Raw genomic sequence first — 57,671 nt, forward strand, 5'->3', positions numbered from 1 at the left:
ACAGGGCCAGCAGCACCAGGCCGGCACGTTGGAGGAAGCTCAATTGATTGAAGCGCAAGGCGGCAGTTCCAAAGAGGGCAGCGCGCCATTGTCACCCGTCAGCCGAGCGCGCGGAACCGCCCCGGTTTCCGGCGCGGTGATTTCAGAGGTGCGCAGGGGTCTGCGCCGGCAAGACCGGGCGGCGGCGCAGGGCTTCCAGGCGCGCGTCCTTGCGCTGCCAGAGGCCATTGACCCAGGTCTGGCAGCGCTCGCGGTAACCGGGGTCGCGGTCGTAGTCGCCGTGCAGCAGCTCGGCCGGCACCGGGATCAGGTCCACCACCACCCGCACATGGCCCTGCTCGCCGCACAGCCAGCTCCACAGCAGGTTGCGCTCGGTGGGCTGGTAGCAGACGGTGACATCCAGCACCCCGGCGAACTGCTCGCCCATGGCGTCGAGGCTGTAGGCGAGGCCACCGGTCTTCGGTCGCAGCAGCCGCTGGTAGGGGCTGCGCTTGCTCAGGCGCTTGGCCTCGGTAAAGCGGGTGCCTTCGAGGAAATTGACCACCGTCACCGGGTCGTGGCGGTAGACCGCGCAGGCCTTGCGGGTAGTCTCGCGGTCGGCGGCGCTGGATTTGCGGGTCATGAACGGGAAGTCCATCGCCCAGCAGACCAGGCCGATGATCGGCACCCACAGCAGATCGCGTTTGAGGAAGAAGCGCAGGAACGGCGTCTTGGCGTGAAAGACATCGAACAGGATCAGGATGTCGGCCCAGGACTGGTGGTTGCTGAGCAGCAGATAGCTGCGCGCCGGGTCCAGGCTGGCGTTGAACTCGACCTCGCCGTAAGCCACCGGGCTGGCCACGTCGTGCAGCACGCGGTAGATCAACTGGTTGCTGGCCACCCAGTTGCGGGCGATCCAGACGCAGTAGCGCGAGGCCAGGCGCTGCAGGCCGTAGACCGGCAGCAGCTTGAGCAGGATGCCGGGCAGCATCGCGGTGAACCAGAAGAGCAACGCGACGAACATGGTCGCGAAGGTCAGGATTCCGACAAACCAGGGCGGCAGCAACATCGAGATCATCGGCAGACTCCACTTGCGACCGCAGTGGCGATGCCGGCTCCGGCATCGCGCTGACATCCTCTCAGTGATGATAGGCCGGCGAAAGTTCCACCACCGCGTCGATCATCGCTCCCGCATGCGCCGGGTCTACCCCGGGCACGATGCCATGCCCCAGGTTGAAGATGTGCCCGGGACCACGACCATAGCCAGCCAGTACGCGCGCCACTTCTTCGCGGATGCGGTCCGGGCTGGCGAACAGGCAGAGCGGATCGAGATTGCCCTGTAGCGCCACGCGCCCGCCCACCCGCGCGCGGGCGGCCGCGATGTCGGTGGTCCAGTCCAGGCCCAGAGCGTCACAGCCGGTATCGGCCATGGCTTCCAGTTGCTGGCCGCCGTTCTTGGTGAACAGGATCACCGGAATCGCCGGCAGCCGCGCCTTGAGCTGCGCGACGATGCGGCGCATCGGCGCCAGCGAGAACTGCCGGTAGCCTTCGACATCGAGCACACCGCCCCAGGTATCGAACACCATCAGCGCGTCGGCGCCGGCGGCGGCCTGCGCTTCCAGATACAGCGCGACGCTGTCGGCCAGCTTGTTCAGCAACTCCATCAGCAGCTCGGGCGCGTCGAAACGCATCTTCTTGATCCGCGCGAACTCCTGACCGCCCTGCCCTTCGACCATGTAGGTGGCAAGCGTCCAGGGCGAGCCGGCGAAGCCGATCAGCGGGCAGCGGTCGCCCAGCGCCGAGCGTATCGTCCGCACCGCGTCCATCACGTAGCGCAGCTCGCCTTCCGGGTCGGGCACGCCCAGTGCGCGGATGGCGGCGGCATCGCGTACCGGCCGGTCGAACATCGGCCCCTCGCCCTCGACGAAGCGCAGGCCCAGGCCCATGGCGTCGGGGATGGTGAGGATGTCGCTGAACAGGATCGCGGTATCGAGCCCGGGATAGCGGTCCAGCGGCTGCAGGGTGACCTCGCAGCACAGCTCCGGATTGCGGCAGAGCGCCATGAAGTCGCCGGCCTTGGCGCGGCTGGCGCGGTATTCGGGCAGGTAGCGGCCGGCCTGGCGCATCATCCACACCGGCGTGCGGTCCACCGGCTGGCGCTTCAGCGCACGCAGGAAGCGGTCGTTGGCGAGCGTCCTCATGCCAGGGCTCCGGCGATTTCAAGCTGGATCGCCTGCGCCATCGCGCGCGGATCGGCGGCGTCGCGGATCGGCCGACCGATCACCAGGTAATCGGCGCCGGCCTTGATCGCCGCCGCCGGGGTGGCGATGCGCTTCTGGTCGGCCTCGACGCGGTTTGCCACCGGCCGGATGCCGGGCGTCACGCAGATCAGCTCGCGCGGCGCTTCCAGGCGCAGGCGCGGGACTTCCAGCCCCGAGGACACCACACCGTCGCAGCCGGCCTGCAAGGCGCGGCGGGCGCGCGACAGCACCAGCTCGGCAACGTCACATTTAAAACCGAGATCGTCGAGATCGCCCTGGTCCAGCGAGGTCAGCGCGGTCACCGCCAGTACCTTGGTGTGGCCGGACTTGGCCTTGGCGGCCGCCTCCATGATCGACTGGTTGCCGTGCACGGTGGCGAAGTCGGCGCCGCGCTCGGAGAGATTGCGGATGGCGCGCGCCACCGTCTCCGGGATGTCGAAGAACTTCAGATCGACGAACACCTTCTTGTGCTCGGCCTTGAGCCAGTCCAGCAGCTCGAAGAAGCCGGGCGCCATGCACAGCTCCATGCCGATCTTGTAGAAGCTGACGGCGTCGCCGAGCTGGCGTACCAGGGCGCGGGCGGCCTCGGCGTCGGGGACATCGAGGGCGCAGATCAGGCGCTCGTGGGTGGGGATTGCAGTACGCATCAGTAGCCCGTGAAAAGGAGATCCAGAGCCGCGATGATCGCGGCCCGTTCGTGACGGAGGTTATCCACGACGGCGCCCAGGGCGCCGCGTGGAATCGACAGCATTTCCTGCACCGACAGCACATGCTCACCGGCCTTGATGGTGACGACCGGTTGCAGCTTGCGGATCGGCATCGGCTGGGCAGCAAGCGGCCAGAGCGGCGCCACGACCGCCGTCTCCAGTCGCGCGGCAAGATCGCTTTGCAGGATCACTAGGTAAGGAGCGCCGGCCGAGCCGCGCGCACGGCAGACATCGAACTGCGTCATGTCAGTAGTACGGCGTCAGGCCCTTGTGCCAAAGGCCATCTTTCTCGATACGGGCGTTGTAATGGGCGATGGCTTCGGCGTTCTCGGCGAGCCAGCGCTCGCCTTCGGCCTTGCGCAGGCGCTCGGTCAAGCTTTCTTCCAACACGCTCGACAGATTGAGTCCCTCGGCGCGGGCGCGCTCGATGAGTTTGGCGCTGACGCTGACGTTCAGGCGGCGCTTGCCGGCGGCGTATTCCGGGGCCTGCTTCTCAGCAATTTGCACCCCGGCAGCCGCATTGCGCTTATAGGTTCTGGGCAAGGAATGTCTCCGGGGGAATGATGCGCACGGTAATGCGCATCCATTATCCGCGCAAGGCGGCCTCAACCCGGGCCGCCGTCGGCGCCCCCTGCGCCCGCAGCTCCTGGGCGAACAGGGCGATGCGCCATTCCTCGATCAGCCAGCGCACCGGGTGCCAGGGCCCGGGCAGGCGCGCTTGCAGGGGCTGGATCTGCTTGATCGCCTCGGCATCCTTCTGCGGCTTCAGCGGCAGCCGCTCCAGCCGCAGGGCCAGGGCCTTCAGATAGGTCGCGATGCGCGGCCACTGCGCGGCCGGGATGGCGGTGACGAAACCGGGACCAAGCAGCGTCGCCAACTGTTGCGCCGCATCGGCATGGGCGTCGGGATGACTGCGGGCGACCGTAGCCAGCGCACGCCGCAGCGCTACGGCCTGGACGAGCCAAGCGGCCAGCTCATCGAGGCGCTGGTAGGCCAACTGCGAAAACTGGCCACGCCGCTCCAGGGCAGCGCGGAACTCCGCCTCCGAGCGCACCGGACCGTCGATCAGCACCTCGTCGGCGCAGCGCTCGGCCAGTTGCCGCGCCAGGCCCTCGACCGTGTGCGGGGTGCCGGTCAAGGCCAGCGCCAGCTTGCCGCGCGCCGACTTGGCGAGATCGCGCACGCGGTCGGCGAGCCTGAGCAGCAGCAGCGCGCGCAGGCCAGCGGCGTGCGCCGTTTCGGCGGCGGCCTCGGACTCGAACAGCCGCAGGGCGATGCGCTCGCCCTCGACGCTCAAGGCTGGAATCGCCCGCGCGCCACCCGGCAGACTGACCGTCGCGGGCAGATCGCCGAAATCCCAATCGCTCAGCGATTCGCGCACCCACTGCTGGGTCTCGGCTTTCTTGGCGGCGACGGCATTGAACGCCGTACGCGCCTTGCCGCTGAAGCGCGACTGCAACTCGGCCAGGCTCTCGGCCTCACCCAGCACCTCGCCGTGCGCATCCTCGACCAGCAGGCGCGGACGGAAGTGGGCGGGCAGCTTCTCCGACGCGAAATCGGCCGGCTCCAGCTGCACACCGGTCATCGCCTTGAAGCGGGCGCAGATCGCCTCCAGCAGCGGGCCTTCCGGCTGCGAGCTTTCGACGATGGCGTTGGCGTATTCGGCGGCCGGCTGGCAGAGCCGGCGCAGGTGTTGCGGCAGGGTCTTGATCAGGGCTTCGATCTTGCCCGCCAGCAGGCCCGGCACCAGCCAGTCGAAGCGTTCGGCCGGCAGTGCGAACAGCTGCGCCAGCGGCAGGTGGAAGCTCACGCCATCGGCGTCGGTGCCGGGATCGTGCTGATAACTCAGCGACAAGCGCTGCCCGGCGATGGCCAGCTGGTCGGGAAACAGCTCCTCGACATCGGCGTTGGCGCCGGGACGCAGCACGTCGGCCTCGCGCATGGTCAGCAAGGCGCCGCGCGAGGTGCCCGGCGCGACCGCGACCGCCGCTGGCGGCGGCGGGGTGGCGGCGACGGCGGAGCGCAGACCGCGCAGGGCGGCCAGGGAATCCAGCGGCGCGGCGGGCTCCGGCTTTTCGACAAGGACCGGCTTCGGCGCCAACGACGGCCTGGGTGCGGACTTCTCGGCGCCACCGTGCAGCCAGGCCTTGAGCGCCGCCACCGTGCACAGGTCTTCCGGCAGGCGCGCGTCGTAAAAGCGGTAGAGCTGCGACTCGTCGGCCAGGAGGTCCGGCCGACGCAGCCGCGCTTCCTTCTCGCGCACTTCCTCGATCAGGGCGAGGTTCTTCTTGAGGAAGTCCGGCTTGCCCAGCACCTCGCCACGCACCAGGCCCTCGCGGATGAAGATGGTGCGCGCCTCGCGCGGCTCCTCGCTGCCGTAGTGGCGCTGGCGCTTGAGCAGGGGCAGGCCGAGCAGGGACACATGCTCGTTGGCGGTCACCTCGCCGCGCTGCGCGTTCCACTCCGGGTGGTGCAGCACGCGCTTGACCAGGTGCGCGCCGATGTCGGCCAGCCACTCCGGCTCCACCGCCGCGCAACTGCGCGCGAACACCTGGCTGGTGTGGACGATGGCCGCGTGCATCAGCCAGGGCGGCGCCTTCTTGGCCAGGGCCGAGCCCGGAAAGATCTTGAAGCGGCGGCCGCGCGGCCCCTGGTACTCGGCCTTCTCCGGCGGCTTGTTGCCGATGTGGTCGATCAGCCCGGTGAGCAGCGCGCGGTGGATGGCGACGTAGCGCTTTTCCAGCTCCTCGGGCGTTTTCGCGACGGCGGCCTTGGCGGTCTTGTCGTCGCCCACCATGTCGACGATCTGCTTATAGACGGCCTCCCACTCCTCCATCCGCAGATAACTGACGTAGTGCTCCTTGCACCATTTGCGCAGCTGCCGCTGGCTGCCCCCCTTTCCGGACGACTGATCGCCGGCCGCGTCCCAGCGGTTCCAGAGGTTGAGCAGGGTGAAGAAATCCGACTTCGGATGCCGCCACTCGGCATGCTTCTGGCGCGCCTGGGTCTGCGATTCCGGCGGCATTTCGTGCGGGTCCTGCACCGACAGCGCGGCGGCCAGCACCCAGACCTCGTGTGGAGAACTGGTTTCCTTGCCAGCCAAGGCGATGCGCGCGACGCGCGGGTCCAGCGGTAGTCGCGCGAGCTGTCGGCCGAGCGGCGTCAGCTCGCGGTCTTCGGTCATCGCACCCAGCGTGTGCAGCACCCGATAGCCCTCGCTGATGTGCCGGTTCTCGGGCGGATCGACCCAGGGGAAGGCATCGACATCACCCAGGCCCAGCGAGGCCATCTGCAGGATCACGCCGGCGAGATTGCTGCGCAGGATTTCCGGATCGGTGAACAAGGGCCGCGAGAGGTAGTCCTCCTCCGCATACAGGCGGATGCAGATGCCGGCCGCGACCCGCCCGCAGCGGCCGGCGCGCTGGTTGGCGGCGGCCTGCGACACCGGCTCGATCTGCAGCTGCTGCACGCCGGTGCGCGGCGAGTAGCGGGACAGCCGCGCAGTGCCGAGGTCGACCACGTAGCGGATGCCCGGCACCGTCACCGAGGTCTCGGCGACATTGGTGGCGAGCACGATGCGCGCCGGTCCACCAGCGGAAAACACCTTGTCCTGCTGCGCCGCCGGCAGCCGCGAGTACAAGGGCAGCACCGCCGCGTGCGGAAAGCGGCCGGGCAGCATGCGGGCGAGGCCGTGGATCTCGCGCTCGCCGGGCAGGAACACCAGCACGTCACCGTCGGGCCGCCTTCCCCATAACTCATCAATCGCGGAGGCGACGTTGTCCTCGAGGTCGGCTTCGGGATCGACCTCGCGGTAATAGGTATCGACCGGATAGGTGCGACCGGAGACGGTGAGGATCGGCGCGTTGCCGAAGTGCCGCGACAGCCGCTCGGGATCGAGCGTCGCCGAGGTGATGATGATCTTCAGATCCGGCCGGCGCGGCGCGATGCGCTTGAGCCAGCCGAGCAGGAAGTCGATGTTGAGGCTGCGCTCGTGGGCCTCGTCGATGATGATGGTGTCGTAGGCGTTGAGCTCGCGGTCGTGCTGCAACTCCGCGAGCAGGATGCCGTCGGTCATCAGCTTCACCAGCGTGCGCTCGCCGACGCGGCGGTCGAAGCGGGTCTCGTAGCCGACCAGCTCGCCCAGGGTGGTCTGCAATTCCGAAGCGATCCGGTTGGCGACGCTGCGCGCGGCCAGCCGGCGCGGCTGGGTGTGGCCGATCAGGCCGCGGGTGCCGCGCCCGAGTTCCAGGCAGAGCTTGGGCAACTGCGTGGTCTTGCCGGAGCCGGTCTCGCCGCAGAGCACGATGATCTGGTGGTTGCGGATGGCCTCGGCAATCTCGTCCTTCGCCTGCACCACTGGCAGCTCCGCCGGCCAGTGGATCTGCTTCGGCAGCAGCGCCCGGCGGTTGGCGGCGCGTTGCTGCGCGGCCTCCAGATCGCGCGCGAAGCGCGCCGCATCCAGCGGCTTGCCGGAGGCCTGCGCGCGGCCGATCAGCCGCGCGAACTGCGCGACATCGCGGACCAGCAGGGACTCGGGATCGAAGCGCACGGGGCCATCTGAAGACCAAAGGGGCGCGAATTATGCCGGCAGTCAGCGGCCATAAGCTTCGGCGGCGTCACCATCAATCGCTCTTTGCTCCGGGGTCAGCGGCTGCGGGCTGCCTCTCCCCGGCTACAACCAGCTGCCCACAGGCGACCAGATCGGTCTTGAACCCGTTATTGATCTGATCCGATTCGGCCTTGCGCGCCGTCTCGTCCGGTACAGGCTGCCGCTTTTCGAGTTCGGCGATCCGCTTGCCCCGAACCAACTCGACGGTGGTCAGGCACTTGTCGTAAGCCGCCACCAGGGCATCCGTCACGCCACGCTTGCCATAGAACTCTTGTAGTCCCTGGGTCAGATTCTGAGATGCCACGCCAGTAGAGAAAACCTTGCCCACCTTCAGAACCGACTCGGCGGAGGCGTTGCCTGTTGACGCGGAACTCCGCGGGCCCGCAGTGCTGGCGCCGGTATCCGCAGCGAACGTGCCGTACACCGAATACGCGTCGTGCTTGGTCTCCGCCTGGGCACGGCGGATAGCGGTTGAGAGGACGTCTCGATTCTCGCGCAGGAAGTCGAAGAGCTCTTTGTCGGCTGCCTGAACCGATGCCTCAGCGGCTTTTACGCTCAGGTTGGCCGCTGCCAGTTGCGATTTCTTCTCACCAACCGAATTGGTCGCTGCTTTCTTCGCGACCTCAAGCTTCTTGTAGATCTCCAACTCCGAATCGTATTTGTCCCGCGCGGCGCGGTACCCGGAACTGTCGCAAGTCGGGAGTACTTCACCGGCCGCCTGCACGGAAGCAGTCGCACTTCCGTTTGTGCTGGCCTGGTCTTTTGACGCCGCCGCAATGCCGCCTTCGTCGCCTTTGTCGCATCGTGGCTCTGAGGGCGCTAGTTGGGACGATGTGAGCGCCTCAGCGGCCTCAGCGTCAGCTACTGCCTTGTAAGCTTGACCATGATCTTCTATCGCTTTGTCGCGCTTTATCTTTTCGCTCTCGGAGGCCGCAACCAGTTTCTTCAGCTCGGCCAGTTGTCTCGACTCGCCGCTAGATGATCCGTCATCTTTCGACTGCTCATTGTCCGCCTGGACTGGCGCAGGCGAGCATCGCTCCAACGCCTTGACGAACATCTCCGTCCCCGAGAAGCCAGGGTGACGAGCCCCATTAATATCGAGGCCGTCGTCGGCCTTGTTGAGAGCATCGATCACGTCGTCACAATCCAAGGCCACCATGACTGGGACATACGCAGCATCTAGTTGCTTTAACCCGACGGTGAGTGATGGCGTGTAGCTCTCCGCCGGGCTTGCCGTGACGGAGACGCCGATGATCACTCCTGACGAGTAGACCAGTGGAGCCTGGTGTAGCGCCTTGCAACCGGCCAATGAAACGAGCGAGAGCGATCCCGCGAGAGCAATCCCTTTATTCATTTATCCATCTCCCCTTGAACGACGCAAATATTCTTGAGGTCGTCGCTCCCGGACACTAACAATCGCTTCAGGCTCTCCGTCCCTACTTCGTCGTTGACGATGAAGATCGCCTGACAGCGTTCCGGGTCTCCGATACTGACTACGGATTCCTTCCCGAACCCGATCAGCACCCGCTCCGCACTCACCCCAAGACCAAGGGTGAGTCTATCGACGGCGATTGGCAAGCCCTCGGGGTTTCGAACCACACCGCAGAGCAGCGGCCCCTCCCTTTCGACGTCACCACCCCGGACGGTGACGAGCGAACAGGCTGCGAACAGCGGCACTGTGGCGACAAGCAACAGGATCGGAAAAGCGGGCTGGCCGGTGATGACCAAGCCGCGAAACCGCAGGGACGAGTTCTTCTCATCCCGCACCATTGCGGACATAGCAAACTCCCCTGGCCGGTCCCTTCCGGCCTTGCAGGGGCAGTTTAGCTACTGGGCGCAGCTGGTGGAGCCCGGGTACTTGGACTCGTCGGCCACCAGCACGGTGTCGATCCACTGCTTGACCAGGGCGTGGCCCTCCTCGTCGACGACGCTGCGCGCCAGCGGCGGCATCCGCGCCGCCGGGGTGGTGGCGGTGGGACCGATGCGGTGCTCGACGATGGAATCCGCCGAGTTGCCCGGGTGGAAGTCCACGGTGCGGCCACCCTTGCCTTCCTGACCGGTCGCGGTCGGCTGCTTGCAGATGCCGTAGGTGCCGTCCACCGGCCGCAGCGAATCGAGATAGAAACCGGTAGAGGCGGCGAAGCCCTTGACGTTGTGGCAGTGCTGGCAGTTGACCTCCAGCCAGGCGCGGGCACGGGCTTCGATGTCCTGGCCGGAGTTGGCGGCAAAGCCGGAGTCACCGGGCTTGTTGTAGGTCGGCACCCGCTCCAGCTTGGTGGCGATCTGCTTGATGTTGTCCACGCCCAGGTCGCTGGGGCAGCCGGCCATCAGGCCCTTGCTGCACCAGTAGGCGAGCTGGTTCTTGCCCGCGACCTCGTGCTGGCTCTGACCGCTGACCTTCTTCGATTCCGGCGCATAGGGCTTGTTCATGAACCGCACCTTCGGCCCGATCGGCGCCGCGCCCGGCTCGGAGTCCTCGCGCGAGTGGCAGCTCAGGCACTGGTTGGCGTGCGGGATCAGATAGCTGGCGGTGGAGCCGGTGTGCTTGACGCCGGAATCGACATCGACATGATCCCAGCTCACCGAGGCACTGCCGCCGCCCATGGCCAGCTTGGCGACCCGCTTGCCGGTGGTGGCGTCGGTGCTCCAGATATAGGGCACGCCATCCCAGCGCGCCGCGCCCTTGGAGTTGACGCGCTTGATCAGCAGGCGGGTTTCCACCGGGGTCTCGGTGCCCTTGCTGTCGTCGGCGAAGGAGAAGGTCTTGGCGATGATGGTGCCGGCCGGGAACACGATGGTGGCATTGGCGCCGTCGCCGGCGGCATCGCGGTACACCGCCTTGGTGCCCGGCGGCAGGTAGGCGACGCGGTACTTCACCGCGTAGTCGGAGAACAGCTTGCTGTTCAGCGAGTAGGGCACGCCACCGCCGTTCGGGGTGCTGGTCGGGTCCTGCGCATCGGCGAACAGGTGGTACTGGTCGAGCGTCGGGCAATTCACGCCGGCGGCCTCGAAGTTGACCTGGCCGTTTCCAACCGCAGCACCGCAGAGCTTGGCCACCAGGGCCTCGCTGGGCGCCGGGTCGTAGTCGCCGCTGCGCACGAAGGGCGGAATGGTCACCGCCGGCAGCAGCGGCAGTTCCTTGCCGTAGGTCTTCTTGCACTGGTGCGGGCTGTCGTCGAGGTCGGCGGCGAACTGCAGTACCGCCAGCGGATTCACCTTGAGCAGATTGGTGAGCAGGGAGACCGGATTCGAGAAATCGGCGGTCGCCACCGCCAGCACCGCTTCCAGGCCCTTGGTGCCGTGGAAGTTGCTGTAGCGCAGGCTGTCGCTGCTGAACTCGTTGTCGTCGTCGATGCAGGAGGCATACCAGTCCGGCGTGATGCGCGGCGCCGCCGGCTTGCTGGTGTCGAACTTGTAGGCGTTGTAGTGGCAGCTCGGGTTCGGCACCTCGTTGGTGAGGATCGGCTTGCCGTTGGCGTCCTTGGGCACCGGGTCGCCGTTGGCGGCCACCGGGTATGGGCAGTCGGCATCGTAGCTGTCGAGCAGGCCATCCCAGACGATGTGGGCACCCCGGAAGTTCGGCCCACCAGCGGCGAGGCAGGTGGTCAGGCCCTGCGGCAGCAGGCAGCCCGCCAGGGTCTTCAGGCCGACCAGGGTCGGCAGGATGCGCGCCACATCGCCACCCGCCAGATCGGTACTGCTCGGCAGGCGCAGCTTGTTGCCGTTGTTGATGAACTTGTTACGGAAGATACGCACGCCTTCGGTGTAGAAGTCGATGCGCTTCTCGTCAGGCCGGCCAGCGCCTTCCGGGAACAGCTCGTAGCTGGCGTGGATGATGCCGCCGGTGTTGTTGTTCTCGAAGGTGTTCTCGAAGATGTCGATGCGGTCGTAGGCGAGCGTGAGCATGCCGGTGCCGACCGGCACGCTGCCGACGATGCCGCCGGAGGTGAAGTTGTAGGTGTTGTTGTTGCGCGAGATGTTGCCGTACATGCGCGAACGCTCGCCGTACTGGCGCAGACCGTCGAGGTCGTAGATCAGGAAGCCGCCGGTGTTGCACTCGGCAATGTTGTTTGCGTACTCACCGCCCTGCACGTTCTCGATCTCGAAACCGAAGACGTTGAAGGCCGCGCGGCTGTTCTTGATGATGGCGTTGTTGGTCTGGCCAACGTAAATGCCGGCATCGGAAGCGCCGATCGACTCGGAGTCCTCGACCAGGATGTTCTCGGAGGCCACCGGGTAGATGCCGTAACGGCCGGACAGCTTGCTCACCGTGTAGTCGGGCGAGGTGGTGTCGCCGAGGAAGTTCTCGGGCACCGAGGGATCCTGGCTGGCGGGATCGGTACAGGCGACGTTGAGGCGTTCGGCGTAGTTCTTGTCGGTGATCGGATCAGCGCTCTGGCGACCGCCGCCCGAGGACCACATCGCACGCACCCGGCGCAGGGTGCCGTGATCGACGCCGCGCAGCTCGAAGCCATTGCCGCCAGTGTCCAGCACCGTCAGATCCTGCACGGTGAAGCCATGGACATTCACCGCCAGCACACCTTCCGGCGAGTTGCTGCCCTTGAAGGAAAGCACGGTCTTGTCCTTGCCGCAGCCCTTCACCAGCACGTCTTCGGTGTTGGTCAGCTGCAGCGAGGAGGTCAGCTCGAAATAGCCACAGCCGAACTCGATGACATCGCCCGGCGCCGCCTGGATCATGGCGCCGATCATGTCGTTGGTCGCGGTCGCGCCCGGCTTGATCAGGAAGGTGCGGCCCACCGCCGACGGCGGCGGCGTGTCGGGGTTGCCGCCGTCGCTGGGCTTGCTGCCACCGCAGGCCACCAGCAGCACGGCAAGACCCGCGATCAGCAGCTGACGCGGAGCGACTCGAATTCCTGGGTGAAGCATGGCTCTCTCCTTGGATCCCCCGCCCGCGTGTCACCTGGGCGCTCGATAAGCGGCCGGGGAATTCCCCAGCCAGGCATAAGCTTATGCAGGGCGCAGGAGGGCGCCAACGAGAAATATTGCTTAAAGGTGACAGCCTGGCCGGCCGCCGCCTTCAGCCGCCCAGCGCGCTCAGCCGTTGCTCCAGGCTCGCCAGCCGCTGCTCCAGTTCGGCAACGCGCGCCTCCAGGCCCGGATGCGCGCCGCCGCGCGCGGGTGGTTCGGCCGCCGCCAGGGCACTGAGATCGGGCTCGCCGCAGAGCAGCTGCACATGGCGCACCGCCGACTGCCCGGCCAGCCGGGGCAGGGTCCGCACCAGCGGCTGGGCGCGGTCGGCGAGATCGTCCAGCGCCGCCTGCACCGCCTCGGCCTCCGCCGGGCCGCCCAGCGCCGCAGCGTTGGCGCGCAGCTCAGCGGTGGTCTGCGGACCACGCAGCATCAGGGTCACCAGCACCGCCTGGGTGCCGGTCTTCAGCAGCAGCTGGTGCTGGAACTTCTGGCGCCACTTGGTGGCGCGCGGACTGGAGTCGTCGCGGCCTACCAGGGCCTTTTCCTCCAGACTCAGCAGGGCATGGCCGACCTCGCCCTCGCTCAGGCTCATCACCGGCTCGCGGCTGCTCTTCTGGTTGGCGGCCGCCACCAGGGCGTTGACCGTCATCGGGTAATAGGCCGGGGTGGTGATGGATTTCTCCACCAGCGAAGCCAGCACCCGCGCCTCGGCCGGGCTCAGCAGCAAGACGCTCATGCCTGCTCCAGGGCGTCGCGCTTGCCGGCCACCGCCTGCAACAGCTGCGCCCAGGCATCGACGAACAGCTGCACGCCATCGCCAGCCAATTGCTCGGTGATCTTCTCGAAAGGAATCCCCAGACGCTCGACCGCCGCCATCACGGTGCGGGCAAAGGCGACATCCTGATCCAGACCGCGCGCGGCGACACCGTGATCGCGGAAGGCATCCAGGGTGGCCGGCGGCACCGTGTTGACCGTCTCCGGACCGATCAGCGCCTCCACGTACAGGGTGTCGCGCCAGGCCGGGTTCTTCACACCTGTGCTGGCCCAGAGCAGCCGCTGCGGACGCACGCCGCGCTGCGCCAGCGCCTGCCAGCGTGGGCTGGCGCAGAGCTCCAGATAATCCTGATAAGCGAGCTTGGCGTTGGCGATCGCCACCTGGCCGCTGAGCGCCAGCGCTTCCGAACCGAGCTTGGCCAGCTCGGCATCGACGGCGGTGTCGATGCGGCTGACGAAGAAGCTGGCGACGCTGGCGAGCTTCGCCGGATCGCCGCCGCTCTTGAGCCAGTCCTCGGCGCCGGCCAGATAGGCCTCCGCCACCGCCCGGTAGGCGCTGCGCGAGAACAGCAGGGTGACGTTGACATTGATGCCTTCGGCGATCAGCTGCCGCACCACCGGCACCCCGGCCGGCGTGCCCGGCACCTTGATCATCAGGTTGGGCCGGCCGACGGTGCGCCACAGCCGGCGCGCCTCGCTGAGCGTGCGCGCGCTGTCGTTGGCCAACCGCGGCGACACCTCGAGGCTGACGTAGCCATCGACGCCGCCGCTGTCACGGTAGAGGCGGTCGAAAGCATCGGCGGCGAGCCGGATGTCCTCGGTGGCCAGCACCTCGACCAGCTGCTCGGGATCGCGCTGTCCGGCGCGCACATGGCCGGCCAGCGAAACGTCGTACTGGCTGCTGCCGGCAATGGCCTTCTCGAAGATCGCCGGATTGGAGGTGAGCCCACGCAGGCCATCCTCGACGATCAGGCGCTCCAGCGCCCCGCTCTCGACCAGATCACGGCGGATGTAGTCGAGCCAGATGGACTGGCCCAGTTCGGCAACGGCTAGCAGGCGGCTCATGGGGACGAAACGACGGTGGTGGAGGCGGAACAAACGGCTCGCGAGCATAGCGCCAGAGGCAGAGAGGGAGAACCCAAGCGAGGCACGGATGTTGCGAATCCCTGGCCATAAGTCCTTCCTGAATTTGCCCGAGTCCCTCCTCCATGGCCCGTCAGACCCCGCCTCCAGGCTTCCGCCGTCACCCTCTCGCGCTGGCCGTCGCCGCCTTGTTCAGCAGCGCACCCCTGGGCTTGGCGCACGCGCAGGTGACGGCCAAGGCGGCCGAGGATGTGGTGCTGGACAACGTCACCGTGACCGCGACGCGGAGAAACTCCGGCGTCCAGGACACGCCGCTTAACATCACTGCGGTCACCGGCGCCGAGATTCAGCGGCAGGGCATGACCGACATGTCCGATCTGGTCCAGCTGGTGCCCGGCATCTACTTCGAGGACACCGGCGGGCGCGACGGCAATCCGATGATTGCCCGTGGCCTCAACGTCGATTCGCTCGGCCCCAGCGGCAATGACAACGGCGGCTCGGTCTCCACCTACATCGGCGACATCCCGCTCTATCTGGATCTCAAACTGTTCGACGTCAATCGCGTCGAGGTGCTGCTCGGCCCGCAGGGCACGCTCTATGGCGCTGGCAGCCTCGGTGGCGCGGTGCGCTACATCCCCAATCGCCCCAACACCAGCAAGGCCTCACTGAGCGTGAGCCAGGACAGCTATGGCATCAACTACAGCTCCGGCGTCGGCAGCAAGACCGTGGCGGTCGGCAATCTGCCGCTGAGCCCGGATGCGGCGGTGCGCGCCTCGCTGGGCTATATCCACACACCGGGCTTCGTCGACGCCGACTATCTGGTGCGCGAGCCCGGAGTCTCCGATCCCGAGCCGGACTTCACCGATCCGATAGCGATCGCCAGCAATCTCTACAGCAAGGAAGACTCCGACAGCGAAAACACCCTGGCCGGCAACCTCGCCTTCCTGTACCGGCTCAGCGACAAGCTCGATGCCAATCTGAGCTACTACTACCAGGACCAGTCCGTCGGCTCCCGCAGCATCAACCAGAGGCAGTCCTTCGGCACCGGCAGCTATCAGTCGGGCTTTCGCTATCTGGAGCCCAACGAGCGCAAGAACCAGCTGCTGAGCCTGGAAGTGAACTGGGATCTGGACTTCGCCAAGCTGACCTCCGCCACCGGCTACTCGCGCTATACCGAGCTGGGACAACGCGACCAGACCGACCTGCTGCTGAGCTTCGAGTACGGCTACGAGGACTTCCCGGCCTTCTCTGCCTACACCCGGGAGACCGGTCGGCAGAAGCGCCTCAACCAGGAATTGCGCCTGGTCTCCAGCGGCGAGGGGCCCTGGAACTGGATCGTCGGCGGCTTCTTCAACCAGAGCGACAGCACCTTCACCAGCAGCGAGTTCGTGCCGGGCTTTCCGGGATTCGCGGGCGTGGATCGCCCAGACAATCTCGAGTACTTCCAGCTCGACGACCAGACCTTCACCGAAACCGCGCTGTTTGGCGAACTCGGCTACCAGCTGACGCCGGCCTGGACGGTGACCGTCGGCGCCCGTGCCTTCAAGTTCGAGAACAGCGCGATCAGTGCCTTCGCCCTGCCGCTGGTGGATGGCTCGGCGCCGAACGAGATTCTGCTGACGCCGCAGTTCAACCAGATCAGCGCCGACGACTCCATCTTCAAGTTCAACACCGCCTACCAGTTCAACAAGGACCTGCTCGGATACCTGACGATCAGCCAGGGCTACCGGCCCGGCGGGGTCAACTCGGTACCGCCCTGCCTGGATCCCCTGCCTGCCGGGCAGAACGTCTGCGCACTGCCAAACGAGGTGCTGATCCAGCCGGACAAGACACTCAATCACGAGCTGGGCTTCCACAGCAGTTGGCTCAAGAACCGCCTGTTCATCAACGGCTCGGTCTACTACATCCGCTGGGAGGACGTGCAGGTGGCGGGCACCACAGTCAACGGCGCGATCCCGATCACCGTCAACGGCGCCCTGGCCAAGAGCCAGGGCCTGGATCTGCAGGTACAGGGCCTGCTCAGCCGTCACTGGCGCGTGAACGCCAACTACAGCTACACCGACGCACAGCTGACCCGCGACGCGCCCGGCATCGTCCGTGGTGAAGATGCCTACGCTGGCGACCGCCTGCCGGGCACGCCCCAGCATCAGGCCAGCCTGCTGATCGGCTACACGCAGTCGCTGCCCAACGGCTGGATCGGCAGCGCCAATTACGGCGTCCGCGCGGTCGGCGACCGGCTGACCAAGGTCGGCGAGCGCAACAACGGCGAATCGCTGTCGGGCTATGTGGTACATCGGGCTGCGTTGTCGGTGGCGGACCGGCAATGGACCGCACGCCTGTACGCCGAAAACCTGTTCAACCGCTACGTCGAGACCAGCGTGCGCAATGACCGCAGCTACATCACCGCCATCGCCGGTGGCGGCGACACCGACAACGGCGATGGCTTCAAGTTGCGCAGCTACTACAAGACCGTTCTGGAGCCACTGCGGGTCGGCCTGAGCTTCCGCTACGATTTTGATCTTCAGTAAGTCCCCGGGGAGGTGGCATGAAGGCCACCGCCGACACCGCCGCCATTGAGCGGCTGCGCAGCCAGCTTGAAGGGCTGCTGGAAGCGCGGCGTTACGCCGAGGCAGAGCAGAGCTGCCAGCGCCTGCTGCAGCTGGCACCGAGCCTGGCTGAGGCACACTTCCTGCGCGGCATGCTGGCGACCGAACTGCGGCAGTGGTCGCCCGCCATCACCGCGCTTCGCCAAGCCCTGTCCATCGACGCGGCGCAGGAGCGCTACTGGACACAGCTGGCGCGCCTGTTGGCCCTGAGCCAGCGCATCCCGGAGGCCTTGGATGCCGCCGAGCAGGCGCTGCGCCTGCAGCCGCAGCAGGCCTGGAGCCTGGATACCCTCGGGGTCGTCTACAGCCGTGCCAATCTGCATGCTAGGGCGGCGACGCTGTTCCGCCAGGCCTGCGGACTGGAGCCGGGCAATCCCCACTATCAGTTCAATCTCGCTAGCGCCCTGAAATTTCTCGGCGATTTCGACTCCGCCGAAACCGCCTACGAGGCCTGCCTGTCGGCCGATCCCGGCTACTGGAAGGCCTATCCGCCGCTGTCGCAGCTGCGCACGCAGACGCCGGAACGCAATCACCGGGCACGCTACGAGGCCCTGCTGCCAAGAGCGGACTCGGTGGACGCGCAACTGCAACTGCACATGGCCCTGGCCAAGGAGTGCGAGGACCTCGGCGAGCCGAATCTGGCGTTCCAGCATCTGCTTCGCGGCAAGTCGGCGAAACGCGCCAGCCTGGCCTACGACTGCGCCGAGGACGCAAGACTGTTCTCCGCCCTGCACCAGTATTTCGCCGGTGCCGGGCTGCATGGCGAGGGCGTGGCGAGCCCCGAACCGATCTTCGTGGTCGGCATGCCGCGCACCGGGACGACTCTGGTCGAGCGCATCCTGTCCAGCCATACCCAGGTCCATTCCGCCGGCGAGCTGCAGAACCTTGGGCTGGCGATCAAGCGCGCCAGCGGCAGCCGCACGCCGCGTCTGCTCGATGCCGAAACCCTGGCCGGCCTGCATGGCACGCCGGCCAGGCAGATCGGCGAGGCCTACCTCGCCAGCACCCGCCCCGGCACCGGCCACACGCCGCGCTTCGTCGACAAGATGCCGCTCAATTTCCTGTACGCCGGCTTTATCGCCCAGGCGCTACCGAAAGCGAAAATCATCTGCCTGCGCCGACATCCGCTCGACACCTGCCTGTCCAACTTCCGGCAGCTATTTGCGCTGCAGTTCTCCTACTACAACTACTCCTACGACCTGCTCGACACCGGTCGCTACTACCTGCTGTTCGAGCGCTTGATGGAGTTCTGGCAGCAGCGCTTTCCGGGCGCGATTCTGGAACTGCAGTACGAAGCCCTGGTCGCCGCGCCCGAAGCAGAAACACGCCGGCTGCTCGACTGGTGTGGGCTGCCCTGGGAGGACGCCTGTCTGCACTTCGAACGCAACGCGGCTCCGGTTTCCACCGCCAGCGCGGTGCAGGTGCGGCAGCCGATCTATCGCTCGTCGGTGGATCGCTGGAAACAACTGGCGACCGAACTGCAACCCCTGAGGCAGTTACTGCTGGCCGGCGGCGTCCGCGTGTCGGACTGAACCAGCCGGCTTAGTCCGCCTCGCGCAGCAGGATGGAGTTGGCGATCCAGCTCAGGACGCCGAACGCGAGAGCGCCCCACAGCGCCGGCCAGAAGCCATCGACCCCGAAGCCACGAATCAGAAAAGCGGCCAAGCCGAACATCGCGGCGTTGATCACGAAGCTGAACAGGCCCAGGGTCAGCAGGGTGATCGGCAAGGTGAGCAGCGACAGGATCGGCCGGATCAGGGTGTTGACCACTCCCAGCACCAGGGCGCCGATCAGGGCCGAGCCGAAGCCGGTGATGTGCACGCCCGGCACCAGCGTCGCTACGGCCAGCAGGCAAAGCGCGTTGACCAGCCAGACCAGCAAGAGCTTGAGCATCGCAGGACTCCGCAACGGGCCGGGACCGGCCGAAGCCCTCACCTTACGGCGCAGCAGGCTCGGCGGGAAGGGTGTCGGGCTGCCGACCACGGCGCAGCAGCCCCAGGCAGTAGGCGAAGAAGTAGCCAAGCACCAAGCCGAGCAAGGCCATGGTCAAGGCGCTGCGCGAACCGGACATGGCGCTGCGCAGCGCCGCGCCGCCGCCGCTTTCATTGGCCGCCTGCAAGGCCGGCAGCAGTACCAGCAGGCGGTAGCCGATACGCGCCAGGAACAACAGCGAAAGGCCGACGCCGAGGGCGGTGTTGGGCGTGTAGAAACGCCCGTCGGGCAGGGTCTCGAAGCGGGTCAGACGCACGCCCAGCCGCGCCAGCAATACCCCGGCCACGGTGCCGGCGATCATCGCCAGCGCCAATGCCGGCTCGAATGCCGGCCAGCGCAGCAGAGCGAAGAAGATCAGCGCGATCACGCCGCTGCGGATCCACAGCCGCAGCGGCCGATAGGGCTGGCGACCGATGTTGCGACGCACCCGCCGGTAGGCGCTGAAGGCCAGCAGCGGCGCCGCGTAGGCCAGCACCGGCAGGTGCGTCACGGGGGTCAGACGCCCAGGTAGTCGAGGATGCCCTGCGCGGCCTCGCGGCCTTCGAACACCGCCGTCACTACCAGATCGCTGCCGCGCACCATGTCGCCGCCGGCAAACACCTTCTCGTTGGCGGTCTGGAACTTGTGCTTGGCGAGCACCGCGCCATTGACCTTGAGGCGACCGTCTTCGTGCAGCTTGAGCGCGTGCTCGGCAAACCACGGTGCCGGGCTGGGACGGAACCCGAAGGCGATCACCACGCGGTCGGCCGGGATGATCTGCTCGGAGCCGGGCACCACTTCCGGCTTGCGACGGCCCTTGGCGTCGGGCGCGCCGAGGCGGGTCTCGACCACCTTCACGCCCTCAACCTTGCCCTTGCCGACGATCTCCACCGGCGCGCGGTTGAACAGGAATTCGACGCCCTCTTCCTTGGCGTTGGCGACTTCGCGGCGCGAGCCCGGCATGTTCGCCTCGTCGCGACGGTAGACGCAGGTGACGCTGTCGGCGCCCTGACGGATCGAGGTGCGGTTGCAGTCCATCGCGGTGTCGCCACCGCCGAGCACGACCACGCGCTGGCCCTTCATGTCGATGAAGTCGGCCGGGCTCTTCTCGCTGCCCATCACGCGATGGATGTTGCTGATCAGGAACGGCAGCGCCTGCACCACGCCGGACAGGTCTTCGCCAGGGAACTCGCCCTTCATGGCGGTGTAGGTGCCCATACCGAGGAAGACCGCGTCGTATTCCTTCAGCAGGGCATCGAAGGCGACATCCTTGCCGATCTCGGTGTTGAGGCGGAACTCGACACCCTGGTGCTCAAGGATGGCGCGGCGGTTCTTCACCACGTCCTTTTCCAGCTTGAACGGCGGAATGCCGTAGGTGAGCAGGCCGCCGATCTCCGGGTACTTGTCGAACACCACCGGCGTCACGCCGTTGCGGGTCAGCACGTCGGCGCAGCCCAGACCGGCCGGGCCGGCGCCGATGATGGCGACGCGCTTGCCGGTGGGCACCACCTTGCTGAGGTCCGGACGCCAGCCCTGCTTGAAGGCCTCGTCGGAGATGTATTTCTCGATGTTGCCGATGGTGACCGCGCCGAAGCCGTCGTTGAGCGTGCAAGCCCCCTCGCAGAGGCGGTCCTGCGGGCAGACGCGGCCGCAGATTTCCGGCAGCGAATTGGTCTGGTGCGACAACTCAGCGGCCTGGAACAGGTTGCCCTCCTCCACCAGCTTCAGCCAGTTGGGGATGTAGTTGTGCACCGGGCACTTCCACTCGCAGTAAGGGTTGCCGCAGGACAGGCAGCGTCCGGCCTGGGAGCCGGCCTGATCCGCCGGAAACTGCCCGTAGATTTCGCGGAAATCGTGGATGCGCACCTCGGCCGGGACCTTCTTCGGGTCCTGGCGCGAGATGTCGAGGAACTGCATTGCGTTCTTGGCGGCCATGGGTGGGAGTCCTGTTAGGCAGCAGCGCGGATGGCCGACAGCAGCGAGCCAATGTCGGCCGCCTTCGGCTTCACCAGCCAGAAGCGTCCGACGTAGTCGCGGAAGTCATCGAGAATGACCTGACCCCAGGCCGAGCCGGTGGCCGCCACGTAGTCCTTGATCAAGGCCCGCAGGTAATGCTGGTGGCCTTCCATGCTTTCGGCGATGACGCGGTGGATGTCGATTAGCTCGTGGTTGTAGCGGTCCACGAAGTTGCGCTGCTGGTCGAGCACGTAGGCAAAGCCGCCGGTCATGCCGGCGCCGAAGTTGACGCCCACCTTGCCGAGGACCGCGACGACGCCGCCGGTCATGTATTCGCAGCCGTGGTCGCCGCAGCCTTCCACCACCGCCGTGGCGCCGGAGTTGCGCACGCCGAAGCGCTCGCCCGCCGTGCCGGCCGCGTACAGGGTGCCGCCGGTGGCACCGTACAGGCAGGTGTTGCCGATGATCGCGGTGTCCTGGGTCTTGAAGCGCACGCCCTTCGGCGGCTTCACGACGATGCGGCCGCCGGCCATGCCCTTGCCGACGTAGTCGTTGGCATCACCTTCCAGCTCGATGTTGAGGCCACCGGCGTTCCATACGCCCAGCGACTGGCCGGCGGTGCCGGTCAGCTTCAGGCTGATCGGCGAGCCCTCCATGCCGAGGTTGCCGTGGCGGCGGGCGATCTCGCCCGACAGCCGCGCGCCGATGGAGCGCGTGGTGTTGTTGACCTGGTAGTGGAACTCGCCGCCGCTCTTGGCCTCGATGGCCGGCAGCGCGTCGCGCACCATCTGCTCGGCCAGCTCGGCGCGGTCGAAGGGCGGATTCGGGCCGGTGCAGAACTGCGCGCTGGGCAGGATCATCCCCGAGGCCGAGAGGATCGGCGACAGGTCGAGATGTCGCTGCTTGTCGGTCTTGCCCTCGGCCATGCCGAGCAGATCGGTGCGGCCGATCAGCTCCTCCAGGCTCTTCACGCCCAGCGCCGCCAGCCACTCACGGGTTTCCTCGGCGACGAAACGGAAATAGTTCATCACCATTTCCGGCAGGCCGATGAAGTGCTTCAGACGCAGCACCTTGTTCTGGGTGGCGACGCCGGTGGCGCAGTTGTTGAGGTGGCAGATACGCAGGTACTTGCAGCCCAGCGCCACCATCGGCGCGGTGCCGAAGCCGAACGACTCGGCGCCGAGGATCGCGGCCTTGACCACGTCGAAGCCGGTCTTGAGACCACCGTCGGTCTGCACCCGCACCTTGTCGCGCAGGCCGTTCATGCGCAGCGTCTGGTGGGTTTCGGAAAGACCCAGCTCCCAGGGCGTGCCGGCGTACTTCACCGAGGTCACCGGCGAGGCGCCGGTGCCGCCATCGTAGCCGGAGATGGTGATGAGGTCGGCGTAGCACTTCGCCACACCGGCGGCGATGGTGCCCACACCCGGGCCGCTCACCAGCTTCACCGACACCATCGCCTGCGGATTGACCTGCTTCAGGTCAAAGATCAACTGCGCCAGGTCTTCGATGGAGTAGATGTCGTGGTGCGGCGGCGGCGAGATCAGCGCCACGCCGGGCTTGGCGTAGCGCAGCTTGGCGATCTGCTCGTTGACCTTGTCGCCCGGCAACTGGCCGCCTTCGCCGGGCTTGGCGCCCTGCGCGACCTTGATCTGCAAGACCTCGGCATTGACCAGGTAGGCCGGCGTCACGCCGAAGCGGCCGGAAGCGACCTGCTTGATCTTGCTGGTCTTCTCGGTGCCGTAGCGGGCCGGGTCTTCGCCACCCTCACCGCTGTTGCTGCGGCCGCCGAGACGGTTCATGGCGATCGCCAGCGCCTCGTGCGCCTCGGGGCTGAGCGCGCCCAGCGACATGCCGGCCGAGTCGAAGCGCTTGAGGATGCTTTCCACCGGCTCGACCTGGTCGAGCGGGATGGGCTGGGCGGCGAGGTTGAGCTTGAACAGGTCGCGCAGCGCCGCGACCGGGCGCTCGTTGACCAGCTTGGCGTAGCTCTTGTAGACGCCGTAGTCGCCTTCCTTCACCGCCGTTTGCAGGGTGCGGATGATGTCCGGGTTATAGGCGTGGTACTCACCGCCTTCGACGTACTTGTAGAGGCCGCCGTGGCTGGGCTGCTTGCGGGCGATCCAGGCCTCGTGGGCCAGGGCCTTCTGCTCGGCTTCGAGGTCTTCGAAGGTCGCGCCCTGGATGCGGTTGACGGTGCCGGCGAAGCAGCTGTCGACCACCGCGCTGGACAGACCCACCGTCTCGAACAACTGCGCGCCGCGATAGCTGGCGATGGTCGAGATGCCCATCTTCGAGATGATCTTGTACAGGCCCTTGTTGATGCCCTTGCGGTAATAGAGCGCGAGGTCGGCCGGGTCCTTGCCCTTGATCTCGCCGTTGCGCGCCATTTCGTAGAGCGAGGCGTAGGCGAGGTAGGGGTAGACGCAGCTCGCGCCGTAGCCGATCAGGCAGGCGAAGTGGTGCGGATCACGCGCGGTCGCGGTCTCGACGATGATGTTGCAGTCGCAACGCAGCTCTTCGTGGATCAACCGGTGCTGCACCGCGCCCACCGCCATCAGCGCCGGGATCGGTAGCCGCGCACGGTCCACCGCCCGGTCGGACAGCACCAGCACCACCTTGCCGCCACGCACCGCCGCCACCGCCTTGTCGCAGACGGCATTGATCGCCGCCTGCAGGCCCAGGGCCGGGTCGTAGTTGAGGTCGATCAGCTCGTGGCTATAGCGCGGGTCGTCGAGCGCCAGCAGCTTCTTGAACTTGCCTTCACTGAGCACCGGCGAGTCGACCAGCAGGCGTTCGGCGCGCTGCGCGGTCTCGCCGAACATCGAGCCCTCGGCGCCCAGCGAGCATTCCAGCGACATCACGATCTGCTCGCGCAGCGGGTCGATGGGCGGGTTGGTGACCTGTGCGAACTGCTGGCGGAAGTAGTCGTAGACCGACCGCTTCTGCTCGGAGAGCACCGCGAACGGCGTGTCGTCGCCCATCGAACCGATGGTTTCCTGACCGCTCTCGGCGAGCACGCGCAGGATCTGGTCGCGCTCCTCGAAGCTGAGGTTGAACAGCTTCTGGTAGATCGCGACGCTTTCCGGATGCAGCTTGTCGAGCGAATTGGGGTCTTCGCTGAGGCTGGCCTCCAGACGCTTGCTGCCGTTCTTCAGCCAGAGCTTGTAGGGCTGGCGGCCGGCGAGCATGCGGTCGATGTCTTCCGGCCGCAGCAGCGAGCCGGTGTCGGTGTCGATGGCCAGGATCTGGCCGGGCGACAGCCGCCCCTTCTCGACCACCTGCAGCTGGTCGAAATCGGACACGCCGATCTCCGAAGCCAGCACGATGGTGCGGTCGCGGGTGATGACGTAGCGGGTCGGACGCAGACCGTTGCGGTCGGTGGCGCAGATGGCGTAGCGGCCATCGGTCAGCACCACGCCGGCCGGGCCGTCCCAGGGCTCCATCTGCAGCGAGTTGTACTCGTAGAAGGCGCGCAGGTCGGCGTCGAGGTCTTCGACGTTCTGCCAGGCCGGCGGAATCAGCGCGCGCAGCGCCGCGAACATGTCCATGCCGCCCGCGAGCAGCACTTCGAACATGTTGTCGAGGCTCTCGGAATCCGAGCCCTTGAGGCCCACCAGCGGGGTCAGCTCGTGGATGTCGGGGAGCGCCGCGCACTGGAACTTCGGCGCGCGCGCCTGCGCCCAGGCGCGGTTGCCGCTGATGGTGTTGATCTCGCCGTTGTGGGCGAGAAAGCGGAAGGGATGGCAGAGCCGCCACTTCGGCATGGTGTTGGTGGAGAAGCGCTCGTGAAAGACGCAGATCGAGCTTTCCATGTCCGGCGCCGCGAGGTCCGGGTAGAAGCTTTCCAGCCACTCGGGCATCAGCAGACCCTTGTAGACGATCACCCGGCAGGACAGCGCGGTGACGTAGAACTCGTCATCACCCTCGGCGGTGAGCAGCTTCTCGGCGCGGCGGCGCGCCTTGAAGAGCTTCAGCTCGAACTCGAACTTGTGCAGCCCCGCCGGCGCGACCACGAAGACCTGCTCGAAGCGCGGCAGCACCGCGCGCGCCTCTTCACCGCAGGCATCGGGATTGATCGGCATGACCCGCCAGCCGGCCAGACTCAGCCCGTGATGGGCGCAGGCCTCGGCCAGCACCGCGCGCGCGCGCGCCGCCTTGGCCTCGTCGGTGGACAGGAAGATGTTGCCGGCGGCGTACTGGCCGCCACCCAGCTCGATGCCGGCCTCGCGGGCGGCCCGGCGCAGGAAGCGGTCGGGCTTCTTGATCAGCAGGCCGCAGCCGTCGCCGGTCTTGCCGTCGGCGGCGATGGCGCCACGGTGGGTCATCCGTTCCAGGCCTTTGATCGCCCGTTTGACCAGGCCATGGCTGGCCACGTCGTCCATCTGGGCAATCAGACCGAATCCGCAGCTGTCACGCTCGAATTCCGGCCGATAGAGACCTACTGCCTGGTCTTGCGACTGGGTCATTGCGAATCCCACGAGAAAAAACTTGGGGCGGCGAAACCCTCGCCGCAGGAGGCGCGGCAGCTTAAGGAAGTTTCGAGGGAGTCCCGACCCGATTCGTAGTAAACGAAAGGGAGGCGGGGTCTTCAGGAAAGACGACGGCTTCGCTGCGGTGCAACATTCGATTATAGGAACGTGAACACCGGCGTCAATCTGAACCGCAATTTTTCTTTGCAATCAACGCAATCGGCGCGGGTCGAACAATCGCTCCCATTCATCGAGTGCATAACGATCCGTCATACCGGCGATGTAGTCGGCAACGATCCGCGCCCTGCCCTGCTCGCCCTCTGCCGCCTCGGCGCGCTGGGCCTGGCGGTATTCCTGCGGCGGCAGCAGACGGGCATCGGCCATGAAAGCGTCGAACAGCTCGCGCAGCAGCCGTTTGGCCTTCTGCATCACCCGGTAGACCTGCTGATGCTGGTAGAGCTGCTCGCGCAGGAAGCGCTTCAGCACACGGTTTTCCTCGGCCAGCTCCGGGCTGTAGCCGATCAGCAGCTGTGGCGCGGTACGCACTGCCTGCGGACTATCGAGCGCCGCCGCCTGCAGGCGCCCGCGCGAAGCCTGCACCAGATCATCGACCAGGGTGCCGATGATCCGGCGCACGGTCTCGTGGCGCATCTGCTTGGCCGTGGCCTGCGGGTAGCGCCGCAGCACCTCATCGTGATGGCGTGCAAACAGCGGCACCTCGCGCAACTGCTCCAGCTCCAGCAGGCGGGCGCGGATGCCGTCGTCGATGTCGTGGTTGTTGTAGGCGATCTCGTCGGCCAGATTGGCGACCTGCGCCTCCAGGCTGGGCTGACCGCCATCGAGAAAGCGCCGCGCCACCTCGCCCAACCGCTCCGCGCGCGGCCGCGAGCAGTGCTTGAGGATGCCCTCGCGGGTCTCGAAAGTGAGGTTGAGGCCCAGGAACTCGGCGTACTTGTCTTCCAGCTCGTCCACCACCCGCAGCGACTGGGCGTTGTGCTCGAAGCCGCCGTAGGGCTTCATGCAGGCATTCAGTGCGTCCTGTCCGGCGTGGCCGAACGGGGTGTGGCCGAGGTCGTGGGCCAGGCAGATCGCCTCGGCCAGGTCCTCGTTGAGCCGCAGGGTACGGGCGATGGTACGGGCGATCTGGCCGACTTCCAGCGTATGGGTCAGCCGGGTGCGGAACAGATCGCCCTCGTGATTGACGAAGACCTGGGTCTTGTACTCCAGGCGCCGGAACGCGGCGCTGTGGATGATGCGGTCGCGGTCGCGCTGGTACTCGCTACGACTGGTCGGCGGCGGCTCCGGGTGGCGTCGGCCGCGCGAGTTCTGCGGGGTCGAGGCGTAGGGCGCGAGGCCGTGGCTCATGCCGGGCGGCAGTAGTGCTGCAGACAGGCGGACAGCGCCGCGTCGTCGAAGTCGGCGGTCAGCACCGCTTCGCCGAGCGCACGCAGCAGCACCAGCCGCAGCTGGCCGCCGGCAACCTTTTTGTCACCGGCCATCAGCCGCCGGAAATCTGCGGGAGTCATGCCTTCGGGCGGCAGCAACGGCAGGCCGGCAGCGGCGACCAGCGCGGTGCAGCGCTCGGCCTCGGCGCGGCTGATCCAGCCCAGGCGGGCGGAGAGGTCGGCAGCCATCACCAGCCCCAGGCCAACGGCCTCGCCGTGCAACCAGTGGCCATAGCCGGCAAAGGTTTCCACCGCGTGGCCGAAGGTATGACCGAGATTGAGCAGGGCGCGCGGACCGCCGGCCACCGCCTCGCGCTCGTCGAGGCCGACGATGCGCGCCTTCAGCGCGCAGCAGCGCTCGACCACCGCCGCCGGAGTCTCGCCGTCCAGGGCCATCAACGCCGCCAGGCCGCCCTGTTCCAGCTCGGCGAAGAAGGCGGCATCGCCGAGCATGCCGTACTTGATGACTTCGGCGGCACCGGCCGATAGCTCGCGGCGCGGCAGGGTCTTGAGGCTATCGAGGTCAGCAATCACCGCGCGCGGCTGGTGGAAGGCGCCGATCAGGTTCTTGCCGCGCGGATGGTTGACGCCGGTCTTGCCACCGACGCTGGAATCGACCATCGCCAGCAGGGTGGTCGGCACCTGTACGAAGTCGATGCCGCGCTGGTAGATGGCGGCGCAGAACCCGGCCAAGTCGCCGATCACACCGCCACCGAGGGCGATCAGCACCGCATCGCGCGCCAGCCGCTTCGACAGCATCCAGTCCAGCACCCGTTCGGCGCTGTCCCAGTTCTTCACCGCCTCACCGGCATCGACAACCAGGCAGTCGTCCTCGGTCAGGCCCAGGGTCGCGAGCACGGCGGGCAGATGCAGGGCCGCGACGTGGCGGTCGGTGACCAGGACGCGGCGGCGGCCGGCAAGGCTGTCCCAGCATTCCGGCCGGGCCAGCAGGCCGCGACCAATCTGGATCTCGTAGGCGCGCTCGCCGAGCGCGACCGGCAGACGTCGCAGGCTCACACCTCTTCTCCGGGCGGGGTCAGCAGCGCGTCCTGGATTTCGCGCGCCAGCTGGCGGGCATTCTTGCCGTCGGTTTCCACCACCAGATCGGCCACCTCGCGATACAGCGGGTCGCGGTGCTCGAACAGGCGGATCAGGGTCTCGCGACGATCACCGTGCATCAGCAGCGGCCGGTGCTCGCTGCGCTCGGTCCGCGCCAGCTGCTGCTCCAGGCCGGCGTGCAGATACACCACCAGGCCACGGGCGGACAGATGGGCCCGGTTCTCCGGCAGCAGCACCGCGCCGCCACCGGTCGCCAGCACGATGCCGCTGCGGGTGGTGAGGTCGGCGAGCACCGCCTGCTCACGACGACGGAAACCCTCTTCCCCTTCCTTCTCGAAGATGTAGGGGATGTCGACACCGGTGCGAACCTCGATCTCGTGATCGGAGTCGACGAACTCGAGGTTGCAGATCTCCGCCAGCTTCTTGCCGATGGTGGTTTTTCCGGCCCCCATGGGGCCGACCAGGAACAGACTTTTTCGATTCACGGAATCCGCAATCAGGGAGTGGGCTGCTGAACAATGACCGTCCGCGTGCTGCAGAACACCGCGTCCGGGTCGGAACCGCTGCGTCCGCGCACGCAACCCTGGATCTCCACCTGGCAACTGGTCCCGTTGGCGAGCTGCGGGCTGAAGTTGGGGACGAAGTACTGGGTGGTCGCGGTGCCATTGGCGTTGGTGGTACCGCCGCCCGGGAACACACGTTCGTTCAAGGCGCCGGCGCAGCTGACCGGGCTGGTGATGGTGAAACTCACCGGCGCACCGTCGATCGGCTGGTAGGCGTTGTTGCGGACGTCCAGAGTCAGGGTGGCGGTGCGCTGAGCGCCGCTGCTGTCCGGCGAGGTCAGTACCCGCACCGGCGCGCTGAGGTCCACGCAGTTGCGGCCGTCGCTGGTGGTTCCGCAGACCTCGTCGAAGAACTGCACGCCGGTGGTCGCGGTGAGCGGGCCGCTGGCGGTGGCGGCGCAGCCACGGTTTTCGCGAGCGGTGATCTCCAGGAAACCGGAACGGTCGCTATACACCGAGATCGGCGTCGAGAAGGCACCACTGGCATTGAGCTGGGCGCGCCGCTTCTGCGTCTGCGGCGTCGGATCGCTGCCGACAATCAGTCCGTAGGAGGCATCGCCGGCGCCGGTGAAGCTGACGCTGAGGTCGACGCATTCGGCAACGCTGCTGCCGTCCGCCGTCTGCCAGGCAAAGTTCAGCGCCTGGGCATTGGCGCTGCCCACCGCCACCGCCGCGCCGTACAGCGGCGCGGTGAACTGGAAGCGGTCCTTGCGGACGGTGACGTTGCTGCTGCGGCTGCAGACCGCATCGGCATTGCTGCTGCATTCGGCGCTGAGCGCCTGCCCGCTGGCCACTGCGGCGGTGATGACCGCCGTGGTGTCGCTGGACAGGCTGCTGCTCGGCGTCAGCGAGAAGCTGAGCTTGCCGGTGGCATCGGTAGCCAGGGCGGTGACGCCCGGACGCGGCGTGCCGGCCTCGTAGACAGTGACCGTGCCATTGCTGGCCGTGAGGTTCACGGTGGTGCCTTGCACGGCGGTCCCGTCAAGCCGTTGCAAGCGGGCTACATAGCCGGTGCGCTCGATGCCCGGCGAGGCTTCTCCGGGACCACTGAGGGTCAGTACTGGTGCCGAGGGCGGCGTCGGCGGCACCAGCAGGACGCGGTAGCTGCCGCTGAGCGCGCGGCCATCCACCGTACCGCTGGCGGTCAGCGTCGCGCTGCCCTCTTCGGCGATGGTGCTGGGCGCCACGTAGTCGATCAGCAGGCTGCCGTCGGCGCCGGTGGCGGCGGTACTAGCCCCCGGCGAACCGGGAATCTCGATGCGGCCGCTGCTCGCGCTCAGCGAGATCGCGACATCGGGGACGGCATTGCCGCGTCCGTCCAGGGCCCGTATCACCAGGCTACCGATCTCCTCCTGCCCTAGGCTGATGCCGCCGCTGGGCTCGCCGCTGTCGCCCAGCAGCACCAGGCTGCCGGTGCCCTTCTGCTGCACCTGCAGGGTCTTGCTGGTGGCGGTGGAGCGTATGCAGAGGCTGTCGTCACTGGCGCCGGCGGTGAGCGTGACGGTCTGGTTGCTGCGCAGTCCGGACTCCGCCTGGTAGTTGAGGGTCAGGCTGCCGCTGGAGGAGGCGGGCAAGGTCAGCGGGTTTCCGAAGTCACCGGTCACCGGTTCGATGAATTTGCCCACCGGCGTCGAGATGCCGTTGGTGACCACGGCCGCCTGGACGGTGATCGGGGTGGCAGCAACGCTGCCGCCACCGCTCCGCACCAGGCGGTAACTGATGCCCTGCAAGGTGTCGCCGGAATAAAAGGCGCTGCCGCCAGACGGCAGGGTGATGCTGAGCGTGGTGGCACGGCGCACGACGTTGAGGTTGTACTCCTGCTCCACCGGCTGGCCGCCGACGGTGGCGGCAGCTGTCAGCGTCACCACCTCGGTGGTGGCTGCGGAGTCCGGACAACCGCCCTTGTAGCCGAAGTTCAGCACACCACGGCTGTTCACCGTCCCGCCCGAGGCGGTGGTGCCGACGATGTCGCCCAGGCTGCTGGTCAGACGCACGAAAGGACGCGGACTCGGCAGGCTGGCTCCGGCCTCGGAAGCCAGGGTGGCGGTGAAGCCGCTCAGGGTCTCGCCAGCCCCGACCGTGGCCGCGTCGGTGGGCTCGCCATTGGGGCCGGCGACGGTCAGGGTGTAACTGTTGGACGGATTCTCGACGTACAGCGCGAAGCTGTCGCGCACGGCGGTGACGCTGGTCGAGCCGGCGGTGGTGGGCAGGAAAGCCGAGGCGCGCAGGCTCAGCGCCAGCTCATCGCCGGCATCGACCTCCGAGGTCGGGGGTGCGACAAAGCAGAAGGTCACCTCGCCGCTGGCATCGGTGGTCGCGCCACGGGCGCCGCCGGTGGCGGGGCAGACGCCGTCGGAACTCAGCACCACGCTGCGCGCCTTGGTGTAGGCGGTGCCGCCGGAGAGCACGTCGAGGTTGATGTCGTAGCCGGCCAGCGGACGCGGATTGTTGGTGTTGCGGATGTCTTCCAGCCGGGCGACGAAGCCCAGGGTGCGGCTGGACGGTGCCAGCACCAGTTGTCCGGAGCCGTAGCGGGTTCCGGTGGCATCGTTGACCGGCCCCAGCACCTTCAGCCGGGATTTGGCGGCGGTGACTCCGCTATTGCTGCCGCCACTGCTGCCACCGCTACTGGAGCCCCCGCAGAGGTCGGGGATCAGGCAGCTGCTGTCGCCACCACCACCGCCGCAGGCGGAAACCAGGCCGGCCAGGGCCAGCAGTGCGGCGCGCAGGCTCGCTTTGGAAGTCATGATTTTTTGCTCGCAGAAACGAGAAACCCCGGGAGTATAGCCAAGCACCCCCGGGGCTCCGATGCCAAGGACTGTCGATTTAATTCACCTTCAGCCCTTCGGTGATGATCCTCGGGGTGATGAAGATCAGCAGTTCCGCCTTGGTCGAGACGTTGGAGCGGAACTTGAAGGCATTGCCCAGGAACGGCAGATCGCCCAGGAAGGGGATCTTGTTGACGGTATCGCGATTGGTCTGCTGGTAGATGCCGCCCAGCACCACGGTCTGACCATTGTCCACCAGCACCTGGGTGTTGATCTTGCGGGTGTCGATGGAGGGCGCCAAACCGCCGTTGCCGGTGTTCACGTCCTGGCCACGGCTGTCGTTGTTGACCTCCAGGTCCATGATGATCTTCTCATCCGGGGTGATCTGCGGCAGCACCTTCAGCGACAGCACCGCCTTCTTGAACGACACCGAGGTCGCGCCGCTACTGGTCGCCTGCTGGTAGGGAATCTCGATGCCCTGCTCGATGGAGGCCTGCTTGGCGTTGGCGGTAATGACACGGGGATTCGACATGACCTCGCCACGGCCTTCGGTCTGCAGGGCCGACAGCTCCAGATCCAGCAGGTAGTCCGCGCCCAGCAGCGCGAAGGCGATGCGGCCGGCATTGGCCGAGGCCGGCAGGTTGACGTTGTAGCGGTCGGTCGCCGGCGTGCCGGTGCCCACCGGGCCGGGCAGATTCACCGGGAAGCCGCCATTGAGATAGTCGTTGACGATGGTGTTGGTGCCAGCGGCAGAGCCGGTGCTGGTGACGATGCCGTTATTGCCGTTGCGGCCAACGGTGGTGGCGCCGAAGCGGGCACCCAGCTCCTTGGAATAATCGTCGTTGGCGACCACGATGCGCGACTCGATCAGGACCTGCCGCACCGGGATGTCGAGCCGGCTGATCAGCTCGCGGATTTCCGCCAGCTTCTCGCGCGACTCCAGCACCAGCAAGGTATTGGTGCGGTCGTCGACGGTGATGCGGCCGCGCTCGCTCATCAGCGAGTTTTCGCCGGATTTCAGCAGCGCCGCGATCTCGCTGGCCTTGGCGTAGTTGATCTGGATGATCTCGGAGCGCAGCGGCGACAGCGTGACCTTGGCCTTTTCCGCCTCGGCCTCGCTCTTCTCGCGCTCGGCCAGCTCGCCCATCGGCGCCACCAGCATGACGTTGCCCTGCCGGCGGATGCCCAGCCCCTTGGTGCGCAGGATGATGTCCAGCGCCTGGTCCCAGGGCACGTTCTGCAGCCGCATGGCGATCTCGCCGGATACCGAGTCACTGACCACCATGTTGGTGCCGGCGACGTCGGCAATGATCTGCAGCAGCGAGCGCACATCGACGCTCTGGAACGACAGCGAGATGCGCTCGCCGGTGTAGAGCGGCTCGTTGCGGCGCTTCTCTTCCAGCCGCTCCGAAGTCAGTGGTTGCAGCTCCAGCGTGAACAGCTCGCCAGACTGGTAGGCGAGCTGCTCGAAATCGGCGCCGCTGATCGGAGTGACAGTCAGCACGGTGTTGATGCCCTCGCGGGCGACGTCGATGAACTTCACCGGCGTGGCGAAATCGAGCACATCGAGGCGGCGCAGCAGCTTCTCGGCCGCGCGGGCGTTCTTGAAGCGGACCACCACCTTGCCGCTTTCTTCCTTGACGTCCACCGCTGTGCGCGGGTCGCCGAGTGAAACCACGATCCGGCCCTCGCCCTTTTCGCCACGGCGGAAGTCGACGGCGTTGACCGTGCCTCCGGCGGCTTCCGGCATCGTCGCGGCGGCCACGCTGGGCGCCACCGTCCTGCCCGCCACAGCGCCGCCACCGGCGGCCAGTTCCAGGAATACCTTGTTGCCGTCGACCCGCACCGTGTACGCCGTGGTTTCGGTCAGCTCGACCACTACCCGGGTACGGCCCTTGGCCTCGGCGGCGGCCACCGCGCGCGCCTTGCCGATGCCGATCTTCTTGTAGCGCTCAGCCAGCGCCAGGCGGGTATCGGCGAGATCCAGCGACAGCCGCGCCGGCTTGTCGATGGTGAATACCGTCGGTTCCGGGGCCGGCTGCGACAGCGTCAGGGTCAGCAGCAGGCGGTCGCCATCGAGGTTGACGAAGTCCACCGATTGCAGCGCCCGGTCCGACTGCGCGCGGGCCAGAGGCGCCGCCATCAGCAGTGAAAGACCGGCCAGGAGCAGGAACGCCCGGACCACGAGCTGGAGCGGGTACCGCGGTTCGTTTCGGGTCATCAGTGCGCTGAGCATGGTCGAGCTCCCTAATCCGTTATTCCGTGAGAGCCAAGTTGGCGGGGCGTTCCATGAAACCACCAAAGCCGTCCGGCACGATCTCGACCAGATCCACCTTGGACTCGGAGATCTTCACGATCTTCCCGTAGTTCTGGCCCATGTGATTGCCCAGGGTGACGCGGTGCACCACCCGGTCGGGGGCCTTGACCAGGGCATAGCTGTCGCTGCCTTTGTTGATCACGCCGAGCATGCGCAAGCTGTCGAGCGGAAACTCCTCCAGCGGCTCGCGGTTGCGGCTCAGGTCTGGGCGCAGCGCGCTGGCCGGCGCGGCGGCATCGCGTGGCGGCTCGGCGCGCACGAAGGGGTCGCGGCGCTCGGGCGGAGCCAGATAGGCGAATGCCTCGTACTGCTTGATCTGCGGGATCGGCTCGATCGCCCGGGTCTTGCGGCCCTTGACCTCGGCGACGTAGGCCTCGAGGTCGTCATTGCTGCCGCCGCAGGCGGCCAGCAGCGTGGACAAGGACAGCAGCAGGGCGAGTAGCTGGCGGTTCATTTTCCGCCTCCCTTGCCCGGCGCCGGCAGTTCGGAGTCATCGAGATAGCGGTAGGTCTTGGCCAGCGCCGACATCCGCAACTCGCCCTTGCCGGTCTGTCCGCCAGCGGGCTTCAGATCGACCTGGTCGATGGTGACGATCCGCGGCAGGGCGGCGACGGCGCTCACGAACTGCCCCATCTCGTGATAGCTGCCGGTGACCACGATCTTGTTCGGCACCTCGGCGTAGAAATCGCGCGGCACCTCGCCCTGCGGCTCGAACAACTCTTCTTCCAGCGAGGCCTGGGCGCGGGTCTGGGAGATGTCCTGCAAGAGGTTGGCGACCTCGGTCTTGCTCGGCAGCTGCCGCAGCATGGCGCCAAACGAGCGCTCCATCTCCGCCAGCTGATCCTTGTAGGCGTCGAGCGCCGCGACCTTCTTCTGCTTGCGCTCGAACTGCTCACGCAGGCTCACTTCCTTGGCCTGCTCGTCCTGCAGCTCCTCGTACACCGGCTTGATCAGGAACCAGGTGCCGGAGGCCACCAGCAGGATGGCCACCAGGATCACCGCCGCCGTACGCGCCCAGCCCGGCCAGGCGCCCGGATTCTGGGCGTCGAGCGATTGCAGTTCCTTCAGGACGTCCTGAACGTTCACGGCTTGCCTCCGGCGCTGGCGGCCTTCGCCTTTTCCTGCTCTTCCTGGGTCTGCTTGGTGAGATTGCGGACCTGCAGGGTGAACTGGCCTTCGCGCTGACGGTTCTGCTCACTGGTCTTGATCACCACCAGCTTGGGATCGTCGAACCAGGGCGAGGCTTCCAGATTCTTCATGTAGGTGGAGATGCGGCCGTTGGACTCGGCGATGCCGTTGATCTGCACCTTGTCGCCGTTCTGCTGGACACCGGTCAGGGTGATGCCGTCCGGCAGGGTGTTCACGATCTCGTCGAAGAAGTGCACCGTCGCCGAACGCGAACTCTGCAACTGCTCGATCACCCGCATGCGCGCCAACAGGTTCTGCTTGACCTTCTCCAGCTCCTCGATCTCCTTGATCTTCTGGTCGATCTCGGCGATCTGCTGGGTCAGATAACTGTTGCGCTCCTGCTGCCGGCTGACGGCATTGCCCATCATCATCCAGCCAAGCGCGACCAGACCCAGTGCCGCGACGATGCCCAGGCCCATGCGGGCGACGAATTCCTGACGGCGTTTTTCGCGCCGTGCGGCGCGCCAGTCCAGGAGGTTGATCTTGGTCATGCCCGGTCTCCTAGTCGGCCTCGTCGAAGGCGCGCCAGGCCAGGCCGCAGGCGATCAGCAGCGCCGCCTCGTCCTTGGCCAGCAAGGCGGGGCGCGCCCGGGAGGACACCGACATGCGGGCGAACGGCCGCGCCAGCACGGTGGGGATCTGCAGACGGTCCTGGATCGCCTGATCGACGCCGGGGATGTGGGCACAACCGCCGGCCAGGATGATCTGGTCGATCACCGAGTGGGTGGCCGAGGCGGCGAAGAAAAACTGGAAGCTGCGGTCGATCTGCTGCGCCATGTCGGACAGGAAGTGCGCCAGCACCTCGCTCTCGTAACCCTCCGGCAGATCGCCGGTGCGCTTGGCCTTGCCGGCATCCTCGTAGCTCATGCCGTAGTGACGCATGATGTCTTCGGTGAGCTGCTTGCCACCGAAAGCCTGCTCGCGGGTGTAGACGGTCTTGTTGTCGTGCAGGACCAGCACCGAAGTGGTCGAAGCCCCCATATCGACGATGGCGACGGTCTTGCCGGCGCCTTCATTGGGCATCTGGTGGCTGAGGAACTGGCAGGCGCTTTCCAGCGCGTAGGCCTCGATGTCGACCACCACCGGCTTGAGCCCGGCCAGTTCGGCGGCGGCCACCCGCTGATCGACCTGCTCGCGCCGGCAGGCGGCAAGCAGCACGTCGACCGCGCCGGCATCCTTGTCGGACACCCCCAGCACCTGGAAGTCCATGTTGACCTCCTCGATGGGATAGGGGATGTACTGGTCGGCTTCGACCTTGATCTGTTCTTCCATGTCCACCTCGCTCAGCGAAGAGGACATCTGCACGATCTTGGTGATGACCGAAGACCCGGCCACCGCCACCGCGACGTTCTTGGTGCTGGTGCCGGCCCGCTGGAAGGCTTTTTTGACCGCCTCGGCGACCAATTCCGGCTGGTTGATCTGCTTGTCGGTGACGGCGTCCACCGGCAACGGCTCGACCGCGTAGGACTCGACCACATAGCGGTCACCGCGACGGGCCAGTTCCAGCAGTTTTACGGCGCTCGAGCTGATATCGAGCCCGACCAGCCCGCGGCTGGCGCCCTTGCCCATCAGCTTATCTAGGATCGACATAACGTCAGCCCCGCCCCCAGCACCGGTTGACCCGCATTCCCCTGCACCGCACTCCAGGCGCCAGACCTGAAACCGGTGGCTAAACTTACTATAACGGAAACGACCTGCGACGCAACTAGAACTACATCAGCCAAGTGCCTGATGTCGCTGTTAATCCGGTTTTGAGGAAACCGGCCGCAGAGCGGTGCAAGAAGCCGGCCAGAGCCGGATCGGGGTGGGTTTCAGCGGGGGCCGGGGCGCCGGCGCAGCAGGAAGTCCTCGACGCTGCTCCCCCTGGGCAGGCGCAGCAAGACCAGCAGGGCGTAGGCCGCCATCGCCATGTTGCCCAGGCCGAGGATCAGCAACAACCAGATCAGGCGGGCGCTCCAGCGCACTTCCTTGTAGGCCACCCACAGCCAGAACCAGAGAAAGCCGAAGTAGGCGTCGGCGAGAGTGGCGATGAACCAGGGGTTGTTGCCGGCAGACGGCTGAGTCAGCAGCTCGCGGATCGCCGGCACGATGCTCTGCAGGCCGCTGGCCCAGACCGAGACCGCGATCAGCCCCAGCAGCGACGCCAGGGCGAGTGTGACGATTGCCGGTTTCACGCTTTCTTCAGGCTGATGTGCATGAGGTCGATACTGCCGGTGCGGAACCCGCACTCGCAATAGGCCAGGTAATAGCGCCACATGCGGTAGAAGCGCTGGTCGAACTGGCCGACGATCTGCTCGCGCACCGCCTGCACATTGCGGTCCCAGTGCGCCAGGGTGTCGGCGTAGTCCTTGGCGAAGAACTCCGGCCGGTGCGAACTCAGGCCGGCGGTGCCGGCCAGCACCTGGAACAGCTCCGGGGTGCAGAGCATGCCGCCCGGGAAGATGTACTTCTGGATGAAGTCGCGCTTGCTGCGGTACTGATCGAAGATCTTCGGGCTGATGGTGATGCCCTGCAGGGCGGCGATGCCGCCGGGCTTCAGGGCCTTGGCGATGGCCTCGAAATAACCGGGCCAATATTCCTCACCCACCGCCTCGTACATCTCGATGGAGACCACCCGGTCGTAGCTGCCGCTGACATCCCGGTAGTCGCGCAGCTCGAAACTCACCCGATCAGCCACTCCGGCCTGCTCGGCGCGCAGACGGGCTTCCGCCAGCTGCTCCTTGCTGAGGGTGATCGAATGCACCCGGCAGCCGGCGTGTTTGGCCGCGTAGATGGCGAAACCGCCCCAGCCGGAGCCAATCTCCAGCAGATGGTGCTCGGGCTTCAGCTCCAGGCGCTCGAACATCAGCCGGAACTTGTTCAGCTGGGCGTCCATCAGGGTCTCGTTCGGCTGGATGAACATGCCGGACGAATAGGCCATGGTGTCGTCGAGCCACATCTTGTAGAACTCGTTGCCGAGGTCGTAGTGGTACTCGATGTTCTCGCGCGCCTTGGCCTTGGTGTTGGCGCGGCGGCGATGCTGCCAGTAGCCGTAGATGCGGCCGAGCAGGTTCTTCTCGAACGGCCCCTTGTAATAGGGCTCGTTGAGGTAGAGCACCGCCAGCAGGCGCGCCAGATCGGGCGAGTCCCAGCAGTCGTCGAGATAGGCCTCGCCGAAGCCGACTTCGCCGCCACGCAGTACGTGGCCAATCACGCGGTCGCTCTTGATCCGCAGCACCCCGTGCGGCCCCGGCCGCGTGCCTTCGAAGCGTCGGGTGGCGCCGTTCGGCAGGCTCAGATCCAGGCTGCCGACCTGCAGGCCGGACAGCATGTAGGTGAACAGCTTCAGCCCCCAGGACAAGCCTCGGGTGCTGCCGGCGCTGCTGAAATCACTGGGCAGGTCCGGCGAAAAGCCGTCGCGGCCGAGAATCCGCTGAAAATCCGCCTGCAGGGGTTGCTGCTGTTGTTCTTGTTCCTTCACGTCGCCTCCAGATCGGGGGGGCTGGGCTTGCGGTGAAACTTCGCTCCGCGCAACCAGATCTTCAATGCCTGCCAGTGGATGGCGGCGACGACCTTGAAGGCCTGCACCGGCATCCGCAGCAGCTGCCCAAGGAGGACGGCGTCCTTCAGCTCCCGGCGTTCGCCCGCCATCGCGGTGTCGATCAGCGGCGCCCCGTCACGGGTCTCGTTGAGCACCACCCGGAGGCGCTGCCCCGGTTCGGAGAACCGGAAGTGGTAGCGGCCTCGCAGATCGAACAGCGGCGAGACGTGGAAGCATTTTTCCTTGGTCAGCTCGAGCTCATACGGCAGGCCCGCGTCCGCAGATGCAAAGCTAGCCTCCGCAGAAGCGGCGGTCAGCACATAGCTGTGCCGTTCGCCAAAGGTGTTGTTGACCTCGGCGATCACCGCCCGCAGGCGGCCATCGGCGTGCTCGCAGTACCAGAAGCTGACCGGATTGAAGCCCCAGCCCAGCATGCGCGGCTGGGTCAGCAGGCGGATGCGGCCGCCGGCCAGCTCGACCCCCTGCCCGGCCAGCACCGATTCCGCCCAGCGCCGCAGCCCGCCCGGCTCGCCACGGCCGTGATCGCGGTCGTGGAAGGAAATGAGGCCGCGCCGGTTGTAGCCGAAGCAGCGCAACCGCCGATCCAGCTCCGGCAGGCGGTCGATATCCAGCAGCAGATAGAACAGGCGGTAGACGAAGCGGTACTCGGGCGCCACCCGCCGGCGGTGCATCACCCGCAACGTGTAGAGCACGCCGTCCTCGGCGTGGACTTCCGCGGCCTTCATCGCCGCCACCCCTGCCCGCCGGCTTGCCGACCGGCCGCAGGTCCTGCGCAGCGGCGCTGGCAGCGCATCTAGACCCCGCTCACCCAGGCCGGCAGACAGGCCGGATCAATACCCCGCACCACCCGCAGGCCGGACTTGAGGCCGTCCTCGTGGAAGCCGTAGGCGGTCCAGGCGCCGGCCCACCAGAGGCCGGAACGGCCCTGGATGTCGGGCAGTCGGTCGTGGGTCAAGCGGCTGCCGGGGCCGTAGTGCGGGTGCTCGTAGGAGAGATCGGCGATCAGGCTGCCGGGCGCCGGCTCCCGGCGCGGATTGAGGCTGACGATGTACTGGCGCTCACCGGGGATGCCCTGCAGCAGGTTCATCCAGTAGCTGCCGGAGATCGGCTCATCGTGGACCTCCGAGACCGGGTGGGTGTAGTTCCAGCTCGCCCAGGCGGCGCGGCGGCGCGGCAGGAAGGAAGTGTCGCTGTGCAGCAGCACCCGGCTGTGGTTGTAGGGAATGCCGGCCAGCACCGCGCGCTCGTCCTCGGCCGGATCCGCCAGCAGCCGCAGGGCCTGGTCAGAGTGAGTGGCGCAGATCACCTGGTCGTAACGGGCGCTGCCCTCGCCGCTGCGCAGCTCGACCCCGCCGTCGACCCGCCGCAGCCCGAGCACCGGACTGTGCAAGCGGATCTGCCCCCGGTAGCGCTCAAGCAGGCGCTTGACGTAGCTGTGACTGCCGCCGATCACCGTATGCCAGGTCGGCTGCTGGGTAGCGGTGAACAGGCTGTGGCTGTCGAAGAAGCGCATGAAATCGTCGACCGGGTACTCCGCCGCCTTCTGCGGCGAGCAGCTCCAGATCAGGCCGGCCATCGGCAGCAGGTAGTCGCGGCGCAGCTCCTGCGAGAAGCCGGCGCTGTCCAGCCAGTCGCCGAGGCTGCCGGTCGGCAACCGGCCCGAACGCAGGGCGGCATTGGCGACGCGGTTGAGGCGCAGGATGTCCAGCAGCATGCGGATGTGGCCGGGCCGGAACAGGTTGGACGGCTGGGCGAACACGCTCCACAGCTGGTCGCTGCCCTTCCATTCGTAGCGGCCGTCGCCGATCGACACTGCGAAGGACATGCTGGTCGGCCGGGTCTGCACGCCCAGTTCGCCGAACAGCGCGGTGAGGTTGGGATAGTTGACGCCGTTGTAGACGATCCAGCCGGTATCCACCGGCTGCAGGCCGCCGTCCGCCAGCGGCACTTCGACGGTGTGGGTGTGACCGCCGACCCGCCCGTCCTGCTCGAACAGGGTGACTTCGTGGCGCTGAGCCAGGAAGTAGGCAGCGGAAAGACCGGAGATACCGGAACCGACGACAGCGATTTTCATGAGAGCGAGAGGTGATGGTGCGCCGATGGTACGTCGCGAGCCCGCCAAAGGATGCAACCGGACCTACTCGTCGATGGAATCGAAGGCGACGCGCAGCTGCTCGACACGGGCGCGGTTGATGCCGAAGTCGCTAAGGCCCAGCCGCGCTGCGGAACGGACGTGGATCAGCGAGTCCGCCGACGCCAACAGGAATTCGGCGTCATCGACAAAGCCCAGCAGGGCCGACTGGAATTCGGCGTGGATATAGGTCGGGGAAGTGCTGACCAGCCGGCAGCGCGGCTGTTGCAGCAGCACCGCCAGCAGCCGGGTCATGGCGTCGCCGGCGTTGCCGGAATAACGGAACGGCTGCACGTGATTGGGGTCGCGAGCGCCGCGCGGGTGCTGGCTGCAGACACAGTTGCCGGCGCCCGGACGACAGGCCCTCAGGCTACCGTCGGCCTGCACGCCCAGATTCCGGGGTCTGGCCCCGGTCAGATTCAACCACGCCATTTGCCTCTCCCAAGGCCAGGCCAGCTCAGGGCCGCGTGCGCCGATCCGGCGCAGCGGTCCACCGCCGGTTTCGATTCAGTGCGGTCCCGACTCGGCCGGGGTGCTGTCCGGCAACCAGCGTACGCCGCGCATGCCCGAGGCCAGCACCGCCTCGCGCAGTACCCGCACCGCCTGCATGCGCGGGAAGCCGCGCCGGAACAGGATCGCCACCTGCCGCCCCGGCGCCGGCTCGGCGAGATCGACAGCCACCAGGCCGGCGGCATCGCGGTTTTCCATCGCCGCCCGCGGCGCCACGGTGATACCCAAGCCGGAGGCCACCATGTAGCGGATGGTCTCCAGCGAGGAGCCCGTCAGCGCCCGGGCGCCGGCGTTCTCCGGCTCGATGCACTTCGGACAGGCCTGCACCACCTGGTCGCGGAAGCAGTGTCCGGGGCCGAGCAGCAGCAGGTGCTCCTCGGCCAGCCGCTTGGACGGTAGCGCGGGCAGCTGCGCCCAGCGGTGGCCCTCCGGCAGCACGGCGACGAAGTCCTCGTCATAGACCGGCCAGGCGACCAGCCCGGTGAGATCGACCGGCAGGGCGAGGATGGCGACGTCCAGCTCGTTGTCGCGCAACTGCTCCAGCAGCTTGGCGGTGAAGTTCTCCTCGATCACCAGCGGCATCTCCGGCGCCCGCGCCTTCAGCACCGGCACCAGTCCGGGCAACAGGTAGGGACCGACGGTGTAGATCGCGCCCAGGCGGATGGGGCCAACCAACTCGTCCTTGCCTTCGCGGGCAAGGTCTTCCACCAGCTTGGCCTCGGCCAGTACCCGCCGGGCCTGGCCGACGATGCGCAGGCCGACATCGGTGGGCCGCACCTCGCCACGGGTGCGCTCGAACAGGATCACCCCCAGCTCGTCTTCGAGCTTCTTCACCGCCACCGACAGCGTCGGCTGGCTGACAAAGCTGCGCTCGGCGGCCCGCCCGAAGTGCCGTTCCTTGTCGAGGTTGACGATGTAACGCAGCTCGGTGAGGGTCATTTCGATTGCGGATTGCGGATTGCGGATTGCGGATTGCGGAAGGCTAGCCAAGCTGGTGGCCGGCGCGGGCGATGGCTTCGCGGGCACGCTCCAGATCCACCTCCGGCACCAGCACGAAATCGGTTTCGTAGCTGTTGACGGCAAAGATGCTGACGCCGGCCGCCGCCAGCGGTTCCGCCAGGGCCGCGAGCACGCCGGTTTCGGAGAACGCGAACGGCCCTGCGATCTCCAGCGCGCGCCAGACCAGGCCCTGGTCACGCGCGTGCACTTCGCGCACCACGGTCACCGATTCCGCAGAGCGCACCACGGCGCCAAAGCCCTCGGCGCCGAGCGTGTCCACCGCGTCGCGCAGCGGCGTCGCAGGCGGCAGCCGCGCCACCACCAGGCGCCAGGGGTGCACCATCAGCCGCAGCCGGCGCAGCCCGCTCACAGCCAATCCTTCGCGATCAGGTAGTCGCTCATCAGTGCCGCCTCCGGACTGCCGGGTTCTGGCTGGAAATCGTAGCGCCACTCGACTCTGGGCGGCATCGACATCAGGATCGACTCGGTGCGGCCACCGCTTTGCAGGCCAAAGTGGGTACCACGATCCCAGACCAGGTTGAATTCGGCATAGCGGCCGCGACGCAGCCGCTGCCAGCTGGTCTCCCGCTCGCCATAGGCTTGGTGCTGGCGCCGCTCGACGATGGGCGCGTAGGCATTCCAGAAGCCCTCGCCCACCCGCTGCATCAGCGCGAAGCCGGCGGCAAAGCCACCCTCGGTGAAATCGTCGTAGAACAGCCCGCCGACGCCGCGCGGCTCCTGCCGGTGCGGCAGGTAGAAATACTCGTCGCACTGGCGCTTGAACGCCGGATACAGGGCCTCGCCCACCGCCGCCCGCGCCGCCGCGTGCCAGCCGCGCACGTCCTCGGCGTAGCCGTAATAGGGGGTCAGATCAAAGCCGCCGCCAAACCACCAGGCCGGCGCGCCCTCGCCACCGACGCTGAGCAGTCGGACGTTGCAGTGGGTGGTCGGTACGTGCGGATTGCGCGGGTGGAATACCACCGACACGCCCATGGCGGTGAATGGCCGCCCGGCCAGTTCGGGGCGCAGCTTGGTCGCCGAAGGCGGCAGCGCCGGCCCGCGTACCAGCGAGCGGGCTACACCGGCGCGCTCGAACACCCGCCCCTCGGCGAGCACGGCGGTGTCGCCCTCGCCCTGCAACTTGGCGTCGGCAGGCTTGCTCCAGCGGTCGCGCAGGAAGCGCGCCTCGCCGTCGGCGGCCTCGACGCGGGCGCACAGCCAGTCCTGATAGCCGCGCAGCCAGGCTTCGACTGCGGCCGGATCAGGACCGGCGTCGGGAATAGTGGAAGTTGGACTCATGCGCCGATTGTAGGCGCCCGCCAGCGCTCAGCGCCGCAGGATGTGGCCGGTCGCCGCCTCGCGGATGCTGGTGGGCCGCTGCATGCCACCCAGAGCGCCGGGCACCGCCGGCAGCTGGGGACCGAAGCGCAGGCGCAGCTCGGCGATGCTGCGCACCGGCGGCTGGCCGGCGCGGTTGGCGCTGGTGGATACCAGGGCGCCACCGTAGCGACGGCACAGGGCCGCCAGCAGCGGATGCGCGGTGACCCGCACCGCGATGCTGTCGTGCTCGCCGCTGATCCAGATCGGCGCCGTCGGCGCCGCCGGGAACACCCAGGTGGCCGGCCCGGGCCAGGTCTGGCGGGCCCGCTTGAGCGCCATCGAGGACGGAATCTCGATGAACGGCGCCAGAGCGTCGATCTCGCTGGCGACCACGATCAGACCCTTGCGCCAGTCGCGCTCCTTGAGCCGCAGCAGACGCTCCACCGCCGCGCGGTCGAAGGGATTGCAGGACAGGCCCCAGACCGCCTCGGTGGGCACCGCCACCACCGCACCGGCACGCAATTGCCGGACCGCGCGCCGCAGCGCCAAGTCGCTCATACGTCGGTTCCTACTTCTTGCTGGCCGGCTTGCGCTTGGCCGCGGCTTTCTTCGCCGGCGCCTTCTTGGCGGCAGCCTTCTTGGTCGCCGCCTTCGGAGCCGCTTCGCCCTCGGCCTTGGCGGCCTTGCCCTTGGCGCCCTTCTTCACCGGCTTCTTCGCCGCCTCGGCTTCGGCCAGATAGGCCTCGGCCTCGAACACGGTGACATCTTCCGGCTCGCGCTTCTTGGGCAAGTTGGCCTTGCGCGTGCCATCGGTGATGTAGGCGCCGAAGCGGCCCTTGATGATGCGGATGCCGGTGTCGCCGAAGGTCTTCAGCGTCGCGGCATCGAGTGCGGCGGCCTTCTGCTCGATCAGCTCGATGACCCGAGGCAGCTCGATGGTCATCACGTCGTCGTCCTTCTTCAGGCTGACGAAGTTCTTGCCGTGGCGGGCATAGGGACCGAAGCGGCCGATGTTGACCTCGACCTCGTCGCCATTAGGCAGATGACCGAGCTTGCGCGGCAGCTTGAACAAATCCAGGGCTTCCTGGACGGTGATGGTGTCGATGCGCTGGCTCGCCTTCAGGCTGGCGAAGCGCGGCTTCTCACCGTCCGGGTCGTCCTTGCTGCCGATCTGCACGAACGGCCCGTAGCGGCCCAGGCGTGCGGTCATCGGCTTGCCGCTGACCGGATCGACGCCGATCACCCGCGCGTCGGACACCGCGTCCTGGCGCTTGAGCTCCATCTTCTCGTCGACCTGGGGCTTGAAGCTCTTCCAGAACTCGGCGAGCAGCGGCACCCATTCCTTCTCGCCACGCGACACCGCGTCGAGGTCGTCCTCAAGGCCGGCGGTGAAGCCGTAGTCGACGTAGCGGTTGAAGTGATCGGTGAGGAAGCGGTTGACGATCATGCCCACGTCGGTGGGATTGAAGGCCTTGCCCTCCAAGCGCACGTACTCGCGCGCCTGCAGGGTGCTGATGATGCTGGCGTAGGTACTCGGACGACCGATGTCGTATTCCTCCAGCGTCTTCACCAGACTGGCTTCGGTGTAGCGCGGCGGCGGCTCGGTGAAGTGCTGTTCCGGGGTGACGTCGACCAGGCGCAGGCTCTCGCCGACTTCCAGCGGCGGCAGGCGCTTGTCGTCGTCCTCGTCGTCCGGGGTGTCCTTGCTGTCGGTATAGACGGCGATGAAGCCGGGCTCCACCAGCACCGAGCCATTGGCCTTGAAGGCGTGCTCGCTGCCAGCGCGCAGCTCGGCGGCCACGGTGTCGAACACCGCTTGCGTCATCTGGCAGGCGACAGTGCGCTTCCAGATCAGCTCGTAGAGCTTGGCCTGATCGGGCGTCAGATAGGGCGCCACCTGCACCGGCAGGCGCATGGCGCTGGTCGGGCGCACCGCTTCGTGCGCTTCCTGGGCGTTCTTCGACTTGCTCTTGTAATAGCGCGGCTCTTCCGGCACCGCCTTGGCGCCGTACTGGTTGCCGATGACGCGGCGGATCTCGGCGATCGCCTCCTGCGCCAGGCTCACCGAGTCGGTACGCATGTAGCTGATCAGGCCGATGGTCTCGCCGGCGATGTCGACACCTTCGTACAGCTGCTGCGCGGTGCGCATGGTGCGGGTCGAGGTGAAACCGAGCTTGCGGTTGGCTTCCTGCTGCAAGGTCGAGGTGGTGAACGGCGGCGAGGGATTGCGGCGACGCTGCTTCTTGTCGACGCTGGCCACCTTCAACTGGCCGCGCGCGGCGGCTTCCAGCGCCAGCCGGGCGGCGGTCGCCTGCTCGCCGCTGGTGATGCTGAACTGCTCGACCTTCTTGCCGTGCAGCTCGACCAGCCGGGCCAGGAACAGGCTGCCCTGCTTGTCGGCGCGGGCGCTGAGCGTCCAGTACTCGCGGGCGATGAAGGCCTTGATCTCTTCCTCGCGCTCGCAGATCAGCCGCAGCGCCGGCGACTGCACGCGGCCGGCCGAGAGGCCCGGCTGCACCTTGCGCCAGAGCAGCGGCGAGAGGTTGAAGCCGACCAGATAGTCCAGCGCGCGGCGCGCCTGCTGGGCGTTGACCAGGTCAGCGGCCACTTCGCGCGGATGCGCCAGCGCATCCTGCACCGCCGCCTTGGTGATTTCGTGGAAGACGATGCGGCGCACCGGCTTGTTCTTCAGCAGGCCCTTGTCCTTGAGCAGCTCGGAAAGATGCCAGCTGATCGCCTCGCCCTCGCGATCAGGGTCGGTGGCGAGGTAGAGCGCATCGGCCTGCTTGAGTGCGCGGGCGATGGCGTTGACGTGCTTCTCGTTCTTGTCGATCAGCTCGTACTTCATCTCAAAGCCGCGCGTGGGATCGACCGCGCCGTCCTTGGGCACCAGGTCGCGGACGTGGCCGTAGCTGGCCAGGACTTCGAAGTCCGGTCCGAGATACTTCTGGATGGTCTTGGCCTTGGCCGGCGACTCGACGATGACGAGGTTCTTGCTCATTACCTTCTTTTTGGGGGCGCAGGGGCGCAGCAGCAAAACGCCCGGGGGGTTAACCGGGCGTCAGCTTATAAGCGCTGGCTTGCCGTCAATGCAACCGGCAGCCGCCGGAATCAGTGCAGGAACGGCCCCGGCGCGTAGACCATGTCTTCCAGATGCCAGGCCGACTCTTCCTCACCCGGCTGGCTGACCAGCACCAGCAGGCAGACCCATTTCACCCGCTCGAGGTCGATGTCGCTTTCCAGGCTCAGCAGACGCTCGATCACCAGCTCGCGCGACTCGGCGGTGAGGATGCCCAGCTGCTCCAGGTAGAACAGGAAGCCACGGCATTCGGTGCTGAGCACCGCCATTTCTTCCGGGGCGTAGACCCGGATCGAGCCTCGGCTGCCAATCGCCGGCGCCTGCCGCTGCTCTTCCAGGCCGCCCAGCCAGGCGAAGGCGTGATTGACCTCGTCGACCGGAAAGCCGGCGGCGGTGAGTTCGTCACGCAGGGTGTCCTGGTTGTCGTCGTCGTGGACCTCCGTGTCGTGATAGTTCTCGAACAAGAACATCAGCACATCCAGCACGGTTTCTTTCATGACGCACACCCAATTGGTTGTGGAGTCCAGACAGCCTGGACACTACCTATAGTTGCCAGCAGTTGCAAACGGGTGACGATTCAGCGGTCCCGGCGCTGATAGCCGCCGGCATGCACCGCCACCCGCCCGAGCAACTCCAGTTGGGTAAGCAAGATGCTGACCCGCTGCACCGGCAGGCCGCTGGCGGCGACCAGATCGTCGATGCCGCGCGGCGCGTCGGAGAGCAGGCCCAGCAGCCGCGCAGACTCTGCATCCGGGGCCGGCGGCTCCATCGCGCTGGGATTCGGGCTCGGCGGCGGGGCCGGCTGCGTTTGCAGCCAGGCGCTCAGCTGCGGCGCCAGTTCCAGCAGGATGTCGTCGATGCTCTCCACCAGCTTGGCGCCCTCGCGGATCAGCCGGTGACAGCCCTTGGCCAGCGGGTTGTGGATGGAGCCGGGGATGGCGAACACCTCCCGCCCCTGCTCGGCCGCCAATCGGGCGGTGATCAATGAGCCGGATTCGGTCGAGGCCTCGACCACCAGCACCCCCAGACTGAGTCCGGCGATCAGGCGGTTGCGGCGGGGAAAATGCTCGCGCCGCGCACCGGCGCCGGGAGCCAGCTCGGAAACCAGGGCACCGCCGCGCTCGACCAGGGCATGAGCCAAGGCTTTGTGGCGCGCCGGGTAGACCCGGTCCAGGCCGGTACCGCAGACCGCCAGCGTGGCGCCACCGCCATCCAGCGCGCCCTGGTGGGCAGCGCCGTCGATGCCCAGGGCCAGACCACTGGTGACGATCAGGCCACGACGCGCCAACTCGGCGGCGAAGGCGCGGGCATTGTCCAGACCCTGCGGGGTGGCGGCCCGGCTGCCGACCATCGCCAGCTGCGGTTGCGCCAGCAGGCCGAAGTCGCCGACCACGAACAAGGCCAGCGGCGGATTGCCGATGTCGCGCAGGCGCTGGGGATAGGCCGGGTGCTGCCAGTCGATCAGATGCCGGTTGCCGGCACCGGCCAGCCAGGCCAGATCGGCCTCGACCTGAGGGTCCTCCGGGCCCGGGACCGGCTGCTTGCGCTCGACGCCGGCGCGTAGCCAGGCTGAGGGACTGGCATCGACAGCCGCCTGGGCAGATCCGAAATGGGTAACCAGCCGCAGCGCGGCGGCGTTGCCGAGCGCTTCGCTGCGGATCAACCGCAACCAGGCGCTGGCGGAGTCCGGCGCCATCGGCGGCCGGCGGCCCGGGTTCAGCGGCCGGCGGCCGGGTCGGGCTTTTCGACCAGGTCCAGCACGTGGATCGGCCGCTCGGCGTCCATCACCAGGGCGTAGGCGATCTGCGCCGACACCTTGAACACCATCAGCTGGCCGGCCTTCTGCGGCGGCAGCTTGACGGTCTTCTTGGTGTAGGGATCGGTGACCGCCCGGCGCGACTGCAGGATGTTCAGCACATGGCCGGCTTCCAGGCCGGCCTTGGCGCCGCGGTTGAGGGTGACGATCTGGTACTGGCCAATCTGCGAAACCCCGTTGAACACAGCGATGATCTTGCCGCCCACCGCCCGCGTCGGCGCGTGCGGGTAGAAGTTGGCGAGGAAGTTGTCCTTCTCCAGCGGCAGCAGGCGGTCGCCACGCAGCACTTCCTGGAAGGCCTTGGTGATCATGCCCTCGGCGGGGCTGCCGAAATTGCGCAGCTCCACCTCGCCGGTCGGCAGCGCCTCGTAACCGAGAATCTCGCGGCTGTCGGGGTCGCGATAGACCACGCCCTTGCGCACCACCGAGAAGGCGGTGCCAGCGTCCTTGCCGAGCTGCTGGATGAACACGCCCATGTCCGGTCCGCCGATCACGTGCGCGTCGGTGAATTCCAGGATGTAGGGCGCGCGGTTGAGGGTATCGGCGTCCACCACCCGCGGCCCGCGCAGGAAGTTGCGGATGGTGTCGATCGGGATCGCCGGCAGCGCCGCGTCCAGTGGCAGCTCGCGCACCTGCGGGCTCACCCGCTCCAGGCCGGAGCCGCCGCGTGCCAGCACCGGCCGCCCCTTCAGATAGGCCAGTTCCAGCACATCGCCGGGATAGATCAGGTGCGGGTTGGCGATCTTGCCGTTGACGTACCACAGCTCCGGCCACTGCCAGGGGTCGGCGAGGAATTTCTTGGCCACGTCCCAGAGGGTGTCGCCCTTCTTGACCACGTAGCGCAGCGGCGCATCCTCGCGCAGGCCGATCTCGGGAGCGATCTCGCGGGCATTGGCCAAGCTCTCGACCGGCTCCAGGCCTTCGTCAGGCGCTGAGGAGGACAAGGCGGTGGTGCTGATCTCGGAGACTTCGGCGCTGCGCGCCGGCACGGCTAGCGTGTAGACCGGGTCGGCGACTTTCGGCTGCGAAGCACAAGCGGCTAGCGCAAACGCGGTGGCGCTCACGGCAGCGACGCGGGCGTAGGCTTTATACTGCGTCATCTCGGCGGCTCCCTCGGCAGCTGCGGCGATTGTGGCACAAGTCCCTTCGCCGTCAAACGCTTGCGGAGGGAACTGCAAGCCCTTTCGCAAATGCTGTCCGTTTTTTGGGAGGCCACTGTCATGGCCCTGCTGACCATCCTCCACGATCCCGATCCCCGGCTGCGCATCAAGGCCAAGCCGGTCACCGTTTTTGACGCCGCGCTGCAGCGGCTGATCGAGGACATGTTCGAGACCATGTACGACGCCCCCGGCGTCGGCCTGGCCGCGACCCAGGTTGGCATCGCCCAGCGCATCGCGGTGATGGACTGCGCCGACAAGGACCAGCCGCCCGAGAAGCTGGTGATGATCAACCCCGAGTTGAGCGACGCCGAAGACCCGCAGGAGATGGAAGAGGGCTGCCTGTCGATCCCGGAGTACCGCGACAAGGTGCGCCGCTACAACAAGCTGCGGATGCGCGCGCTCGACGCCCAGGGCCAGCCCTACGAGCTGATCGCCGAGGGTCTGCTGGCGCAGGCGATCCAGCACGAGATCGACCACCTCGACGGCAAGCTCTACATCGACCATCTGTCCTCGCTGAAGCGCGAACGCTACAAGAAGAAGCGCGAGAAGCTCGCCAAGCGCGTCGCATGAGCCGGCGCCCTGCCGGAACCCGCGCATGAGGTTGGTGTTCGCGGGCACGCCGGAATTCTCGGTCGCCGCACTCGACGCCCTGGTCGCCGCCGGTCACGAGATCGTCGGCGTCTACACCCAGCCGGACCGGCCGTTCGGACGTGGCCAGAAGCTCACCCCCTCGCCGGTCGCCCAGCGCGCCAGCGCGCTCGGCCTGGCGGTGCACAAACCGGTTTCGCTGCGCAAGGAGCCGGAGGCATTGGCGACCCTGCGCGCTCTGGCCCCGGAGGCGATGGTGGTGGTCGCCTACGGCCAGATCCTGCCGCAGAGCGTGCTCGACATCCCCCGCCTGGGCTGCCTCAACATCCACGCCAGCCTGTTGCCGCGCTGGCGCGGCGCGGCGCCGATCCAGCGCGCCATCCTGGCTGGCGATGCCGAAACCGGCGTCACCATCATGCGCATGGACGCCGGTCTCGACACCGGCCCGATGCTGCTCTGGGAGTCCCTGCCAATCGGCGAGATGACCGCCGGTGAACTGCACGACGCACTGATGCCAATGGGTGCGCGCCTGATCGTCGAGGCCCTGCGTCGCCTGGAAGCCGGCACCTTGCCCGATGTGCCGCAGCCGGCCGAGGGCGTGACGTACGCGACCAAGCTCAGCAAGGACGAGGCACGCATCGACTGGTCGCTGCCGGCGGAGGAAATCGCCCGCCGCATCCGTGGCTACAACCCAGTGCCCGGTGCCTGGAGCCTGCTGGCTGGAGAGCGGATCAAGCTATTGCGCGCGAACGCCCTGCCCGGCACTGAAGCAGCCGTCGCAGGCGCGGTGCTGGCGAATGACAAGGGCGGCTTTCGTGTCGGATGTGGTTCCGATCAGCTATTGGTCACCGAGCACCAACGCCCCGGAGGACGTCCTCAGGGCGGGCCATTGTCCGGGGAAGCGGGGGAAAATAACTTGCGTTTTGAAAGCGCGAGCCAGTAACCCCTACACTGGTCGCACCTCGGCAATTTGGGATTTGCCGAACAGACAAACCGCCTACAAAACTCGGGTCCCCCTCATGTTGATTGACCGTCTGCGGCCGATGGCCGCAAGCCTCGCTCTATCTGTCCTTCTCGCAGCCTGCGGTGGCGGAGGCCCTGGCAGCGACGCTGGCGGTGGGACATCGTCGGGAGCTTCGTCGTCCTCGGGGAGCGGCTCGTCCAGTGGCAGCTCCGGCAGTGGCAGCTCCGGCAGCGGCAGCTCCGGCAGCGGCAGCAGTTCGGGGGGAAGCACGTCCTCCTCGGGAGGCTCCAGCAGTTCCTCAAGTGGTGGCGACACTTCCAGCAGCGGTTCGTCCAGCGGCAGCTCCGGCAGCGGCAGCAGCTCGGGAAGCAGCACATCCTCGTCGGGAAGCTCCAGCAGTTCCTCAAGTGGTGGCGACACTTCCAGCAGTGGTTCATCCAGCGGCAGCTCCGGTAGCGGCAGCAGCTCGGGAAGCAGCACATCCTCGTCGGGAAGCTCCAGCAGTTCCTCAAGTGGTGGCGACACTTCCAGCAGTGGCTCGTCAGGCGGCAGCAGTGGAAGCTCCTCCGGCGGAAGTACCTCAAGCAGCAGTTCGTCCAGCGGAGGCACCTCAAGCTCGTCTAGCGGCAGCTCCTCCTCGGGAGGCAGCACCTCGTCGAGTGGTGGTTCCAGCTCTTCGGGCGGCAGCACATCCAGCAGCGGCGGCTCCGGTTCGGGCGCGACGCTGTCCTACTCCCTGCCCTACCTTGGCTCCGATGGCATACACACGGTCGACGCGCTGGATTTTTCGCGGGACCGACTGAGGACCACCGACCTGCCGACGCTGACCCTCAGCGCCCCACTGCAAAGCGGCGAATGGCGTGACGGCATCGTCGAGCAAATCTACCCCGAGCGCATGATTTACCTGTCAAACCAGAAGTGGCGCAGCCTCTCGCTGCGGTCCAACGAGCTTCCAGCCGACGCCGGGCCTATCGAAACACGTCCAGTCTGCTACGTGCTGGGCGGGTACACCGATTTCGCGCACCCAGGCAACAGCTTGTTCACCTATTTCATTCAGGGACCGGATGAAGACTGCAACTCCAACAAGGTCGGCACCGCCACCTTCCGCCTCGGGTCGCTAGATACACCGGTTGATCGTGAGCTGTACTCCCGAACCGGCGGTGCTTTCCTGTTCCGGAACACGGCCGATGGCTCGATCAGATCAGCAATACTGGCCTACGAGAATGGCGACCTGCGCCTCTACTCGCCCAACCTGGACTCCTATTCGCTGCTGAGCGTCTCGGCAGAAAAACGACCGGTGACAGTCGGGTCGGACAACGATACCCGCTGGCTGACTTGGACCAGTGCGGCGGGCTCCCCCTCGGTCTACCGCATCGAAGCGGACGGCAGCGTTAGTAAGGTCTACACAGCACCAGAGGCTGGGCGGCTAGGAGTAGCCTTCTGGTCCGCGACGACGACCTACCTGCTTTTCACGCCGGCCTCCGATTCCCTAAAGACTCAGCTGCTCGCGCTTGATTTTTCAGACAACGCCATTCGGACGATCTACACCACCGACCAAGGTTTGTCCCCAATCGCACTGAATCGTGACTCGATGATCTTTGACTCCACCAAGATTGACGGCGAGCCGATGCGGCGCTACCTGCTGCCTCTTACGGGCGGCGAACCAGTCGCCATCGACGGAGGCGATGCCAACAACCCGCAGGAAATCGTCGCCACCCGTGATGGCGGCTTCATCTACAACGTAGTGCAGGTCACAAAAACCGGAGGGCGGCTTGTGCACCAGGCTCTGCGCATTGATGCCGCTGGCAAGCTACTTGAGAGCCATGACCAATCGGAATGGATCATCGCGAAGATTGGCTACGGGACCGACCAGCGCCGACCGGCCGCAGGTGATGTGAATGTCAACGGTGTCGCGGAGTCGGCAATCCGCGTCCAGGGCTTCCTGGGCAGCCGCGAGGTCAACGGCCATCAGGGGGGAAAGCTGATCCTCCAGAACTTCCTCGCTGAGACTCAGACTGAACTGACGCGGATCGAAGAGCCGGTCGTCATCGGCTCCACCTACGAATCGCACGGCGCACCGCTCAGCCGAATCGCAACCTACAGCTCTCCGCAAGTGCTGGTCCCGCTGACTCGCCTGAGCACAAGCACCACCGATATCTCCGGCGCGGCGGCTATCGAGGACCTTGACGTCGTCGCAATCGACTGGGTGCAAGGCAGCTACCGGCGCATCACCGACACGCCAGACTTTTCCGAGCGGACATACTAAATAGCAGCACATGAACGTCCGAGCCGAAGCGAGCCGCGCCATCCTCAAGGTGATGGGCGGCCAAAGTCTGGACGAAGCCCTGCTGGCCCTGCCCAAAGCGCTACCCCCTCGCGACGCTGCCTTCGCAAAAACCCTCGCCTACGGCGTGCTGCGCGAGCACCGTCTGCTGTCCTGGCTGATCGCACAACTGCTCGACAAGCCGCTGCCGGCCACCAGCGCTGCGCACGCCCTGCTCGCGGTCGGACTGCACCAGTTGCGCACGCTGGGCACGCCGCCGCACGCGGCGGTGGGCGAGACCGTCAACGCCACCGATGCGCTCGGCATCGCCAAGGCGCGCGGACTCATCAACGCCATCCTGCGCCGCTACCAGCGCGAGTCGGCGGCGCTGGAAGAGCGGCTGCCGGCCGACCCGGCGATCCGCCATTCCTATCCGGACTGGTTGTCGCAGGCGGTCTGGCGCGACTGGGGCGAGCAGCACGCGGCGGTGCTGGAGGCCGGCAACGAGCCGGCGCCGCTCACCCTGCGCGTCAACCGCCGGCGCGGCAGCCGCGAGGACTATCTGCGCCGCCTGGCCGAGGTCGGCATGCAGGCCGAGCCGCTGCCCGGCCTGCGCGATGCCCTGCGCCTGGCCGAGCCCTGCCCGGTCGAGCAACTGCCCGGCTTCGCCGATGGCCTGGTGTCGGTGCAGGACGCTTCGGCCCAGATCGCCGTGGACCTGCTGGAACTGCGCCCGCGCCCGCGCCAGCGCCTGCTCGACGCCTGCGCGGCGCCGGGCGGCAAGACCGCGCAGGCGCTGGAACGCCAGGAAGAACTGTTTCTCACCGCGCTCGACAAGGACGCCAAGCGGCTCGCCCGCGTGCGCCAGAACCTCGACCGTCTGGGCCTGTCCTGCGTCGGCTTTGCTGCCGATGCCGCCGACACCCGTGGCTGGTGGAACGGCGAGATGTTCGACCGCATCCTGCTCGACGCGCCTTGCAGCGGCAGCGGCGTGATCCGCCGTCACCCGGACATCAAGTGGCTGCGCCGCGCCGACGACATTCCCAAGCTGGCCGCGCAGCAGACGCGCCTGCTGGAGGCGCTGTGGCCGACACTGGCGCCCGGCGGCGTGCTGGTCTACGCCACCTGCTCGATCCTGCGCGCCGAGGGCGAGGAAGTAGTGCGCAGCTTTCTGGTGAAGACGCCGGATGCGCAGGAGAAGAAGATCGACGCCCGCTGGGGCGAGCCACGCAGCGTCGGCCGCCGCATCGCGCCGGGCGCGCTCAACGACTTCGACGGCGACGGCTTCTACTACGCGCGGCTGGTCAAGCGCAGCCCGGGCGCTTCGCCCGAAGAGTCCGCACCGAGCTAGAAGTAACCGCGCCGCTTGAACCAGAGCATCAGGCCGCCACCGACCAGCACCAGCACCGCCAGCACCGCGTAGTAGCCGTAGTGCCAGTGCAGCTCCGGCATGTGCTCGAAGTTCATGCCGTAGATGCCGGTGACCAGGGTGAGCGGAAAGAAGATCGCCGACAGCACCGTCAGCGTCTGCACAATCTTGTTGGTGCGGTGGGCAACGCTGGAGAAGTGAAGCTGCATGGTCACTTCAATGTCCTTCTGGATTGAGTCGGCGTGGCGTTGCAGACGTTGCAGATGCTCGCGCAGGTCGTTGAGGCGCACCCGCTGGGCGTCGGTCAGCTCCACCCGCATTTCCCGCGCCCAGGTATCGAGGGAAATGCGGTTCTGTTCGCAGAGCAGTTCCAGGGCATGCGCCTGCTTGCGCTGCGAGAGCAGCTCGTGCCAGTCCTCGAAGGGGTTCTTCGGGTCCAGCAGCATGTCCTGCAAGTGTTCCAGGCGCGCTTCCAGCTCGTTCACCACCGGTAGCGAACGGTCCACCATGGTGTCGAGCAGCACATGCACCAGGCCGAACGGCGTCGACGGGAAGCGCAGCTTGGTCTCGCAGAACTTGCGCTTGACCAGGCTGAAGGAAGCACTGTCTTCCGCATGCACGCTGACCAGCAGGCGGTCGAACAGGAAGAAGGCGGCGGACTTGGTGACGATCAGGTCCTTGTGGCTCTCGCAGTCTTCCGGCACCAGGCCCTGGAAGATCAGCATGTCGTAGTCCTCGGTGCCCTCGAACACCGAGGGATGGTCGCCGTTGTAGCTGTCGGCGACGTGATCCTCGTGCACCTTGAAACCGGCCAGTTGCTCGACCCGCTTCGGCCAGCTCTGCGCTTCGTGGCGGGTGAAGTCCAGCCAGACGAAGCCCTCCTCGGGAAGCGCTTCGACGCTGTCGAGGCGCTGGGGCACCTCACCTTGGCGGGAGAAGAGATAGATCTGCATTCCGCATTCTGCAACGAAAAAAGGCGCGGCTGGAGGGCCGCGCCTTTGAAAGATCACGCCGGAGCGGATCAGGCCTTGAGCAGCTCCTCGATGGCGGCGCGCTCTTCGCGCAGCTCGGTCTCGGTGGCCAGCATCTTGGCGCGGCTGAACTCGTTCACGTCCAGGCCCTGGACGATCTCGTACTGGCCGTTCTTGCAGATGCAGGGGTAGCCGTAGACCACGCCCGGGGCGATGCCGTAGCTGCCGTCGGAGGGCACACCCATCGACACCCACTTGCCGTTGGAGCCCAGCGCCCAGTCGCGCATGTGGTCAACGGCGGCGGAGGCAGCGGAGGCAGCGGAGGACAGGCCGCGCGCCTTGATGATGGCGGCGCCGCGCTGCTGCACGGTGGGGATGAACTCGTTGGCGTACCAGGCCTGGTCGATCAGCGACAGCGCCGGCTTGCCGCCGACGCTGGTGTTGTGCAGGTCGGGGTACTGGGTGGAGCTGTGGTTGCCCCAGATGATGACCTTCTCGATGTCGTTGCCGTGCACGCCGGTCTTGCCGGAGAGCAGGCTGACCGCGCGGTTGTGGTCGAGGCGGACCATGGCGTGGAACTGCTTGGGGTCCAGACCCTTGGCGGCGGTGGCGGCGATCAGGGCGTTGGTGTTGGCCGGGTTGCCGACCACCAGCACGCGCACGTCCTTGCTGGCGTTGGCGGCGATGGCCTTGCCCTGCGGGCCAAAGATGCCGCCGTTGGCGGTGAGCAGATCCTTGCGCTCCATGCCGGGACCGCGCGGGCGGGCGCCGACCAGGAAGGCGTAGTCGGTGCCGCTGAAGGCCTCGTTCATGTCACCGGTGGCGGTGATGCCGCTGACCAGCGGGAAGGCGCAGTCCTCGACTTCCATCACCGTGCCCTTGAGCTTCTCCAGCACCTCCGGCACCGGCACTTCCAGCAACTGCAGATGCACCGGCTGATCGGGGCCGAACAGCGAGCCGGAGGCGATGCGGAAGATGAGCGAGTAGGCAATCTGGCCGGCGGCGCCGGTGACGGCGACCTTGACGGGCTTTTTCATGAAAGCTCCCATGGGGGTTGGACGAGTGCTGCGCGAAAGGGCGCACATTTTAGCCAGATCGGCGCGGCGCGGCCGGGCCGCCGCTACGACCTTGGAATGAGCCCCTCAACCCAGCACTGCGCGCGGCGGGGTGTTCAGCACCCGCCGCATCGACAGCCAGCCCAGCCCCGTCACCAGCGCGGTGCCGGCCAAGGCCCCCAGCAGCCAGAGCAGGGGCCGGGGTCCGTAGGGGATGTCGAACACCCCGGCGGCGAGTCCCCAAGCCACACCCTGTGCGGCGGCGGCGGCGACCAGGCCGGCCAGCAGACCCAGCAGCGCGTACTCGGCGAGCAGCCCCGCGAGCAGCGTCGAGGACCGCGCGCCCAGCGTCCGCAGCAGTGCGGTCTCGCGCATGCGCTCGCCACGGGTGCCGTCGATCGCCGCCAGCAGCACCAGCAGGCCGGCCAGGAGCGCGAACAGGAAGACGAACTCCACCGCCCGCACCACCCGGTCGACGATGCCGCGCACCTGCTGGATCGCCGCCTCCAGATCCAGCGCGGTGACATTCGGGAAGGCCTGCACCAGCTCCGACAGCAGGCCGCGCTGCGCCGGCTCCAGACGGAAGCTGGTCAGCCACTGGCGCGGCGCGGCATCCAGCGTGCCGGGCGGAGTGACCAGGAAAAAGTTGGGTTTAAAGCTGTCCCAACTGACCTTGCGGGTGTTCTTCACGGTCAGCGTGTAGGTCTGGCCGGCGATGTCGAGACCCAGGGTATCGCCCAGCTTGAGCTTGAGCCGCTTCACCGCGTAGTCGTCGGCCGACAGCCAGGGCTGGCCCCGCGCGGAGGCATCCCACCAGTCGCCGCTGAGCAATTCGTTGTCGCCGCCGAAGTGGTCGGTCCAGCTCAGATTGAACTCGCGATTGATCCAGCGCCGCGTCTCGGGATCGTCGAAGGATTCCTCGCTGACCGGCTGGCCGTTGAGCGCCACCAGCCGGCCACGCGCCATCGGCCACAGCAGCAGCTCGCCGTAGCCGCGTTCGCGGAAGAAGGTCTTGAGCGGCTCCACCTGCTCGCTCTGGATGTTGATCAGGAACTGATTGGGGATGTCCGCCGGCAGCTTGTCGCGCCAGCTTTCCAGCAGGTCCTGGCGCACCACCGAGATCAGCAGCAGGGCCAGCAGCGCCAGGCCCAGAGCCACCACCTGCCCCACCGTCGCCGCCTGCCGGCGCGCGACATTGGCGAGGCCAAAGCGCCAGGC

48 protein-coding genes (2 of these 48 running past the window's edge) are annotated in these 57,671 nt (G+C 67.1%); 6 read left to right on the forward strand and 42 right to left on the reverse strand.

Annotated features, from left to right (window positions below; all coding sequences use genetic code 11):
- From ED208_RS00780 to tal, 12 genes are all read right to left on the reverse strand, one after another.
- Positions 1-58: the start of a penicillin-binding protein 1A gene (locus tag ED208_RS00780; protein ID WP_123209955.1), read on the reverse strand. The gene continues 2,318 nt to the left of window position 1, outside the view; the window shows 58 of its 2,376 coding nt (coding positions 1-58); its start codon is at positions 56-58; its stop codon lies beyond the left edge, outside the window.
- An 84-nt stretch (positions 59-142) separates the two neighbouring features.
- Complete coding sequence (gene yihG, locus ED208_RS00785) at positions 143-1,057, reverse strand: 1-acylglycerol-3-phosphate O-acyltransferase, YihG family (RefSeq protein WP_233574730.1); 915 nt, start codon at positions 1,055-1,057, stop codon at positions 143-145.
- A gap of 61 nt (positions 1,058-1,118) precedes the next feature.
- Positions 1,119-2,180: a uroporphyrinogen decarboxylase gene (gene hemE / locus ED208_RS00790; protein WP_123209956.1), complete on the reverse strand. Its 1,062-nt coding sequence runs from the start codon at positions 2,178-2,180 to the stop codon at positions 1,119-1,121.
- Positions 2,177-2,887, reverse strand: a complete 711-nt coding sequence (gene pyrF, locus ED208_RS00795) for an orotidine-5'-phosphate decarboxylase (protein WP_123209957.1) — start codon at positions 2,885-2,887, stop codon at positions 2,177-2,179. The genes hemE and pyrF overlap by 4 nt, the downstream gene beginning before the upstream one ends.
- Complete coding sequence (locus tag ED208_RS00800) at positions 2,887-3,192, reverse strand: CcdB family protein (RefSeq protein ID WP_123209958.1); 306 nt, start codon at positions 3,190-3,192, stop codon at positions 2,887-2,889. Before ED208_RS00800 ends, pyrF begins: the two co-directional genes overlap by 1 nt.
- Position 3,193: 1 nt before the next feature.
- Positions 3,194-3,490, reverse strand: coding sequence for a type II toxin-antitoxin system CcdA family antitoxin (locus ED208_RS00805; RefSeq protein ID WP_158608382.1), 297 nt, complete (start codon positions 3,488-3,490; stop codon positions 3,194-3,196).
- 43 nt (positions 3,491-3,533) lie between these two features.
- The gene (gene hrpA / locus ED208_RS00810; RefSeq protein WP_123209960.1) at positions 3,534-7,496 is read right to left on the reverse strand and encodes an ATP-dependent RNA helicase HrpA; all 3,963 of its coding nucleotides are present in this window, start codon (positions 7,494-7,496) and stop codon (positions 3,534-3,536) included.
- 73 nt (positions 7,497-7,569) lie between these two features.
- A complete protein-coding gene (locus ED208_RS00815; protein WP_123209961.1) occupies positions 7,570-8,910 on the reverse strand; it encodes a hypothetical protein in 1,341 nt (446 codons plus the stop codon).
- Positions 8,907-9,335, reverse strand: coding sequence for a hypothetical protein (locus ED208_RS00820; RefSeq protein WP_123209962.1), 429 nt, complete (start codon positions 9,333-9,335; stop codon positions 8,907-8,909). Before ED208_RS00820 ends, ED208_RS00815 begins: the two co-directional genes overlap by 4 nt.
- A gap of 48 nt (positions 9,336-9,383) precedes the next feature.
- Complete coding sequence (locus ED208_RS00825; RefSeq protein ID WP_123209963.1) at positions 9,384-12,443, reverse strand: parallel beta-helix domain-containing protein; 3,060 nt, start codon at positions 12,441-12,443, stop codon at positions 9,384-9,386.
- A 151-nt stretch (positions 12,444-12,594) separates the two neighbouring features.
- On the reverse strand, positions 12,595-13,224 hold the full coding sequence (locus ED208_RS00830) for a YceH family protein (RefSeq protein ID WP_123209964.1): 630 nt from the start codon (positions 13,222-13,224) through the stop codon (positions 12,595-12,597).
- Entirely contained in the window at positions 13,221-14,327 is a 1,107-nt protein-coding gene (gene tal, locus ED208_RS00835) for a transaldolase (protein WP_123209965.1), read from the reverse strand. The genes ED208_RS00830 and tal overlap by 4 nt, the downstream gene beginning before the upstream one ends.
- A 143-nt stretch (positions 14,328-14,470) precedes the next feature.
- Between tal and ED208_RS00840 the strand changes: the two genes are divergently transcribed.
- Together ED208_RS00840 and ED208_RS00845 are read left to right on the forward strand one after the other, a co-directional pair.
- On the forward strand, positions 14,471-16,873 hold the full coding sequence (locus ED208_RS00840) for a TonB-dependent receptor (protein WP_123209966.1): 2,403 nt from the start codon (positions 14,471-14,473) through the stop codon (positions 16,871-16,873).
- A 17-nt stretch (positions 16,874-16,890) separates the two neighbouring features.
- Positions 16,891-18,483, forward strand: a complete 1,593-nt coding sequence (locus ED208_RS00845) for a tetratricopeptide repeat-containing sulfotransferase family protein (RefSeq protein ID WP_123209967.1) — start codon at positions 16,891-16,893, stop codon at positions 18,481-18,483.
- 10 nt (positions 18,484-18,493) lie between these two features.
- Here the strand turns inward: ED208_RS00845 and ED208_RS00850 are convergent, their stop codons facing one another.
- The 26 genes from ED208_RS00850 to ED208_RS00975 all read right to left on the reverse strand — a co-directional run bounded on the left by ED208_RS00850 (position 18,494) and on the right by ED208_RS00975 (position 49,183).
- A complete protein-coding gene (locus ED208_RS00850) occupies positions 18,494-18,844 on the reverse strand; it encodes a phage holin family protein (protein ID WP_123209968.1) in 351 nt (116 codons plus the stop codon).
- Positions 18,845-18,887: 43 nt separating this feature from the next.
- A complete protein-coding gene (locus ED208_RS00855) occupies positions 18,888-19,433 on the reverse strand; it encodes a CcdC protein domain-containing protein (protein ID WP_123209969.1) in 546 nt (181 codons plus the stop codon).
- Positions 19,434-19,438: 5 nt separating this feature from the next.
- A complete protein-coding gene (locus ED208_RS00860; RefSeq protein ID WP_123209970.1) occupies positions 19,439-20,857 on the reverse strand; it encodes an FAD-dependent oxidoreductase in 1,419 nt (472 codons plus the stop codon).
- Between the two features lie 14 nt (positions 20,858-20,871).
- Positions 20,872-25,344 carry a glutamate synthase large subunit gene (gene gltB / locus ED208_RS00865; protein WP_123209971.1) on the reverse strand — a complete coding sequence of 1,491 codons (4,473 nt, stop codon included), beginning with the start codon at positions 25,342-25,344 and terminating at the stop codon, positions 20,872-20,874.
- A gap of 213 nt (positions 25,345-25,557) precedes the next feature.
- On the reverse strand, positions 25,558-26,712 hold the full coding sequence (locus tag ED208_RS00870) for a deoxyguanosinetriphosphate triphosphohydrolase (RefSeq protein WP_123209972.1): 1,155 nt from the start codon (positions 26,710-26,712) through the stop codon (positions 25,558-25,560).
- Positions 26,709-27,803: a 3-dehydroquinate synthase gene (gene aroB, locus ED208_RS00875; RefSeq protein ID WP_123210664.1), complete on the reverse strand. Its 1,095-nt coding sequence runs from the start codon at positions 27,801-27,803 to the stop codon at positions 26,709-26,711. The genes ED208_RS00870 and aroB overlap by 4 nt, the downstream gene beginning before the upstream one ends.
- A gap of 2 nt (positions 27,804-27,805) precedes the next feature.
- Positions 27,806-28,336: a shikimate kinase AroK gene (gene aroK, locus ED208_RS00880; RefSeq protein ID WP_123209973.1), complete on the reverse strand. Its 531-nt coding sequence runs from the start codon at positions 28,334-28,336 to the stop codon at positions 27,806-27,808.
- An 11-nt stretch (positions 28,337-28,347) separates the two neighbouring features.
- Positions 28,348-31,161 (reverse strand): hypothetical protein, encoded by a 2,814-nt coding sequence (locus ED208_RS00885; RefSeq protein ID WP_123209974.1) that lies wholly within the window; start codon positions 31,159-31,161, stop codon positions 28,348-28,350.
- Between the two features lie 79 nt (positions 31,162-31,240).
- Entirely contained in the window at positions 31,241-33,367 is a 2,127-nt protein-coding gene (locus tag ED208_RS00890) for a type IV pilus secretin PilQ (protein ID WP_233574732.1), read from the reverse strand.
- 70 nt (positions 33,368-33,437) lie between these two features.
- Positions 33,438-33,953: a pilus assembly protein PilP gene (locus ED208_RS00895; RefSeq protein ID WP_123209975.1), complete on the reverse strand. Its 516-nt coding sequence runs from the start codon at positions 33,951-33,953 to the stop codon at positions 33,438-33,440.
- A complete protein-coding gene (locus tag ED208_RS00900; RefSeq protein ID WP_123209976.1) occupies positions 33,950-34,585 on the reverse strand; it encodes a type IV pilus inner membrane component PilO in 636 nt (211 codons plus the stop codon). The genes ED208_RS00895 and ED208_RS00900 overlap by 4 nt, the downstream gene beginning before the upstream one ends.
- Positions 34,582-35,178, reverse strand: coding sequence for a PilN domain-containing protein (locus tag ED208_RS00905; RefSeq protein WP_123209977.1), 597 nt, complete (start codon positions 35,176-35,178; stop codon positions 34,582-34,584). Before ED208_RS00905 ends, ED208_RS00900 begins: the two co-directional genes overlap by 4 nt.
- A 10-nt stretch (positions 35,179-35,188) precedes the next feature.
- Positions 35,189-36,277 carry a pilus assembly protein PilM gene (locus ED208_RS00910; protein WP_123209978.1) on the reverse strand — a complete coding sequence of 363 codons (1,089 nt, stop codon included), beginning with the start codon at positions 36,275-36,277 and terminating at the stop codon, positions 35,189-35,191.
- Positions 36,278-36,498: 221 nt separating this feature from the next.
- The gene (locus ED208_RS00915; RefSeq protein WP_123209979.1) at positions 36,499-36,861 is read right to left on the reverse strand and encodes a DUF1475 family protein; all 363 of its coding nucleotides are present in this window, start codon (positions 36,859-36,861) and stop codon (positions 36,499-36,501) included.
- Positions 36,858-38,147 carry an SAM-dependent methyltransferase gene (locus ED208_RS00920; RefSeq protein WP_233574733.1) on the reverse strand — a complete coding sequence of 430 codons (1,290 nt, stop codon included), beginning with the start codon at positions 38,145-38,147 and terminating at the stop codon, positions 36,858-36,860. Before ED208_RS00920 ends, ED208_RS00915 begins: the two co-directional genes overlap by 4 nt.
- Positions 38,144-38,953, reverse strand: a complete 810-nt coding sequence (locus tag ED208_RS00925; protein ID WP_123209980.1) for a DUF1365 domain-containing protein — start codon at positions 38,951-38,953, stop codon at positions 38,144-38,146. The genes ED208_RS00920 and ED208_RS00925 overlap by 4 nt, the downstream gene beginning before the upstream one ends.
- Before the next feature lie 68 nt (positions 38,954-39,021).
- Entirely contained in the window at positions 39,022-40,302 is a 1,281-nt protein-coding gene (locus ED208_RS00930) for an NAD(P)/FAD-dependent oxidoreductase (RefSeq protein WP_123209981.1), read from the reverse strand.
- Between the two features lie 63 nt (positions 40,303-40,365).
- A complete protein-coding gene (locus tag ED208_RS00935) occupies positions 40,366-40,791 on the reverse strand; it encodes a DUF1499 domain-containing protein (RefSeq protein ID WP_199720467.1) in 426 nt (141 codons plus the stop codon).
- A 75-nt stretch (positions 40,792-40,866) separates the two neighbouring features.
- Complete coding sequence (locus ED208_RS00940; protein WP_123209982.1) at positions 40,867-41,808, reverse strand: LysR substrate-binding domain-containing protein; 942 nt, start codon at positions 41,806-41,808, stop codon at positions 40,867-40,869.
- A 43-nt stretch (positions 41,809-41,851) separates the two neighbouring features.
- Positions 41,852-42,238: an ACT domain-containing protein gene (locus ED208_RS00945; RefSeq protein WP_199720468.1), complete on the reverse strand. Its 387-nt coding sequence runs from the start codon at positions 42,236-42,238 to the stop codon at positions 41,852-41,854.
- Positions 42,235-43,167: an oxygen-dependent coproporphyrinogen oxidase gene (hemF, locus tag ED208_RS00950; protein ID WP_123209983.1), complete on the reverse strand. Its 933-nt coding sequence runs from the start codon at positions 43,165-43,167 to the stop codon at positions 42,235-42,237. The genes ED208_RS00945 and hemF overlap by 4 nt, the downstream gene beginning before the upstream one ends.
- Positions 43,168-43,194: 27 nt before the next feature.
- Positions 43,195-43,746: an L-threonylcarbamoyladenylate synthase type 1 TsaC gene (tsaC, locus tag ED208_RS00955; protein WP_123209984.1), complete on the reverse strand. Its 552-nt coding sequence runs from the start codon at positions 43,744-43,746 to the stop codon at positions 43,195-43,197.
- A 10-nt stretch (positions 43,747-43,756) separates the two neighbouring features.
- A complete protein-coding gene (locus tag ED208_RS00960) occupies positions 43,757-46,189 on the reverse strand; it encodes a DNA topoisomerase I (protein WP_123209985.1) in 2,433 nt (810 codons plus the stop codon).
- A gap of 110 nt (positions 46,190-46,299) precedes the next feature.
- Positions 46,300-46,764 (reverse strand): Smg family protein, encoded by a 465-nt coding sequence (locus tag ED208_RS00965; RefSeq protein WP_123209986.1) that lies wholly within the window; start codon positions 46,762-46,764, stop codon positions 46,300-46,302.
- A gap of 80 nt (positions 46,765-46,844) precedes the next feature.
- A complete protein-coding gene (dprA, locus tag ED208_RS00970) occupies positions 46,845-47,963 on the reverse strand; it encodes a DNA-processing protein DprA (protein ID WP_123209987.1) in 1,119 nt (372 codons plus the stop codon).
- Positions 47,964-47,983: 20 nt separating this feature from the next.
- Positions 47,984-49,183, reverse strand: coding sequence for a LysM peptidoglycan-binding domain-containing protein (locus ED208_RS00975; RefSeq protein ID WP_123209988.1), 1,200 nt, complete (start codon positions 49,181-49,183; stop codon positions 47,984-47,986).
- Between the two features lie 120 nt (positions 49,184-49,303).
- Between ED208_RS00975 and def the strand changes: the two genes are divergently transcribed.
- A complete protein-coding gene (def, locus tag ED208_RS00980; protein WP_123209989.1) occupies positions 49,304-49,813 on the forward strand; it encodes a peptide deformylase in 510 nt (169 codons plus the stop codon).
- Positions 49,814-49,838: 25 nt separating this feature from the next.
- The gene (gene fmt / locus ED208_RS00985; protein WP_123209990.1) at positions 49,839-50,774 is read left to right on the forward strand and encodes a methionyl-tRNA formyltransferase; all 936 of its coding nucleotides are present in this window, start codon (positions 49,839-49,841) and stop codon (positions 50,772-50,774) included.
- Positions 50,775-50,828: 54 nt separating this feature from the next.
- Here fmt and ED208_RS00990 read toward each other — a convergent pair whose 3' ends face one another.
- On the reverse strand, positions 50,829-51,485 hold the full coding sequence (locus ED208_RS00990; RefSeq protein WP_123209991.1) for a hypothetical protein: 657 nt from the start codon (positions 51,483-51,485) through the stop codon (positions 50,829-50,831).
- Between the two features lie 205 nt (positions 51,486-51,690).
- On the opposite strand from ED208_RS00990, the gene ED208_RS00995 reads away from it, so the two are divergent.
- Positions 51,691-53,061 carry a hypothetical protein gene (locus ED208_RS00995; protein ID WP_123209992.1) on the forward strand — a complete coding sequence of 457 codons (1,371 nt, stop codon included), beginning with the start codon at positions 51,691-51,693 and terminating at the stop codon, positions 53,059-53,061.
- Positions 53,062-53,071: 10 nt separating this feature from the next.
- Positions 53,072-54,409 carry a 16S rRNA (cytosine(967)-C(5))-methyltransferase RsmB gene (gene rsmB, locus ED208_RS01000; RefSeq protein WP_123209993.1) on the forward strand — a complete coding sequence of 446 codons (1,338 nt, stop codon included), beginning with the start codon at positions 53,072-53,074 and terminating at the stop codon, positions 54,407-54,409.
- Here the strand turns inward: rsmB and ED208_RS01005 are convergent.
- The 3 genes from ED208_RS01005 to ED208_RS01015 all read right to left on the reverse strand — a co-directional run.
- Positions 54,406-55,380: a magnesium transporter CorA family protein gene (locus ED208_RS01005; RefSeq protein ID WP_123209994.1), complete on the reverse strand. Its 975-nt coding sequence runs from the start codon at positions 55,378-55,380 to the stop codon at positions 54,406-54,408. The genes rsmB and ED208_RS01005 overlap by 4 nt on opposite strands.
- Positions 55,381-55,448: 68 nt before the next feature.
- A complete protein-coding gene (locus ED208_RS01010; protein ID WP_123209995.1) occupies positions 55,449-56,435 on the reverse strand; it encodes a malate dehydrogenase in 987 nt (328 codons plus the stop codon).
- A gap of 105 nt (positions 56,436-56,540) precedes the next feature.
- Positions 56,541-57,671 carry the end of an ABC transporter permease gene (locus tag ED208_RS01015; protein WP_123209996.1) on the reverse strand. 1,341 nt of this gene lie beyond the right edge of the window, so 1,131 of the gene's 2,472 nt are visible here — the last part of the coding sequence; its start codon lies beyond the right edge, outside the window; its stop codon occupies positions 56,541-56,543.

The sequence above is a fragment of the Stagnimonas aquatica genome (genome assembly GCF_003730135.1).
GTDB classification, from domain to species: Bacteria; Pseudomonadota; Gammaproteobacteria; order Nevskiales; family Nevskiaceae; genus Stagnimonas; species Stagnimonas aquatica.

Excerpts from the sequence above, each read along its gene's own strand:
- rsmB (WP_123209993.1), top strand. The coding sequence starts at position 53,072 with ATGAACGTCCGAGCCGAAGCGAGCCGCGCCATCCTCAAGGTGATGGGC.
- hemF (WP_123209983.1), bottom strand. The coding sequence starts at position 43,167 with ATGAGTCCAACTTCCACTATTCCCGACGCCGGTCCTGATCCGGCCGCA.
- ED208_RS01010 (WP_123209995.1), bottom strand. The coding sequence starts at position 56,435 with ATGAAAAAGCCCGTCAAGGTCGCCGTCACCGGCGCCGCCGGCCAGATT.
- ED208_RS00895 (WP_123209975.1), bottom strand. The coding sequence starts at position 33,953 with ATGAACCGCCAGCTACTCGCCCTGCTGCTGTCCTTGTCCACGCTGCTG.
- gltB (WP_123209971.1), bottom strand. The coding sequence starts at position 25,344 with ATGACCCAGTCGCAAGACCAGGCAGTAGGTCTCTATCGGCCGGAATTC.
- ED208_RS00820 (WP_123209962.1), bottom strand. The coding sequence starts at position 9,335 with ATGTCCGCAATGGTGCGGGATGAGAAGAACTCGTCCCTGCGGTTTCGC.
- ED208_RS00830 (WP_123209964.1), bottom strand. The coding sequence starts at position 13,224 with ATGAGCGTCTTGCTGCTGAGCCCGGCCGAGGCGCGGGTGCTGGCTTCG.
- ED208_RS00995 (WP_123209992.1), top strand. The coding sequence starts at position 51,691 with ATGATTTACCTGTCAAACCAGAAGTGGCGCAGCCTCTCGCTGCGGTCC.
- ED208_RS00910 (WP_123209978.1), bottom strand. The coding sequence starts at position 36,277 with ATGTCGATCCTAGATAAGCTGATGGGCAAGGGCGCCAGCCGCGGGCTG.
- ED208_RS00860 (WP_123209970.1), bottom strand. The coding sequence starts at position 20,857 with ATGGCCGCCAAGAACGCAATGCAGTTCCTCGACATCTCGCGCCAGGAC.
- ED208_RS00825 (WP_123209963.1), bottom strand. The coding sequence starts at position 12,443 with ATGCTTCACCCAGGAATTCGAGTCGCTCCGCGTCAGCTGCTGATCGCG.
- ED208_RS01005 (WP_123209994.1), bottom strand. The coding sequence starts at position 55,380 with ATGCAGATCTATCTCTTCTCCCGCCAAGGTGAGGTGCCCCAGCGCCTC.
- tsaC (WP_123209984.1), bottom strand. The coding sequence starts at position 43,746 with ATGAGCGACTTGGCGCTGCGGCGCGCGGTCCGGCAATTGCGTGCCGGT.
- ED208_RS00845 (WP_123209967.1), top strand. The coding sequence starts at position 16,891 with ATGAAGGCCACCGCCGACACCGCCGCCATTGAGCGGCTGCGCAGCCAG.
- ED208_RS00850 (WP_123209968.1), bottom strand. The coding sequence starts at position 18,844 with ATGCTCAAGCTCTTGCTGGTCTGGCTGGTCAACGCGCTTTGCCTGCTG.
- ED208_RS00975 (WP_123209988.1), bottom strand. The coding sequence starts at position 49,183 with ATGACGCAGTATAAAGCCTACGCCCGCGTCGCTGCCGTGAGCGCCACC.
- ED208_RS00840 (WP_123209966.1), top strand. The coding sequence starts at position 14,471 with ATGGCCCGTCAGACCCCGCCTCCAGGCTTCCGCCGTCACCCTCTCGCG.
- ED208_RS00925 (WP_123209980.1), bottom strand. The coding sequence starts at position 38,953 with ATGAAGGCCGCGGAAGTCCACGCCGAGGACGGCGTGCTCTACACGTTG.
- yihG (WP_233574730.1), bottom strand. The coding sequence starts at position 1,057 with ATGATCTCGATGTTGCTGCCGCCCTGGTTTGTCGGAATCCTGACCTTC.
- hemE (WP_123209956.1), bottom strand. The coding sequence starts at position 2,180 with ATGAGGACGCTCGCCAACGACCGCTTCCTGCGTGCGCTGAAGCGCCAG.
- ED208_RS00800 (WP_123209958.1), bottom strand. The coding sequence starts at position 3,192 with ATGACGCAGTTCGATGTCTGCCGTGCGCGCGGCTCGGCCGGCGCTCCT.
- ED208_RS00885 (WP_123209974.1), bottom strand. The coding sequence starts at position 31,161 with ATGACTTCCAAAGCGAGCCTGCGCGCCGCACTGCTGGCCCTGGCCGGC.
- pyrF (WP_123209957.1), bottom strand. The coding sequence starts at position 2,887 with ATGCGTACTGCAATCCCCACCCACGAGCGCCTGATCTGCGCCCTCGAT.
- ED208_RS00815 (WP_123209961.1), bottom strand. The coding sequence starts at position 8,910 with ATGAATAAAGGGATTGCTCTCGCGGGATCGCTCTCGCTCGTTTCATTG.
- tal (WP_123209965.1), bottom strand. The coding sequence starts at position 14,327 with ATGAGCCGCCTGCTAGCCGTTGCCGAACTGGGCCAGTCCATCTGGCTC.
- def (WP_123209989.1), top strand. The coding sequence starts at position 49,304 with ATGGCCCTGCTGACCATCCTCCACGATCCCGATCCCCGGCTGCGCATC.
- ED208_RS00930 (WP_123209981.1), bottom strand. The coding sequence starts at position 40,302 with ATGAAAATCGCTGTCGTCGGTTCCGGTATCTCCGGTCTTTCCGCTGCC.
- ED208_RS00965 (WP_123209986.1), bottom strand. The coding sequence starts at position 46,764 with ATGAAAGAAACCGTGCTGGATGTGCTGATGTTCTTGTTCGAGAACTAT.
- ED208_RS00960 (WP_123209985.1), bottom strand. The coding sequence starts at position 46,189 with ATGAGCAAGAACCTCGTCATCGTCGAGTCGCCGGCCAAGGCCAAGACC.
- ED208_RS00870 (WP_123209972.1), bottom strand. The coding sequence starts at position 26,712 with ATGAGCCACGGCCTCGCGCCCTACGCCTCGACCCCGCAGAACTCGCGC.
- fmt (WP_123209990.1), top strand. The coding sequence starts at position 49,839 with ATGAGGTTGGTGTTCGCGGGCACGCCGGAATTCTCGGTCGCCGCACTC.
- ED208_RS00905 (WP_123209977.1), bottom strand. The coding sequence starts at position 35,178 with ATGACCAAGATCAACCTCCTGGACTGGCGCGCCGCACGGCGCGAAAAA.
- ED208_RS00935 (WP_199720467.1), bottom strand. The coding sequence starts at position 40,791 with ATGGCGTGGTTGAATCTGACCGGGGCCAGACCCCGGAATCTGGGCGTG.
- ED208_RS00940 (WP_123209982.1), bottom strand. The coding sequence starts at position 41,808 with ATGACCCTCACCGAGCTGCGTTACATCGTCAACCTCGACAAGGAACGG.
- dprA (WP_123209987.1), bottom strand. The coding sequence starts at position 47,963 with ATGGCGCCGGACTCCGCCAGCGCCTGGTTGCGGTTGATCCGCAGCGAA.